Raw genomic sequence first — 50,125 nt, forward strand, 5'->3', positions numbered from 1 at the left:
GATCGACCGGACGAGCGCCGATGGCGCAGCCGCCGGGCAGTGAGACCCGTGCTTCGCCGCAGCGTGCGACCAGTGGGCCGAGCACGAGAATCGAGGCGCGCATGGTCTTGACCCGTTCATAGGAGGCCACCGGATTGCTGATCTGGCTGGCATCCAGGGTGACCCGGTGGCCGTCGCGCTGGATCTTGACGCCCATTTCTTCCAGCAGGCGCAGCATGGTGGCGATGTCGTTGAGTTCCGGCACGTTGCTCAGCTCCAGCGGTTCGGCACTGAGCAGAGCGGCACACAGGATCGGCAGGGCCGCATTCTTGGCGCCGGAAATGGCGACTTCGCCGCGCAGGACCGCGCCGCCTTCAATCAATAACTTATCCACGCTGCGTGCTCCATTCTTCCGGGGTCAGGGTTTTGAATGACAGGGCATGCAATTCGCCCGTTTCCAGTAATTCGCCGAGTGCGGCATGGACCCGTTGCTGGCGCTGCACGCGATTTTTGCCGGCAAATTCGGGGCTGACCACCAGGGCCTGAAAGTGGCGGCCATCGCCATCGATGTGCAGGTATTCGCAGGTCAGGTTGGCCAGCAGCCGTTCTTCGATACGTTCGGTATTCATGGGGATGTTTTCAGATATCCAGACTGCAGGCATGCGCCGGCGGGTCGTCTTGGTTATGTACTCAGTTGCGTAATTTCCAGCCACGGTCGAGGAGCTGAATGCACAGGGCGGCGACCAGTACGAGGCTGACCAGAACGACTGCCAGGCTGAGTTCGGGGGCGACATCGGAGACGCCGTAGAAGCCATAGCGGAAGCCGTCGATCATGTAAAAAACCGGATTGTACCGGGAGAGCCCTTGCCAGAATGCGGGCAAGCTGTAAATCGAGTAAAACACGCCGGAGAGCATGGTCAGCGGCATGATGAGGAAATTCTGGAAGGCGGCCAGTTGATCGAATTTTTCCACCCAGATGCCGGCCAGCAGGCCCAGGCTGCCAAACAGGCTGCCGCTGAGCAGGGCAAAGGCGATGATCCAGCCGGGGGCGGCGGCGTGCAGGTCGACGAAGAAGGCAGCGACGACGATGACCCCGAGCCCCACCATGAGTCCGCGCAGTACGGCGGCCAGGACATAGGCGGCATAGAAAGCGGTCGATGAGATTGGCGGCAGCAGGACGAAGACGATGGAGCCGGTGATCTTGGCCTGGATCAGGCTGGATGAGGCGTTGGCGAAGGCATTCTGCAGAATCTGCATCATCACCAGTCCGGGAATGAGGAAGCTGCCGTAATCGACGCCATGTACCTGCACCCGTCCCTCCAGGACGTGGCTGAAGATCATCAGGTAGAGCATGGCCGTGAGTACCGGCGCCGCGACCGTCTGGAAGGCGACCTTCCAGAAGCGCAGGAGCTCCTTGTAGAACAGGGTCCAGAATCCGATCATGCGCGCAGCGTCCGCATGAAGATGTCTTCCAGCGAAGCCCCCGGGTGAGCCGCCAGCAGATCGGCGGTGCGTTCCAGGGCGATGAGTTTGCCCTGTTTCAGGAGCGCGATGCGGTTGCACAAGGCTTCCGCTTCTTCCAGGTAGTGCGTGGTGAGGATGATGCTGTGACCTTCTGCGTTGAGACGGCGGACGAATTGCCACAAGCCCTGGCGCAATTCGACGTCGACGCCGGCCGTGGGTTCATCCAGCACGATGACGGGGGGCTTGTGCACCAGCGCCTGTGCCACCAGGACCCGCCGCTTCATGCCGCCGGAGAGGCGGCGCATGTTGACTTCAGCTTTGCTGGTGAGGTCAAGGTGATGCAGGATTTCATCGATCCAGTCATCGTTGTGGCGCAAACCGAAATAGCCGGACTGGATGCGCAGGGTCTCGCGCACGTTGAAGAAAGGGTCGAACACCAGTTCCTGCGGCACCACGCCGAGCAGGCGCCGGGCGGTGCGGAAATCCTTGCTGACATCGTGGCCAAGGACGCTGATCCGGCCCCGGTCGGGGCGGGTCAGTCCGGCCAGGCAGGAAATCAGTGTGGTTTTGCCGGCGCCATTGGGGCCGAGCAATCCGAAGAATTCTCCGGGCGCGATATCCAGAGTGATGCCGCCCAGGGCGTGCAGGGCACCAAAGGTTTTGTGCACGTCAACAAAGGAAACGGCAGCTTGCGGCATGGGGTTTTCTCGCTGCGCTCAGGCGGCGAGCAACAGGTCGTGCAGGCCGTAGAGTTCCGCCAGCGCCCGGATATTGGCGGGAGCGCCGGTAAAACGGATGGCAATGCCCTGGCGATCGGCGCTGCGCTGCCAGCTCAGCATGACGGCCAGAGCCGAGGAATCGGCGGCCTCGACGGCGGCCAGATTGAATACGCGGCCGCCCTGCGCCAGGTGCTGCTCGCCTTTTGCCAGTAGCTGCGCCGCTTCTGTTAGGCGCATCCCGCCGCTGACATGGACCTCGTCGCCGACTCGTTCCATCACTTGCGTGCCGTTTTGGCGGCAGCCGAAGTTTCCAGGGATTTGTTCTTTGCGGCGAGGGTTGAAATCAGGCCATCGATGCCGTTGTCACGGACTTCCTTGGCGAATTGCTCACGGTAATTGGTGACCAGGCTGATCCCGGCGACCACGACGTCAAATACCTTCCAGGCGTCGCCCTGCTGTTCCAGCCAGTAGTCGAGTTGTACCGGCTGTGCACCGGGTTGCAGTACTTCGCTGCGCACCAGCACTTCAGTTTCGCCGGCCTTCATCTTCAACGGTTTGACCACCAGTTTCTGGTTGCTGTAGCTGGTCACGGCATTGGCGTAGGTGCGTACCAGCAAGGCCTTGAATTCCTCGGCCAGGCGTTTTTTCTGTTCAGCATTGGCGGCGCGCCAGTCGCGGCCGACCGCCAGTGCGGTCATGCGCTGAAAATCAAAGTGCGGCAGCACTTTGGCGTCAACCAGGGCGGTGATTTTCTTGATGTCACCGTTACGGATAGCCTGATCCTGTTTGACGATTTCCAGAACCTCTTCCGAAACGCGCTTGACCAGGGCGTCCGGTGCTTCGGCGGCAGCGACGTTGAGTGCCAGCAGGCAGGCAGAACAGAAAACAAGAAAACGCGAGATCATTTTGGTGGTGCTTTCAGTCATCGAAACGGGGTGGGCGGCCGTCATAGATCAGGTTCTGGCGGCGTTGCAGGTAGGCGTCACGAACGTAGGCGTATTCGTCGATGGCCGCTTCTTCGACAATCTTGTCAGCGGGCAGCAGGCCGGCGCGCAGGTCAACAAAGCGCAGGGCCACCGCGCCGTAGCGGGTGTGGTAATTCTTGATGCCCATCAGTGGGTCAGTGAAGAATTCGATGGCCCAGCCTGCTGTGTCACGCACTGTACGGGGGCCAATGAGGGGCAGGAAGACGTAATTGCTTTCCTTGGCGCCCCAGATGGCAAAAGTTTGCCCGAGATCCTCATTGTGGCGCTCGATGCCGAGTTCGCTGGCGACATCGAACAGGCCGAAGATGCCGACGGTGGAGTTCACCAGCATCCGCGCCAGGCTGTCTCCGGCATCTCCGGGTTTGCCTTGCATGAGACTGTTGGCGCCAACCCAGGCTTCGCCGAGGTTGCCAAAGAAGTTGCCAACGCCGGCCTTGGCAGGCAGTGGCACACTGGCGTCATAGGCCTGGGCCACCGGACGGGTGACGTAGGTATCGAGGGTCTTGTTGACCGTGTACATCGTGCGATTGAAGTTTTCGTACGGGTCGTGCGGGTTTTCCGCTGCCACGCCCAGGCCGGCAAGCGCCATGCTCCCGATGGCGAGCAGGCTACGCAGTGTGTTGGTTTTCAATATGGTCCTCATTTGCTGTCTTGCCCCTCGGCTGCCTTGTTGAAGAGGAATTGACTGATCAGTTTTTCCAGCACGACTGCCGACTGGGTTTTACGGATGCTGTCGCCAGGTTGCAGCATTTTTTCGTCACCGCCAGCGTCGAAGCCGATGTATTGCTCGCCCAGCAACCCCGCCGTGAAGATCGAGGCAAACGTGTCGCGCGGGAAACGGTAACGCCCGTCAATCTGCATCGTCACGATGGCATCGTAGCGTTCCGGATCGAAGCGGATGTCGGTGATCCGTCCAACCAGCACCCCGGCGCTACGGACCGGGCCGCGTACCTTCAGGCCGCCGATGTTATCAAAGCGGGCTTCCAGCGTGTATGTCTGGGCGAGGTGGGCGCTCGATAAATTACCGACCTTGAGGGCCAAAAACAACACTGCGGCGATACCGAGTGCAACGAAGAAACCAACCCACAGGTCAAGGACAGTACGGTTCACGAAGTCCCCCGGAACATGAACGAAGTGAGAATGAAATCGAGTGCCAGAATGGTCATGGCTGACGTCACCACGGTGCGCGTGATGGCGCGCGATACGCCTTCCGCAGTCGGTGCCGAATCGTAGCCCTCGAATACGGCGATCAAGGAAACGGCGAAGCCGAAGACCACGCTCTTGATGATGCCGTTGACGATGTCGTAGCGGAAATCGACGCTTGACTGCATCTGCGACCAGAAGGCGCCATCATCGACGCCGATGAAAACGACGCCGATCAGCCAGCCGCCAAACACGCCCATGGCGGAAAACATGGCGGCCAGCAGGGGCATGGCGATGACGCCTCCCCAGAAACGTGGCGCCACCACGCGGGCGATCGGATTGACCGCCATCATGTCCATCGCCTTCAGTTGTTCGGTGGTCTTCATCAGGCCGATTTCGGCGGTGATCGACGAACCCGCGCGGGATGCGAACAGCAGGCCGGCAACGACCGGACCCAGTTCGCGCACTAGAGACAGGGCGACCAGGATGCCGAGTGCTTCGGTGGAGCCAAAGCGCTGCAGGGTTTCGTAGCCCTGTAGACCGAGCACCAGACCGACGAATAGGCCAGAGACCAGGATGATCAGCAGCGACAACACGCCGCTGAAGTAGATTTCGCGCAGGGTCAGTGGCAGGCGGCGGAACGAAGTGCCGGAATGGCGCAGGATGGCCAGGAAGAAACGTGCGGCAAAGCCCAGTTGCCAGATCTTGTCGACCGTGCCGTGGCCGAGTTTGCTGATCCACTCAAGCGGCTTGAACATGCGTCCGCTCCAGGAAATCTTCCGCTGCCGAGGGGGCGGGATAATCAAATGCGACCGGGCCATCGGCCTCGGCATGGACGAACTGATGCACGAAGGGATCGCGTGAGGCGCGGATGTCGTCCGGAGTGCCTTCGGCGACGACCTTGCCACCATTCAGGAAATAGATGTAGTCCACCATCAGGAGCGATTCCTGCACATCGTGCGTGACCATGATCGAAGTCGCACCCAACGCGTCGTTCAGGGTGCGGATCAGGCGACCGATGACACCCAGGGCAATCGGGTCGAGTCCGGTGAACGGTTCGTCGTACATGATCAGGGCAGGGTCCAGCGCCACGGCCCGGGCCAGGGCAACGCGGCGTGCCATGCCGCCGGAGAGCGCGGTCGGCATCAGGCGATGGGCGCCGCGCAGACCGACCGCTTCAAGCTTCATCAGGACCAGATCGCGGATCATGCGCTCCGGCAGGTCAGTGTGTTCGCGCAGAGGAAACGCGACGTTTTCGAATACGGACAGGTCAGTAAACAGGGCGCCGAACTGGAACAGCATGCCCATCTGCCGGCGCAGGCGGTACAGCTCGGATTCGGACATCTTGCTGACGACATCGTCACCCAGGCGCACGCTGCCGGCGGTCGGCCGCAGCTGGCCACCGATGCAGCGTAGCAGCGTGGTTTTACCGCACCCTGAACCGCCCATGATGGCAACTACCTTGCCGCGTGGGATGCGCATGTTGATCCCTTGCAGCAGCGGTCGGTCGCCATAGCTGAAATGCAGGTCCTGGATGTCGACCAGGATGTCGTTCGTCAAGACGTCTTCCCCAAAAAGAATGGCGCGATTCTAGCAGAAGTCGAGGTGCCACTTTTCTGTCGGCTTTGTGGTGAGCTTTGTTTGATGACAAATAAATAATCGCGGGGTATATTTGCGCATCGCTTCCATATGTCATTAAATGGGTCCGTCCATGCACGTGCTGGCTTTCCTGCTTCTCATCCTTGCGGCATGCAGTCAGCCTGCGCCACGCCTGGATTCAGGGGCGCATCTGCAGGCCGGCATGGCAGTGCCGATGGCTTCCGGAAAACAGGAGCAAGCATTGGCAGAGCCGGACAGCCGCCCGCCGTGGCCTTTTTCCACGGCTGCCGAAACCTACAGCGTTACCGTGCGTGATGTGCCGGTACGAGATCTGCTGTTCGTGCTGGCCCGCGATGCCAAGCTGGAAATCGACATTGCGCCGCAGGTTGGCGGGACGGTCACGCTCAATGCCTACCAGCGCCCGTTGCCGGAATTGCTTGAGCGGATCGCGCGCCAGGTGCCGCTGCGTTATGAGTTCCTGGCCAATAGTCTGCTGGTGGCGCCAGATGCGCCCTACCTGCAGCATTACACGGTGGATTACGTCAACCTCGGGCGCACGGTCACCACGTCGGTGTCGAACAACATGCAGATCGGTAGCGTCCAGGGCAGCGACAAGAGTGCCGACAACCTGTCTGCGACCCGGATTGAAAACACGACCCAGCACAGGTTCTGGGAAAAGCTGGAGAAAAGCATCCTGCACCTGCTGCAGGAAGGTGAGGCCGGCAAGAAGCCGTCGGCAGGCGAACCGCAGCGGCTGGCCGTGCATCCGGAAGCCGGAGTGGTGTCGGTATTCGCCACCCAGGCGCAGCAGCGGCAGGTTGCCCGTCTGCTGGCACAAATGAGCGGCGCCGTGCGGCGCCAGGTCCTGATCGAGGCGAGCATCGTCGAGGTCAGTCTGAACGAAGGCTACGAGCAAGGTATCGACTGGACCTCCATGCTCAGTGGCGGGGTGTTCGAATATGCCGGCAACCCGCTGAAAAACAGCGTCAACCTGCGCTATAACCGCGGTGACAATCCGCGCGCCCTGCTGACGCTGCTGCAGCGGTTCGGTACCAGCAAGGTGCTTTCCAGCCCGCGCCTGTCGGTGCTCAATAATCAGACCGCCTTGCTGAAGGTGGTCGAGAATTATGTTTATTTCAGTGTCAAGGCGGATACCACCAGCACCGCCAATGTCGGTAGTACGGTGACCTACACCACGACACCGCAAACTGTGGCGGTGGGCCTGGTGATGGGGGTGACGCCGCAAATTGCCGCTGACGATTCGGTCATTCTCAACATTCGTCCGACCATTACCAGCATCAGCCGCGAAGTGCCCGATCCCAATCCGGAGTTGCGCAAGAATGGCATCGAGAATCTGGTGCCGATGATCCGGACACGGGAGATCGAGTCGGTCATGCGCGTCGCCAATGGCCAGATTGCCGTGCTGGGTGGCCTGATGGAAGACCGCATCGACTATCAGACGGCTCGCCTGCCCGGGCTGGGGCAGGTGCCGCTGGTAGGAGAAGCGTTCAACAACCGCAACAATCGCACGCAGAAAACCGAACTGGTCATTTTCCTGCGGCCGCTGGTCGTGCGCGAGCCGGGCCTGCCAGGGGCCTATAACGGTTACGAGCGTTTTCTGCCGGATGCGGCTTTTCTCGCTGCGCCTGAACACGGGCAAGCGTTCCGTTTCCCCCCAACCGGGCCGGCGGCAGGATCACCATGAATGCGCCGCTACCTTTGCTGGGAGAGCAGCTCCTGCGGCGGCGGTTGATCAGCCCGGATCAACTGCGCATCGCCTTGCTGGAACAGCAGCAGAAACGGCGGCCACTGGGCTGGTTGCTGGCTGAACTCGGCTTTGCCGATGAGGCTGGCGTGCAGGATGTCGTTGCCGAGCAACTGGCATGCCAGCGCTTCGATCCCGTGCAACACCGGCCGAGCCCGCAGGCATTGGCGCTACTGGCAGAGGAAGAAGCGCGCCGCCAGTATCTGCTGCCGCTGGCGGTGGATGCAGCAACGCAGACCTTCCTGCTGGCCATGGCACAGCCCTTTGATCCGCATGCCCGGGCGCTTTGCGACAGCATTTGTCCGGGCGGGATGCGTTGCGAAGTGTTGCTTGCCGGAGCGGGTGAGATCGAGCAGGCCATCAGTCAGCATTACCCATCCCGGCTCGATATCGATACCCTGCTCGATGAGTGTGGCAGCAAGCCCACGGGGATGGCGCAGGCGCACGGCGAACCTCCCGCTGTGCGCCTGGTGGCGGCACTGCTTGCGGATGCCGTGCGCCAGGGGGCTTCGGATCTGCATTTTTCGCCGGAGCGGGCCTGTCTGCGCATTCGTTACCGTATCGACGGCATGCTGCTGACCATCCGCCTGCTGCACCTGGCGCTCTGGCCGATGTTGGCCGGGCGCTTGAAAATACTGGCGGGGATGAACATTGCGGAAAACCGCCTGGCACAGGACGGTCATTTCAGCCAGAGTCTGCTCGGTCGGGTGGTGGATTTCCGGGTGTCCTGCCAGCCGACACTGCATGGCGAAAATTTTGTCCTGCGCATTCTTGACCGGCAACGCGGCATCCTGCCGTTGACGGCACTGCAGTTGCCCGCCCGGCAGCTCACGCAACTGCAGCAGATGCTGCGCCACCCGAGTGGCCTGTTGCTGGTCACCGGCCCGACCGGCAGTGGCAAGACGTCGACCCTGTACGCGCTGCTCAAGGAGCTCAACCACGACGGCATCCATATCATGACGCTGGAGGATCCGGTGGAATATCAGCTGCCGCTGCTGCGGCAGGTGTCCCTCACCGACAATGCCAAGGCCAGTTTTGCCGATGGCGTGCGCGCCCTGTTGCGGCAGGATCCGGATGTCATCCTGATTGGCGAGATCCGCGATGCGGAAACGGCACGCATGGCATTGCGTGCGGCGCTCACCGGGCATCTGGTGTTCGCCACCTTGCATGCGGGCAGCGCCTTGTCGGCGTTTTCCCGTTTGCACGAGCTGGGTGTCGAGCGGCAGCAACTGCAGGGCAACCTGATCGGTATTGTTGCTCAGCGCTTGTTTCGCACGCCGTGCGTCTGTCAGCACGAACATGCGACAGTTGGTTGTGCCTTGTGTCACCACAGTGGCTACCGGGGGCGGCGGGCTCTGCTGGAAATCCTGCACATCACGCCGGCGCTTGATCCGCTGCTGGCCGCTGCTGCGGGTTTGCCGGAATTGTTTGCAGCCGCCCGGGCGCATGGATTCGTACCGCTGGCCGAAGCTGCCCAGGCCGAGGTCGCGCGCGGTGGCACGACATCCAGCGAAATGGCGCGGATCGTCGATCTGGCTGACGTGCTTGCCGGGGAGTACGGTCATGCGTCTTGAATACACCGCGCTTGATGGACAGGGGCGGCTGGTCCGTGGCGTCCAGGAGGTGCCCAGCCGTGCTGCCTTGAGCGAGTTTCTGGCTACACGGCAGCTCGATCTGCTGCAGGTGCGCCGCTGCTGGTTGCCGCAGTTGTGCGCGCGCCGGACCGCGCTGACGCTGCCTGACCAGATCGGGCTGTGTCAGCATCTGGCGCATTACCTGGCCGCCGGGCTGCATCTCGACGAGGCCTTGCGCGATCTGGCCGGACACGCCGATACGCCCGCTTTGCGCAGCCTGGGGCAGAGCCTGCAACGAAGCTTGCAGGGGGGAATGAGTCTGTCGCAAGGCTTGCGGCCGCATTTGGAAGCAAACACGGCTTATATCGCAGAACTGATTGCCGCGGGCGAGCAGAGCGGCACCTTGCCTACGCTGCTGCAGCGTCTCGGGGAAACCTTGCAGCGGAGTGAGCAGTGGCGGCAGCAAGCCAGGCGGGCCTTGTTCTATCCCTGTATCGCAGGCACCGTGGCCGGTGCTGCGTGCGTATTTCTGCTGCTGTTCCTGGTGCCGCAGATTGAAGGTTTCCTCCGCGCCAGTGGCCAGCCCTTGCCCTGGCACAGCCGTGCGTTATTCGCCTTGTCGGCGGCCATACAGCAGCTATGGCTGGTCCTGCTGCTGTTGCCTCTGCTCATGTGGGCCGTGCTGGGCGCCTGCTTGCGCCTCTATCCCCGGCTCTATTGGCGGCTTGCCTGTTGGCAACTGAGCATGCCGGTTTTCGGGCGGATCCAGCTGCGATTGCAGCTGGCGCAACTGGCCGACCTGCTGGCGTTGCTATATGCGGCGGGGATTTCGCTCGCGACAGCACTGACCACCTGCGCGGCCAGTTGTCGTAATCTGGCGCTGGCCATCAGCCTGGAGGAAATCCAGCAGAGCGTGCGCGATGGGCAGAGCCTGAGTCAGGCGTTTGCCCAGGCCGCTGGGGCAAATCGTTTCTACCCGGTGTTTTTTCTGCACCTGCTGCAGGGTGGTGAAAAAACCGGGCAGCTCGAACACAGCCTCCGGCATATCAGCGAACGCTACAACGCGTCGGCCAGTGCCGCGATTGCCCGCCTGCACACGCTCATCGAGCCGGCCCTGACCTTGGTGGTTGGCGTTTTTCTTGGCTGGGTGGTCATTGCCACCCTGCAGCCGCTTTATGCGCTGATCGGCGAGGCGCTGTGATGTGGCCCTGGATCGGTCTGTATCTGGAAGAGTCCGAGCTCTACACCTGGAGCCGGCGCACGGCCTGCCTGCGGCCGGTGGCGGATGTGGCAGAAGTGCTGACCGCACATCGGCGCAGCAACTATCGTCTGGTGGTCAACCAGAGTCGCGAACAGATTCTGCCGGAAACGCTGCCGGTAATGTCGCGCGGGATGCGGGCGCAGTTCCTTGACAGCCGCTTGCGCCGCCTCTTTCCCGATACGCCCTGGCGTAGTGTCGCCCCTGCGGCGAAGCCGGCGGCAAGTACGGAAATCACTTGGCTGGCCTTGAGTGAAACCCCGGCCTTGCGGCAGCTGCTGGCTGCTCTGTCTGAATACGCGGGGGCGGTGCTCGGCATCTACAGCGTGGTGCAGCTGTTGCCGCCGGGTTTGCACGCATCTCCCCATCTGCTGCTCAGCGAACATTGCCGGTATCTACGTTGCAGCTTGATGGCGGGGGGCCGTGTTCGTGCCAGTCAGCTCATCGCGGCGAGCGCAGACAGCGCGGGCGAAATTCGCCAATTTATCGCCCGCGCCCAACAGGGGAATCTGCCGGTGCTACTGTTGGGAAGTCAGGCTTGGCGTGATGCGCTGGTCTTGCCTGCCGGCCTGTCGCCGCTACCTGTTCCGTCCGCTTGTGCGCGTCCGCTGCTGGCGGGTATCCGTCGCTGGCCAGCTGAACAATTTGCCTTGCCGGCACAGCGCCGGGTGGCGCAGCGGCGTAGCCGGGGGGTGACGCTGGGGGCTGCAAGCGCCTGTGGCCTGCTGGCCGCGACGCTCACCGGTTACGGTTGTCAGCAGGCAGAACCGCTGCGCCTGCCGCCTGTGGTCACGCCTGCCGTCGTCGTTCCTGAGGACATGCCAGAACCGCTGTTGGCACCTGTGCTGCCGCCGGCGCAAGAGAGCGTGCCAGTGGTGGCGCCGCGACTGGATGGGCGCATCAGTCGTCAGGAACGCGTTGTCAGCGAATGGCGAGAGGGAATGCTCGTGTCTCCCGCCGACGGGCATCTGGCCGTTGGCGACACAGCGGAGCAACCGCTGTTGCCGCCCGGCAGCCTGCGGATTCATCGGGTACCGGGGCGATGAAGCGGGCCACACCGTGCCGCGCCCGCGGCCATATCCTGCTGACCTTGCTGCTGCTGACGGTGGCGACGACGGCGCTGGCGTTGAACTGGTTGCCTTCGGAGAATGGTCAGATGCAGCGTCGGCTGCGGCAGCAAGAGCAATTTGCCGTGCTGCGCGAGGCGCTCATTGCGCGTGCCGTGAATGATGATAACCGCCCCGGCAGTTTGCCTTGCCCGGCCCCAAATCCGGAAGTGAACGGCACGGCGCCGCTGCTGGCCGGTCAGAATTGTCCGCAGCGCCTGGATGGGGTGCCGTGGAGCACCCTGAAAATTCGTCCGCCGCATGATGCGTCGCACACGCCCTGGTACTACCTGATTGCTCCCGGGTTGCAGGACAGCGAGAGCAGTCAGCCGATCCACAGCGACCATCCCTCCGGCCTGGTCAGTGCCCTGGAGGCGCTGCCGGTCGGCAACATTGCGGCGGTGCTGATCGCGCCTGGGCCCGCGCTTCCCGGTCAGCAGCGGCCAAGCGTTGATCCTGCGGCGTACAGTGAAGTCGTGCTCAGCCAGCAAAGCGATGGTGTGCACTTTGCCTTGTCGGGACAGAGTAACGACCAGCTCTACCTGATCCACCGCGATGAGATCCTGCGCCCTGTCGAACGGCGCGTGCTACGCAGCGTACTGCGCTGCCTGGATGAGCATGCGCGCTACAGCGGCGGGCAGATACCCTGGGCCGCGCCGCTGGTGTCGGCGCAGCGCCACGGTCAGGTCGCTTGCACCTTTGGTCGGGTACCAGCGACACAGCCTGTCGGCAGTCTGACGCAGTTGGCGCAGGAAACGGCGGCCAGCCTGCAGCAGGCAGCACCGGGAGAGGCCCGGCAGGCAGCGTGCAGCCGTGCGGGAAATCTCCTGCACAGTACGAAGCAGGCGCTCACGCCGCTGATGCAGCTGGCAGGCACGTGCCAGGCAGGAATGCTCAGTGCGGAGAAGGCGGCGCCACTGGTCAACGCCTTGCGGGAGGCGTTGGATAGCTTCGGCCTGGCGAGTTCAGCTCAGCGCCAGCAATTGCTGCACTTGCAGGACGGCTTCGCCAGCGGGACTGGAGCAGCGGCGTTGCTGGTCGAGCTTGACGCCTATTGCGGCAGCCTGCAGGCGCAACTGAGCGCGTTGCAGCAGCGACGCGAAGCAGCCTCCAGCCAGTGGGCGCAATGCGTGTCGCAACCCGCGCCGCTGATCAATGCTTTGTCCTTGCTCAGTCCCCCGGGGACAAGTAGTGCTGCCGCGCGCTGGCCCATGGTCTGGGGCGCAGCCGCCTGCGATTTTCTGCGCGACGAAAGCAGCTGGTGGGCGAGAAACGAGTGGGCGGACATGATCTTTTACCGCTTTGCCCCGGTGGGGGTTGGCAGCGGGGAGTGGCCGCAGATCGCCGGCTATGGCCCGGTGGAACGGCTGGTGATTGCTGCCGGTGCTGCACGTCCGGGGCAGCACAGGCCCGGATTCGATTTTGGGGATTATCTGGAGGGCAGCCATGCCGCAGCAGGGGCAGCGTTGTTTTTCCGGGAGCAGGTGGATGGCAATGATCAGATCGCTTTCTGAAGCGCGCGGCCACCGCGGGTTTTCCCTCATCGAACTCAGTATTGTGCTGATCGTGTTCGCACTTCTTGCGGGCAGTCTCCTGCCCCTGGCGAGTGGGCAGCGCCAGCAGCAGGAAGAGCTGCGGGCGGCGCGCCAGCTCGAACAGGCCCTGGAGGCGCTGTATGCTCACGCGGTGGTGTACGGTCATTTGCCGTGTCCGGCGGATCCGGCACTGGCCGCAGCCGATGCGCAGGCGGGGGCCGCTGCGTGCCCACGTGAATACGGGGTGTTGCCATGGCAAACCCTGGGACTTGCTGCGACAGATCCCTGGGGAAGTTACATCAGCTATTTTGCGGACAAGAAATTCACCGGCCCCCCTGCGCCAGGGGCGGGTGCCGGCTTTGGCCTGCATACCGAAGCCAGTGGCGAGGTGTCGGTGGCCACGGGGGGCATCAAGCTGGCGAGTCAGATTCCCGCACTACTCGTTTGCCATGGCCGCAACGTGCACCAGGCCTGGCGTCCGGATGCAGGGCGCAATGCAGGAGGAAGTGTCGATGAAGTCGAAAACGGCAAAGCCTCGCGCAACTTCGTGGATCGATTGCCCGATGCCGGTTACGACGATCTGGTGCGCTGGGTCAATCCGGCCGTACTCAAGTTGCGGCTGGTCAATGCAGGGCGTCTGCCCTGACGGAGTGCGGGAATGGTTCTTGTCTGTACTGCTGTCACTCATGTAAGGAGAGCGTCATGGTTTTCACGCAACGCGGTTTCACCCTGATCGAAATATCGATTGTCCTGATCATCATTGGCTTGCTGCTGGGCGGAGTGCTTAAAGGGCAGGAGATGATCAACGATGCCAAGATCCGTAACATCGAGCAGGATATGGCCGGGATCGCAGCAGCGATTCATACCTATCAGGATCGTTACAAGGCCCTGCCCGGCGATGACAAGCGAGCAGCGGGACGCTGGGCTGCGGCCAGTGACGGGGATGGTGATGGCCTGCTGGAGGGGGACTTTGACAGCGCTACCGAGACCGATGAAAGCCGCATCATGTGGCGTCATCTACGCTATGCGGGGCTGCTGCAGGGCGACCCGGCTCAGTCCGGCCAGCCCAGACATGCCGCTGGGGGGCTGTTCGGCGTGCAGGGCAAGAGTGGGGGCCTGCTGTTGTGCGCTCGGCCCCTGACAAAGAAATTTGCCGAAATCATCGATGCGCATCAGGATGATGGACAACCGGACAAGGGGGTGATCCGGGTTTTTGCTGCTACAGGCGCCATCGATTTCAGCGCCCCGCTGACGAGCTACGACAGCGACGAAAGCACGGCCTACAGCTTATGCAAAATCCTTTGACAGACCGCGCAGAAGGCGCTCTTCAGCAGCGGCAACCGTGGCGGGGCTGCCCAGGAGTACGGCAATGTCACCTTCTTCGAGCAAGGTGTCAGGGGCTGGCTCCATGGCCCGTATGCCGCGGCGGCGGATGGCGGTGATTTCGCAGCCCAGACTGTCCAGCTGCAATTCGTTCAGGCGGTGACCGATGCCCCAGGCGCCAGTGCTCAGCCAGACCGAATGCAGGCGTGGTTGTTCGCTGCTCTCGATGTCGCGGTCACTCATGCCCCGGTAAAAGCCGCGTAACAATCGGTAGCGCTGGGCCCTGACCTGGCGTACCCGTTTCAGGACCCGGTTGATCGGCACGCCGACCAGCGCCAGTGCGTGTGAGGCGATCATCAGACTGGCTTCCAGGGTTTCCGGCACCACCTCGGCGGCGCCGGCACGGATCAGGCGGGCCATGTCCTTTTCGTCCGCCGTGCGAACAACCACCGGGAGTTCCGGCCGCAGTTGCTGCACGTGGTGCAGGACTTTTTCCGACAAGGCCGTGTCGCTGACTGTCACCACCACCACGCTGGCCCGCTGCAGCCCTGCTGCCAGCAGAGCTTCCTTGCGTCCGGCATCGCCAAAGACCACGCTTTCGCCGCCAGCAGCCGCTTCGCGTACCCGGTCCGGGTCCAGGTCCAGAGCGATGCTCTGGACGCCTTCTTCGGCTAGGAAACGTGCCATGTACTGGCCGTTGCGACCAAAACCGCAGAGGATGGCGTGTTTTTCCGAATTCATCGACTGTGCGGCAATCTGCGTCAGGTGCATGGAGCGGGTCAGCCACTCGCTCGCCACGAAGCGCAGGACCAGACGTTCCGAGTACTGGACAATGAAAGGGGCGAGCAGCATCGATAGCACCAGGGCCGTAAGCACGACCTGCTCGACATTTTTGGGCAGTCTGGCAATTTCACCCAGCAGCACGAAGCCGAATTCGCCACCGGCACATAGCCATAGGGCCGAGCGGATCGAATTGGCCGGACTGGTCCGGGCGCGCCAGGCGAGTAGGCCGACGATCAGAGCCTTGGTCAGCAGTAACAGCGCAAGTACCAACAGCACCTGCCACCACAGGTCAAACAGGATGTGCATGTCGAGTTTGACGCCGATGGTGACGAAAAACAGCCCCATCAACACATCGCGGAACGGCTTGATGTCCTCTTCCACCTGCAGGCGGAATTCCGTTTCTGCGATCAGCATGCCGGCGACAAAGGCGCCCAGCGCCAGCGACAGGCCTGCCAGTTCGGTCAGGGTGGCCATGGCCAGCGTGATCAGCAGCACGTTGAGGACGAATACCTCGGCCGATTTGGCGCGCGCCACCAGATGAAACCATTTGCGCATCAGTTTCTGGCCAAATACCAGAATCAGGGCCAGCACGGCGATGGCTTTGAGGATTGCGATGCCCATCAGGATGGCCAGTTTTTCCGGCGGCTGGGTCAGGGCCGGTAGCAGTACTAGCAAGGGAACAACCGCCAGATCCTGGAACAGCAGCACGCCAATCACCTGGCGGCCATGCACAGCGTCAAGCTCCATCCGCTCGGCCAGCAATTTGGTCAGCACGGCGGTGGAAGACATGGCGAGTACAGCCCCCAGTGCGATGCCCAGCTGCCAGCCGAAGCCGAACAACAGGGTGATGCCCATGCCGGCCAGCATGGTGATCAGCACCTGCAACAGCCCGAGGCCGAATACGATGCGCTTCATGGCATACAGCTTGGAGAGCGAAAACTCCAGGCCGATCGAGAACATGAGGAACACCACCCCGAATTCGGCCAGCGCCGTCAGACGCTTGATGTCGGTCATCAGGTTGAGCGCATGTGGGCCAATGATGCTGCCTACAGCGAGATAACCCAGCACCGGTGGCAGGTTGAATCGGCGAAACAGGACGACGGCAAAAACCGAGGCTCCCAGCAGAAGCAAAACAAGGGATAGTGCGCTCAAAGCGGGCTTCTTGAAGTCAGGTATACTTGCACGATGATACTCGCTGCCTTGTCATGAAACCAAGACCGTCCTCCACCAATTTTTCCGCTCAGCGTGCCCAGCAGCTGGGAAAGCAGACGCTGGACATTGAAGCGGCTGCCATCAGTGCCCTTAAGGCTCGTATCAATGATGACTTTTCCCGTGCCGTCGAGTGCATCCTGACCAGCCGTGGTCGCGTCATCGTGAGTGGTATGGGCAAGTCCGGCCATGTCGCCCGCAAGATCGCCGCGACGCTGGCTAGTACCGGGACGCCGGCCTATTTTGTGCATCCGGCCGAGGCCAGCCACGGCGATCTCGGCATGATTACCCGCGACGACGTGTTTCTGGCACTCTCCAATTCCGGCGAGTCAGACGAACTGCTCAACATTCTGCCCTCGCTGAAACGGCAGGGGGCGACCCTGATTGCCCTGACCGGGGTGCCGACATCCACCCTGGCGCGCGAAGCCGATATTCATCTCGATGCTGGCGTGGCGCAGGAGGCCTGCCCGCTCAATCTGGCCCCGACGGCCAGCACCACCGCGGCTCTGGCGCTGGGTGACGCTTTGGCAGTAGCGCTGCTCGACGCGCGCGGTTTTGGCGCCGAGGATTTTGCCCGCTCGCATCCAGGTGGTTCGTTGGGGCGACGGCTGCTCACGCATGTGCGGGATGTCATGCGTGCAGGCGATGCCGTGCCGGTGATTCATGCCGCGGCGCCGTTGAGCGAGGCCATCGTCAGTCTATCAGCCGGCGGACTCGGGTTTGTTGCCATCGTCGATGCGGATATGCGGCCGCAAGGCATCTTCACCGACGGTGACCTGCGCCGCGCCTTCGCTCGCGGGCTGGAACTGAATGGCAGGCGCATCGGCGAGTTGATGCACCCGCAGCCGGCCAGCATTCACCCCGATCGCCTGGCGGTGGAAGCGGTCGAAATCATGGAACAGAAGCGCATCAATGGCCTTCTGGTCTGTGCCGATGATGGGCGTTTGTGCGGGGCGCTCAACATGCACGATCTTTTTGCGGCCAAAGTGATCTGATGTCGTCCGCTGCGCCTGAAATTGACTTGCCATGCTGAAACATCACAGCGGTCAACTTTTTCCTATTGCGCTGCTGGCTTTGGTTGCGGCGCTTACTTACTGGCTGGATGTGCGCCTGGCGCCAAAGGCGGAGCGCCCTGACTGGCGTCAGGAGCATCGCCCGGACACGATTGTCGACGATTTTGAAATCCGTCGGCTCAATGCCGAAGGCGTGCTGCAATACCGTTTGAAGGCGCCGCATCTGGTGCATTACCCGGATGATGACAGTGCCGAGGTCACGACGCCGCACATTACCCTCTACCGTCCGAGCGGCGCACCGCTGACGCTGCTTGGCCAGATGGCGCACGTCAGTGCCAAGGGAGAGAAGGTTTTTTTTCCGGGGCAGGTTGACATTGACCGAGCCGCCAGCCCGGACAACCAGGCATTGACTGCCCGTACCTCCGATCTGACGGTGTTGCCAGAGGAAGGGCTGGCAAGCACCGATCAACATGTATTCATGACGCTGGGCGCTTCGGAGCTGCAAGGCATCGGCGCCCGTATTGACAACAAGGCCCAGACCTTCGAACTGCTTGCGAATGTTACTGGCCGCTATGTCGCCCAGAAAGCTGCTCCATGACGTTCCGCCATTTCACACTGTTTCTTGCTCTGGCCCTGGTTTCTACTCCAGGGGTTGCCGAAAAGGCTGACCGAGAGAAGCCCATGCTGCTCGAAGCCAGCAAAATTTCAATTGATGATCTGAAAAAAGTGCAGATTCTCGAGGGTGATGTCGTGATCACCAAGGGCACCATGGTTCTGAAAGCCGCCCGCGTCGTCGTCACCGAGGATGCCTATGGATTCCAGAAGGGTGTGGCTTTCGCTGCGCCGGGCAGTAAGGCTACTTTCCGTCAGAAGCGCGAAGGGCGGGACGACTATATCGAAGGCGAGGCCGAGCGTATTGAGTACGACACCCGCACCGAGATTGCAGAGCTTTTTCACCGCGCCTGGATACGTAGTGGTGAGGACGAATTGCGCGGCGATTACGTCTGGTATGACGCACTGAACGAGAAATATCTTGCCAGCGCTGCGCCGGCAGGTGATTCCACCGCGTCGCCAGCGCGGGTGCGCGCCATCATCCAGCCGAAGGGCAAGGGGGCTGCGCCGGTGGTGGAAAAACGCGGCGAACAGCTCGAGCTGCGTGGTGCCCAGGGGATTTCTACCGAATTCGATCCAGGGCCTGCAGGGCGCTGATTTTCAAGGTTTTCATCCCTTTTGTGCGGCGCACAAAAAATGCTTGACATACCCTTTTTGCTGCCTATAATTCGGAATGATGCAGCGCAGCAATCGATGGTGAGACGCGGTCGCGCTGTTCAAAATTTCACCTTCCGCATCATTTTTGGAGACCACCATGATCAAGACCCCGGAACAATTCGCTGCCGCCAACAAGGCTACTGTCGATTCCCTGCTCTCGCTGGCCAATAGCGCACTGGCATCTGCCGAGCGTATCGCTGCCCTCAATCTCAACACCGCCCGTTCGCTGGTGGAAGATTCGGTTTCCAGCGCCAAGGCCCTGATGGGTGCCAAGGATGTACAGGAAGCCCTGTCGATCCAGGCATCGCTGGCCCAGCCGAACGTCGAGAAGGCCGTTGCCTATTCGCGTAGCGTGTATGAGATTTCGGCCCAGACCCAGGAAGAGCTGGCCAAGATGGTCGAGGCTCAGTATGCCGAGTTCCAGAAGTCCGTCGCTGGTCTGCTGGATCAGGCTGCCAAATCGGCACCGGCGGGTTCTGATGTGGCTGTTGCTGCAGTCAAGAGCGCCATCGCTGCCGCCAATTCGGCATTTGACAACATGAACAAGGCAGCCAAGCAAGTTGCCGAGATCACTGAAGCGAACGTTGCTGCCGCGACCAACGCAACCGTCAAGGCCGTAGGTGCCACCGCGGCAACGGCCAAGAAGAAGTAATACTGTTTCATGTTTGCTGACAATACCCCTAATCTGCAGGGGTATTGTTATACTACGTGCTTGATTTCACGACGGTAACACAGATAGGAGACAACCATGTCCAGCCCGAATTTCGAACAAATTGCGTCTGCTCAAAAGGCCAACGCCGAGGTAATGACCGCTTTGTTGCGCACCGCCCTGAACGGGATGGAGCGCCTCACCGCCCTGAACATGGCGGCGACCCGCGATTTTCTCAACAGCTCGATGAGCAACACGCAGCGCCTGCTTGCGGCCAAGGATGCCAATGCCCTGGGCAAGCTGCAGAGCGATCTCGCCCAGCCGGGCATGGAAAAGCTGATGGATTATTCGCGCAGCATTTACGATCTGGTTTCGGACATGCAGAAGGAAGTGACTGCGGTGATCGAATCCCAGTACAGCACCTTCACCGCAAATGCCAATTCGGTTGTGGAAAAAGCCAAGAGCGCCACGCCTGTTGGCGGCGATGTGTTTGCGGCCGCCATGCAGTCGATGCTGGGTGCCTCCAATAAGGCCTTTGACCAGATGAATTCCATCGCCAAGCAACTGTCGAATATCGCCGAAGCGAATATCGAAGCGGCAGGCAAGGTAACCAGCACGGCCAAGCCCTCGGCAACGAGCGCTGCCGCGAAAAAGGGTGTTGCAAAGTAAGCGCTCCACTTGGTTCAGAAAAACCGCGCGACAGGCGCGGTTTTTTGTTGCCTATTTTTCACATCGGGATATGGGCTCGTTGGGTGGCGAGGGGGAAGGGGATGTAAAATACGGTGTAAATCAACAGCAAAAAGGAGTCACCCATGTTTCCAGAATATCGCGACCTGATCACCCAGTTGAAGACCACGGATCGTCACTTTGTGAGTGTGTTCGACAAGCACAACGAACTCGATCAGCAGATCAAGAACATGGAGAGCCATATCGAATTAGGTACGCCCCATGAGATCGAAGTGTTGAAAAAGAAGAAATTGGCGCTGAAAGATGAGTTGTACGACATTTTGCGCAAGGCAGAAGCCGGCGCGTAACACTCTCTGGCGTCACACAGCCGCACCCTGACCGGGTAGCGGCTTTTTTCATGCCAGTTTTTGGCGTTGTTTTCTTGCTGCCGGAATTAAAAAGGGAAAACCGAAGTTTTCCCTTTTTAATTCCGGCCACCGGAGTGGCCGGAGGTGTTGTGCTTCAGACTTAGTGCGAGCTGGCGGAGGAGGCGCCGACACCAGTTTCGGCGCGGACTTCCTGATCCAGATACAGTTCCCGCTCCTTGCCTGCCTGCTCGCTGCTGTCCATGATGGAGAACAGCCAGATGCTGACGAAGGCGATGGTCATGGAGAACAGTGCCGGCGAGGTGTAGGGGAAGAGAGCGGAACCCTTTTCGTTACCCAGCACGGCTTCCCAGATGGCCGGCGAGACGACGGTCAGCGCGACCGAGGAGATCAGGCCGAGGAAACCGCCAATCACGGCACCCCTGGTCGTGCAGTTCTTCCACAGTACCGACATGAAGAGTACCGGGAAGTTGGCGGACGCTGCGATGGCGAAGGCCATGCCGACCATGTAGGCGACGTTCTGCTTTTCGAAAGCGATCCCCAGGATCACCGAGCCAACACCCAGGCAGGCAGTGGTGATGCGGGAGACACGCAGTTCGGAAGCGGAGTCCGCCTTGCCTGCCTTGAACACCGTGGCGTACAGGTCGTGCGACACAGCGGAGGCACCGGACAGCGCCAGACCGGCAACCACGGCGAGGATGGTGGCGAAGGCCACGGCCGAGATGAAGCCGAGGAAGACGTTACCACCGACAGCGTTGGCGACGTGGACCGCAGCCATGTTGCCGCCACCGATCAGCGCACCGTTGGCATCCAGGTATTTGCCGTCCGGATCGCCCAGCACCATGGTGATGGCACCGAAACCGATGATGAAGATCAGGACGTAGAAATAGCCGATCCAGGTGGTGGCCCACATCACCGACTTGCGGGCTTCCTGCGCGTTCGGCACGGTGAAGAAGCGCATCAGGATGTGCGGCAGACCGGCAGTACCGAACATCAGGGCCATACCGAAGGAAATGGCCGAGATCGGATCCTTGATGAAACCACCTGGGCCCATGATGGCCAGCCCCATCTTGGCAGCTTCGGCTTCATCCTTGCCTGCCTTGGCGGCGAGCTGGGTCTTGACCTCAACAGCCTTGGCAAACAGCGCTTCCGGGCTGAAACCGTACTGCATGAGGACCATGAAGGCCATGAAGGTGACGCCCGACAGGAGCAGGACGGCCTTGATGATCTGTACCCAGGTGGTGGCAGTCATGCCGCCGAAGAGGACGTAGACCATCATCAGCACGCCGACGAGAACAACCGCCATCCAGTACTCCAGGCCGAACAGTAGCTTGATCAGCTGGCCGGCACCGACCATTTGGGCGATGAGGTAGAAGGTCACCACGATCAGCGTGCCGGAAGCAGCAAAGGCACGGATCGGGGTCTGATTGAACCGGTAAGCGGCAACGTCGGCGAAAGTGAACTTGCCGAGGTTACGCAGACGTTCGGCCATCAGGAACATGATCACCGGCCAGCCGACCAGGAAGCCGATCGAGTAGATCAGGCCATCGTAGCCATTGGCCATGACGGCGGCTGAAATGCCGAGGAACGAGGCAGCCGACATGTAGTCGCCGGCGATGGCCAGGCCGTTCTGGAAACCGGTGATGCCGCCGCCGGCGGTGTAGAAGTCAGCAGCCGACTTGGTCTTGGCGGCGGCCCATTTGGTGATGTAGAGGGTGCCGGCAACGAAGGCGCCGAACATGATGATGGCGGTCCAGTTAGTCGCTTGTTTCTCGACCTGGCCAAGATCGCCACCAGCAGCCATGGCGCCGCCGGCCAGCGCCAGCAGCGCGATGGCGCCCAGATATTTGCTCAGATCGCGCATTACTGCACCTCCTTGATGATTTCGTTTTTCATCTTGTCGAATTCGCTGTTGGCGCGACGGACGTAGATGGCAGTAATGACGACTGTAAACACGATGACCCCCATGCCGATAGGCACGCCCAGGGTGGTGACGCCGGAGCTGCTCAGAGGCGTGGCCAGCAATTCCTTGTCAAAGGCGATCAGGCTGATGTAGCCGTAATAGACGATGAACATGATGATCGTCATGATCTTGCCGTAGCCGTTACGTGTTTTTACCAGGTGTTGGTATTTCGGGTTCGCTCGTATGCGAGCGTATACATCTTGTGACATGGTCTTCCTCCTCGTGGAAACGGTTACATTTGCGTAACGGTTTCCATAATCCGTGAATCTGGCTTACAAATAACTTAAGAAAACTCAAGAAATCTGTGGCGAGGAAGAGGGGGCAAGCGGGAGCTCAATACGCACCGTCAGCCCGCCACCGGGGGTGTTGTCGAGGCTGATTCGACCAGCGTGCAGGCGTACGGCATCGTGTACGATCGCCAGTCCCAAGCCGTAGCCCGAGTGCTTTCCCGCTGCCCGCCAGAAGGGTTGAAATACTTGTGACCAGTGGCTTTCTGGAATTCCGGGACCGTGGTCGCTCACGAGTAAAACGGCGCGTTGTTCGTGCTGCTGGATGCTGACATCGACCGTGCTATGAGCCGGGGTGTGGTGCAGGGCGTTGCGGAGCAGGTTGTCCAGCAACAAGGCAAGCGACCTGGCGTCAGCCGGCAGGATGCACGTCGTGGGAGCCAGCAGGCGCAGGCTCACGTTGCGGCGAACCGCCAGCTCGTCATGATCGCTGATCACCTGACGCGCCAATTGCACAAGATCGATCGAGGAGCGAACCGGCTCCTTGCCGAGCAAGACCTCAAGGCGACTGTGCTCCAGCAACAGCTGGCAGAGGCGGCTACTGCGCGCCACACCTTGCTGCAAATAGTGCAGTGCCTGGCGACTGATTTCCGGGTCGGTTTCGCCCGCCAGGATGTCCGCGTGGAGCTGGACGGACGCCAGGGGCGAGCGTAATTCGTGGGCGGCTTCGGCGATGAAGCGCAGATGTGCCTGCTGACTACGCGCGACATCGGCCAGCAGCGTGTTCAGGGCAGCCACTGCAGTTGTCCAGTCAGCAGGGTAGTGTGACGGATCGAGTGGTTCAGGGTGTTGCGCGGAACGTTGCGCAAGATCGGCGCACAACTGCCGGAGTGGATCACTCATGCGGCCGGATCAACCAGCTTGAAACCGATCCCCCGCACATTGCGGATCCACTCCTTGCCCAGTTTTCTGCGCAGGCGGTGCAACTGGACTTCAATCGAATTACTGGCGATTTCCTCACCCCAGCCGTACAGCCGCTCTTCCAGTTGGGCGACGCTGAGGACACTGCCCGGCATTTCGATCAGCGCCACCAGCAGGCGAAATTCGCGGTCAGACAGGTGGATTTCCTCGTTAGCAAGCTTGACCTGCCGCTGTCGCGAGTTGACGCAGAGCGCGCCCAGGCGCAATTCGCTGCTTGCCCAGCCCTGGCTGCGTCGGCGCAAGGCAAAGACGCGGGCGACCAGTTCGTCGAGATTGAAGGGTTTGACCAGATAATCGTCGGCGCCGGCATTGAGGCCGCCGACCCGATCCTCCAGGGCGCCGCGTGCGGTGATCACCAGCACGGGGACGCGTTTGTTCGATTTTGCCTGGCGCTGGAGAATCTCCAGTCCGCCGACATGCGGCAAACCAAGGTCGAGGATGAGCATGCCGTAATCGTGGGTGGCGAGAGCCGACTCGACGTCGCGCCCGTCATGCACCCAGTCGATGGAAAAATCGAGTCTGCGCAAACTCGTCAGGATGGCGTTACCCATCAGGTCGTCGTCTTCGGCAAGCAGGATTCTCATGGCGGTTGGCAGATTTTCCCTACAGGAAAGGCGGTAATGATAACGCACGGAGTAGGCTCGCAACGCTCATTGCGGCAAACCTGACGGTTATTGTCCCGGGCGGCTGGGAGTATGGCCAGCGTTTGCTTCATGCACCATGGCAACTAGCTGGCTGCGTCTGAATACACCGGTTTTTCGATAGATCCGCTGCACATACGTTTTTACGGAAGATTCTGAAATGTTCATGCGCATGGCGATCTGTTTGTAGGGGTGGTGTTGCAGCACCGAGGCGAGAACCTCGCATTCCTGTTCGGAGAGTAGGGCAGACAAGGAGGCAGGAAGCTCGTGCCTGATTTCTGGTATTGCCTGCATTTCGTCTGCGCTGTTTTTTTCTGGTGCTACACCATCACCTTGAGGCAAGGAAGGTGGTGTTCGCAATGGATTGGTTTGTCCGTTACCTGCCTGCAGAATGAGTGTGAAGACAGCCAGATTAAGCGTGATCAGCGCGAGCAGGTTCAGAGTGGTGTTGCCAGGTGTGAATATAACTGCCAGATGGTGGCCGGCTGCTATTCCGGCAACCAGCGCAGCGGTTGTCAGGCCGTAGGCGCGCAAAGCGTTACCGAATGAAAGGGCGAATGAAAGGGCAAATACATCGACCAAACCCGCTGCCAGCATCATGCAATACAGTGAGACATGCTCGGCCAGAGGCGAGGAGAGAGTCTGTTGGGAAGAAAATGCCAGCAAGGAACAGCATACTGCGGCCAGTAAGGCGATTTCACGTCGTCGACGGAGCAGTGGGATGGCCAATAGAGCGCCGCTTATGTAAAACAGCAATTCGCTGCCAGGCCAACGGGCGTCTGTCGTATAGCTGGGCAGCAGATGTCCGTACATCAGGCCGCTCAGCAACTGAAAAAGGAAAATGAAGGGCAAGTACCGGTAAAGGTTGGGGGTGGCTCCGTGCAGCACGCTGCGTGCGATGGGAGGGGCGAGCAGGAAGCCAGCGAGTACTCCTGCCAGCAGGGCTCGCTTGACGGCGTTATCAAGAGGTAGTGCATCAAGCGCCAACAGGCCGAGATTGCCGGCGACCAAGCCGGTAGCAGCTGCGCCGATGAAGTGGTGGCAGCCTTTGAGTAGCAGCGCGGCTTGTATTGAAAGAGGGGCTGAAACGAGGCCTAGCGCAGCGTACAGGACTGAGTCTGGTACGAATTCGAGTAATGGTAGCCAAAGTAGTGTGATGAGAGATGTGCTCAAGGTACTGATGCGGAGCAAGATGATGCACATGTGGGGAACGCACCGGGTGCAGGCGAGCAGGCCAATGGCCTGCGGCCACAGGAAGTGGGGCAAAGCAGCCGTTGTTCCTTCCAAAAGCGGGCCGGACATTGGGAAAGCGACCAGCCATAAAACATAGAGCGTGAAACCGATGGTTCGCGTCAAGTGATCAGGAAGCAGGGACATGGTTAGCTTGTGCTCAAAGGGTGCGCCCGGAATTTATCATGGCCTTGGCCCGAAGATTTCTGCGGTAGGCGGTGAAAACTTTTGATAAATCAGAAGCATGGCCAAAAGATGACAAAAAAGATGACGCCAAAAGAAAAAGATGACTCAACCCTCGGCTGTGCCCATAAGAGTATGTATGGAAAAATTGCCGCACAACAATTCAAAGGGGTTTGGGCACCGTGAATTCACACACAATTGCTTTTTGTGGAGCGCTGAGCATGCTGGCGGCCAGTATCTCTAGTGCGTGGGCGCAGCAGAGTGGGGAAGGCGTTGAAACAGCGCCTGTGACAGGGAAAACTGAAATCCGAGCGGCAGGACCCGGGGTAATCGTACCCTTGTCGCCACCGGAAACCCTGATGGGGCCACAGGTCGAGAAAAAAGCCGTATTTGGTAACTTCCAATACGATGACAGCGTTTCACATCGCTCACTCGATGCCACGCTGCGCAGTACGTTTGAAGATAACCGCACGAGCGGTCCGGGTCGCGCCAACAGTTTTCTTGAACCAGGCTCGCACTGGCTGCACGATCTGGAGTTCAATACGCGCAATCCGATCGGTGACTTCAAAACCGAATTCAATGCCACCCTGCGCTACACGGATTCTCGCCGTTACGATCCGGCATTCTGGAGTCTGCAGCGCCTGCAGTTCATCGCTGCAGATGACAAAAACCATCTCACGGTCGGCGACTATTACGCCACCCTGTCGCAATACTCCCTAAATCAATCGATCAAGGGGATAGGCTACCAGCGCAACATCAACGAGACGACCTATGTCCGGGTCCTGGGTGGGACTTTTGCCCCCCGTTGGGATTACCTGTGGGGCAAGCAATGGGATGAGACCATCCGCCGTGACGTGACCGGGGTGCGCGTACAGAATGCAGGGCAGAACTACCGCGTGGGTCTCAACCTGGTGTCGGCTTCTGATCACCGCTATTCGTCCAAACCGGCAGCGTTTGACAGCTATCGTCAGACCTTGCCGGCAGTTGATTGGGAGTATCGCAGTGCGGGAGGCGTCCGCTGGAGTGGAGAACACGCGCAGGCCAGCACACGGCGCAAGGATGTGAATGGGGTGGCCAAGGACTTATCCGGCACGGCCCACCGCATCGAAGGTGACGGCAGCTTTGGTGATATCCGCTGGCGCTTGCGTAGCGAGCGGGTGTCTTCCGATTTCTACACCATGGGTGGTGGGGCTGTAATCGATCGGTTGCGCTATTACTTGCGCGGCGATTACCGCATTAACAAGATCTGGGGTGTCTATCTGGCCAACGACTGGTATCGCAACAACCTCGATGGGCAGCTGGATGCAACGACCCGGACCTACATCCCGGAAGCAGGGGTGACAGCACGTGGCTTGTTTGAGCGACGTAACATGAACATGAGCGTTGGTCTACGCCAGCGCCGGGTGGAGACTGACCAGCCAAACTACAACAAACAGGTCTCGGATCGCATTTATGTCAGCCTGGCGGATCGTTTTGGTGAGCTATCCATACGCGGTGAGGTGGAGGCGTTACTCAATCGGCGCAAGGATAATCTGAAAGTACGTACGGAAAATGACGACTATCTTTACCGCATCGGAGTTGATTCACGCCACGTATTTCAGGAGGGCCGCTACGACTTTCGTCCCTATCTGACATTGGAACGGCAGACCATAGAAGATCCCTTGACCGGGAAAACCATTCTTACCAACGGTGCACTGGTTGATTTTCGTCTGATGGCACCGCACAACCTGACCTACGCTCTGAATTTTGAGCGTCGATACACCGATAACCGGATTCCTAACCAGGTCAGCAATGAGCTGATGCGCTATGCCCTGAGTGTGACTGCGCGCCCTGCCCTGCTTAATGGGGGCAACGTCCGAGCTGAAATCGGCAAAGCACACTATGACTTTACCGGTAGCAATGATGATTACCGCGAACGTTATTTCCGTGTGATGCTGGATGTACCGTTTTCGCTGGAGAAATGAGCATGAAATTCAAGCTTTCCCAATTGCGCACACTGTGGGGTGTGTTGTTTGCAGCGATTTTCCTGTGGGCCCCTCTTGGTGCGCAGGCTCAATGGTGGAGTTTTGGCAGTAACAGCAACCGGCCTGTCATTTCCGAGTTGCTGTTCAACAGTATTAGCGCGCTTCGTGTTGATCGGCAGCTTTACATGTCGCCGGATGACCTGCAGCAAAACAAGATTACCGTGCGCGGCCGGACCGAAGTCGGTCAGGGCAAGGTTGGCCGGGTAGAGGCCAGCCTGGACAACGGCATTAGCTGGACAGCCATCCCGTTCAGCGAACAGGGGCTGTTTGCTTTCGAGTTTGCGCCGGAAATCGGCCGATCCTATCCCTTCCGGATTCGTAGTCTGTCAACAACGGGGCAGGTGAGTGAAGAAGCGGACAACGCGTTCGAGTTCAAACTGGTGAAAGATGATAGTCGCCAGCTTGCCCGGGAAACCTTCGAGAAACTGTTGCAGCGCTACATGGCGCGTGATCGCAGCGGTTTCATGCAGCTCGTATCGAATCAGTTTGCGGGCGATGCGGTTGCCCTTGACAGTGCCTTGGGTAACGACTTCAGGTTCTTTGATTCAATTCGCATCGAACCCGTCATCCGCCAGATGGCGGCCAGCAATAGCCGCTGGATCATCCATTTTAGCTTTACCCGTCAGGTCCGTTCGACCAAAACCGGGCAGATGTTGAAGGATCAGGCGCAAAGTGCGGTGACGCTGGTCCGTGATGGAGAGGATTTCAAACTCGTCGAGTTGGCGGCGCCGCTGATTTTCGGCGTTTCCGATCCGGGTAACGTGGCAACCTATGTGGCAGAAGGCAGCGCTGGGCGGCCAGTGCTCACGGTGGATGACGCGGGTAATGCCAGCACGGCCAACCAGCAGCGTTCCAGCACAGCGGCGACGCCTATCCGCGATGCTCGCATCCTTCAGGGGCAAGGGATAACGAGCAGTGGCAGCGTGGTGCCGTACAACATTACGTCTCCCCGAAATGGTGCCATCGGCCTCTGGGATGGCAAGTTCGTGCCTGGCGATGAGGTATATAACGGGCATGTCATTGAACTCACTGACAGCTCTCTGGATGCAGTGCAACTGCCGCTGCAAGGGACTTCTCACGCTGAAAAGGAACCGCTACCCGGGCGACTCTATGGTGTCGAATTGAGTGACGGCACTGCGTTTGTGGTCAGGTACGTTTCTGGCAGCACTGGTCCCGGGGGCATGATCACCACCGCCAACATCCAGTACCGTCATTTTCGCTAAGTTGTGATCCACAGCAGCTGCTACCTGCTGCCAGGGAAGTGAAACGGAAACCCACCGCTGGCCGGCACGGCACGGTGGGTTTTTATTTTTCGAGAGCGGTCGGTGACTGGCTTGCCAGGAAGAATCGAATTGCCCTTGCACGCCAGTGCGGCACAGAAATTTACTGACCGAAAAATTCACGAGGAGAGTTGCCATGCGCGTTTACAACCGCCAGCTTTGGCAGAAAATTTGCCTGTGTTGTGTCCTGTTTCTTTTCTTTTCAACAGCACATGCTCAGTGGTGGCGCTTCGGTGCGGATAGCGACGAACCCGTTTTCTCCGATTTGCTGTTCAACCGAGTGAATGCCTTGCGCGTCGATCGCAGCCTGACGCTGGGCAAGGATGAACTGAATAATGGTCGTGTGCAGGTCCGTGGCCGGGTGGAAATTCAGCAGGGGGAGATAGGCAATGTCGAAGCGACCCTGGATGGGGGGCAGAACTGGATCGAAATCCCGTTCAATGAGCAGGGCTTGTTTGCCTTCGAATTCCAACCGCAAGACGAGCACGTCTATCGGTTTCGCATTCGTTCTTTTTCCACTACCGGCGAAAGCAGCAATGAAGCCGTGCACAGCTTTGATTTCAAGGTCAGCACTGAAAATGGACAGGCCCTGGCCCTGGCGGCCTTGCACAAATTGATCGAGCGCTACGCGGCGCGCGACCACAGTGGATTCATGGCCTTGGTGGCGCAGGATTTTGCGGGCAATTTGAGCGCCCTGGATAGTGCAATCAGTAATGATTTTCGCATCTTTGACGCCATCCGCATTCAAGCCACACCGCGCCGTGCGACGGAAAGTGAGGGGCGCTGGTCAATCCAGTTCGGCTATAACCGGGAGATGCGCGAAATTCGGAGTGGCAAGAACTTCACCGACAACAGCGTCAGTTCACTGGTGCTGGTGCGTGAAAGTGATGGTTTCAAACTGCGGGAACTGGCGACTCCCTTGATCTTCGGACTATCCGGTGGCGCAGACGTGACGACCTACAACGAAGCTGCCGCCGCGGGCCACAAAATCATTCTGGTCGATGAAAACGGCGCGGTGAGCATGGACGTCCTGGGCACGGGGGGCGGCGCGAGTGGCACGGCTGGAACCAGCGGGCCAGGAGGGCGTGAAAGCTGGTGGCCAAGCAATTTACGGCTTGCAGCGAAAAATCAGAGCCGATTCGTTGATCTGACATTCGATACTCCCGGGCTGGATCTTGCTGCGGGGTCGGTGATCAACGGCTACGGTCGGGTTCTCGAATCGGCGCGTACACCAAACGGGCCATGGCAAGTCGCGGCTCAGCGTAATAACCTGGAGCACACTTGGTTCATGAATGAGGACTGGCAGGGGCCGGTGACCTTTTATCGCGTTCGTATCAAGAAATTGAGCACAGGTGAGCTGAGCCCGCCCAGCAATGTGGTCAAGGTTGAGTGAGTGCCATGTGTCATGAAGCCAATGGATGACTTGAAGGAGAGCATCGTGACTCAAGGGTTGAAATTTCGCCCCCGCCATCTTGCCTTGCTCGTTGCGCTGGCTTTCCCTTGTGGAAGTCTGATCGGTGCAGAGGAAGCGACTGCGACGGCAGGCGTCATCCTGGGGGAATACAAGGTTGCACAGACGGCCGGCGATGCGGTCTTCCTGGATCAGTTGGTGTCGCAAGGCTTGCCGGCAGGCTATGGCGAAATACTGGGGGCGCTGGTTGATTCAGCAAAAGACGCATCGACCAAGGCGGCAGCATCAGGGAGTGGTGACGCGGCAAAACTGGCCAGCCAGTACGCCCTACGGGAAAGCCTGAAAAGAATTCTTGATGCCGTGGGCGATTTGTCGACGCTGCTCGATGTTGGCGGCAAGGTGTATACCGAGGAATACACCGAAGCGGCCATTTCCAGCACGCTCGCCATCCTGGGTAAATTTGCTGGGGCCAATGATGCTGCTGCAATGAAAGCCATCGGCCTGACTGGAACGGCGGTATTCACGACTGCCGTGGTCGCGGTACAGATCTGGTGGGCCTCGGAAAAAGAGAAAAGGGCTCAAACACGCTCGGCACAAGTTGAAGCTTTCTACGGCCAAGTAGAAGGAATGCTTCGTTCTGGCAAGCGGGGCAAGGACCCGTTTCCGCCGACGCCGGATAATGTCGAAAAGTTATGGAAGCGGATATTAAGCGACCAGAATTTCCGTGCCGTATTCAAGGTTTATGTTTCAGATATTCTCGGTCGCGATTATTTCCCGGAATCAAGCTGGTTTGATCGTTTGGGCGCCAAAGCCGCCTATGTCGGTTCTGCATTTAACCTTGATGCAGACAAGCTGATAGAAAAAAATGATCAGAAAATGATGCTGGCTGATGAGAATGTACTTAAATCTCATGTTGCCAGCTTGCTTGTCATGCTGAACGAAGAAGGTAATCGCGCCTACTTGGCTGCTGAGGCACGCAAAGCACTGGAAGCCGTACGCGCCGAATTGAATCGCCTGGGGGCGTCACAGCAAGTTGTTCAGGAGCGGATTGTTTCTGCGATTGCCATGCTGGAAGTCGTTGAGGTTTACCTCAAGAGGGCACCTGCAGCTATCGACAAGGCTATCGCTGCCAAGGATTTTGATGCGCTGGAAGTGGAACGCCGCGGTATCGTTGGCTACACGAAAGACGTCATCGCCTGGGTTCCGAGAATCGACGAGGTTGGCAGGCGACGCGACCAGTACTATGCCAGTCTGAAAAAACTGTATTCGCGTACGACCAGTGCGCAGGCTGAAATTCTTGGTGAATTGCGCAAGAAAATTGAGCAGCCAAAAATTGAAGCGCCGCTAGAAGAGGGGGCGACCCCTGAGCCGGAGTCTGAAAATATCGATGCAGCACGCTATTACGAAACGGAATTTCGCCCGCTGTTCAAACCATTTAACTGGGGGGGGCTCGAAAGCCTTGCTCCCGTTCGGGAGAAATATGTTGAACTTCTCGAGCGTGGCCAGTTTGAGTTTTTTAGGGGCGAGAAATTGCCGGCGGGTCGTCAGGCATTGGCCGAGATTGTTGAAGAGGCGATCCTGAATGAAGATTTTCAGGGTGCCGTCAGGCTCGAGTTAGGCGCGCCAAAACCTGAGGAACAAATCAAAGGCTACTACTATGATTTGGGTAATAAGGTGGCCAGCAAATCCATTCCGGCAACCATGCGCTCCCTGCAGGATGCAATAAATGCCATCAGCTTACGTGTTGCGGAGTTAAAGAAACGGCGATGGGATGTTGCTGGATCTGATGAAGAGCGAATTCGTGAGAGGGCGCGTATTGATGCACAGATTGCTGCTGCCGAAAAAGACTTACATCCAATACAAAAACAATATGCCTCTTGGTTTGATGCGAGAACAGGCGCATTAGCGCTGTTGCGGAGCGTTATCGATGCCCAGAGGACTATGGATCAACTGGAGTTGGAGCGGACCCGTGAGTGGATGGCCACAGCCCGGGGGCGTTACGCCGCAATGTTTGATGAGGCGAGACGGGCAAAAGAGCTTTTTGAGTCCGGTATGCGTCTAAAGATCGAGCCGGAGCTTTCTCCTGACAAACTGAGTACTCTGCTGCGCATGTCGGTACCCGGTGCCACTGCGGGGTTGTTGGCGGTGGGGAAAATTTCTGACCCGGAAAAATATGATGCCGAATCAGTGGCGGGCGCATTTAACAAAAACGGGTTAACTCTGCGCAGCGCAAGCGGTCGGCATGCCGTCGCGTATGAAGAACATATTTCTCATCTGCGTTATGTTTGCTCCCGGGCTTTGTATGAATCAGAGCGGGTCATCAATCAGTTCGAGGCTGTGAAGCCGCATCTGGCTGACATCATCCGGATGGTCGATCCTCAGTTCAAGCTCGATGAGTCCCCGTTGTCAAATGCCCGGCGACAAAAGCCCATTGCCGAGAGTTTGTGCCGCAAGGCGGATGCGCTGGAGGATGAAGCGCAAAACGAACGCGCAGATGGTTTGCGCCTGGAGGGCCAGCTGCGAGGCATGGCTTTGGCATGGGAGGACTGGCTGCAGATCGCTGTGCAGAAACACGAGGTGCTGACACCGCTACTCTTGAGCGCAGGGGGAGCAGTAGGGGATAGGGGAAGATTGGTGGTGAACCCGCATGCATTCACGGAAACCACATATGAGGGGAAGACCTATCTGTTGCGCGCAAAGCCCTACCCCCATCTTCTGACGCAGAGTGAACGTGATTCGATCGTTGCAGACCTTTCTTCCCAATGGCAGCAATCGGGATTACAGAAATTCAGCCAGATGCATGCGCCATGGTTAGCGAAAGTCGCAGAACCCTTCATCGCCTACTGGCAGAAACAAGCTGTTTTTGTTGAAAACAAATGGACGTATGCGCCAGATCGTCCGATTACCTTTGCCAGCCTGGAGCAAGCGGCGCAGCTGATCGGCCAGTTGCGCCCGGGAGCCGAGGATTTTCTGCAAAAAACAGCGCAGATCGGCCTCCATCTTGGGCATTTCTACGATAACGAAAGCGCCTCCCCCCTCTATCCGCAGTGGCGCACGCTCAGCGATCAGTTGAAAGCCTTGGCAGTGGAGCATCAAAAAATGCTTGAAGCGCATACGCGAGCGGAAAAGGAACGTACAGAGGCGAGCGGGGAAATCAGTGATGGGCAGGTGCAGCAGGTCTATCAGCAATTCGTTGACGCCTATTCTCGCGGGGATGTGCGCGGCATCTTGCAGCTACTGGCGCCCAACTGGCGTGGCGGAGATGGTGCCGATAGCCGGGATGTCGAAAATTATCTGAACAATTCCTTCAAGGTGTTCACCCGCATTCAGTATCGAATTAGTGGCTTCACCGCACAAAAGCGGGGCGACGGGACGATGCAGGTTAGCTATTCCGTCGTGATCACCGGGGAAAACAGTCGGCGTCGCTTGAAGCCACACCGAGAAGAGCGCCAGATTACTGAAAATGTCGGATTGATCCAGGGGCAGCCGCGAATACTGCAAACGATTAGCGGTAGCCAGTGGTTGCGCGCGAAATGATGGGAATGTTTTTGATCAGCTCGGGTGCGCAGTATTTTTACGCAGTTTGGCAGTACTGTTGTCTGTTGAGGAGTAACGAGTCATGAAATTATTTTCCTTGCCCTGTGTGGTTCTTGCCTGCGCGCTCTTTGCTAGCAGTCAGTCCCAGGCGCAGAGTTATACGGAGCAAGCCCGCCAGCGTGCAGAGCACGCGCGGGCTGTGGCTGAGCTGCTGGTGGTGGAACAAAAAATTACCGGTTTGCAGACAGAGATTGACTCGCTCAACCGTAAGGAAGCCGGCGCCCCACGCAAAGAGCAGATCTCCCCGGAAATTGCTGAACTGGAGAAGGAAAGGGACGACATCCGCAAAGCACTGGTCAGTATCGAAAGCCTGCAATCTCGCTTGGTGCAGGATGCGGAAAACACCCGCAAAAGTTATTTCGAACTGAAAGGCTATGTCGAGCGCCTGAAGCGTCTGCAGACCCAGAACGTTCTCAAGACCCTCATGGCCCTGGCGATGGAAACGGCACAGGAAATACAGTCAACTGTGGGTGTCTCCGGCAAACCCGTCGAATTTGCGAAGTGGGCCGCAGAAAAAGCAGCAGACCCTGTGGTCAAGGGTATCGTTTCCTATGGTGGCCCTGAGTATTACACCCGAAAAATGCAGGGGCTTTCTGAACGCGCCGCAGCAACCACGCCCGAAATGCAGCGGTTGAAGGACCTGAGCGGTCTTTCTTTGGAAGGTTGGCGTAGCTACATGTCCAAGCATGAGGACAAAGACATCCAGGGCAATACCGGACTGATCCTGGGCAAGGTACGGGTGCTCCTTGAACAGACAAACAAGGCGATGTGGAGCCTGGTTGACCTTTACAACCTACAGGATCGCGAAGCCAAATCGTTTGCCGTGGACATGGGGAACATGCGTGACCGCCTCAAGGAAATTGAGCTGCGCCTGGCTGATTTGAAAAAGAGGGAAGAGGATCTTCGATCTCCGGAGCGGAAAGCAAATCAGGAGCGACAGAGGCTTCTCTCGGCGCAAATTGCCCCACTGCTGCAGCAACGCGATGCACTCAGGCAAAAGATTTCCGAACTGGAAACAAAGCTCGGTCAGGTGATAAATGCGTCAGAGAATACAGGCGCAGAACAAAAGGTGGCGAGCTATAAAAATTTGCGTAACAAATTGATTTCCGAAACATCTTCATTTTCAGCACAGGCAAGCCGTGTCGCAAGCGAGCTTGCTCCCCTGGAGAAATTGCTCGTCAAACGCAAAGGTATGCGCGAGCGGCAGGAAAAAGAAATTGAGAAAGTGATCAGCAAAGCCAATGAAACTGCCATGTACCCGTATGCGGGGGATAAGGATGATCTTGAGGCTCTTGGCAACCTCAGACGCTATCAGGAGGAATGGACGAAGACTCAGGATCGACATCTGACAGAGCAGCGCGAAATCCTGTCAGAAATTGAGAGTGCGCTCGCCAACCTTGAGCGGACGTTCAACACCACACCGCATGACTATCTATCGGAGGAGATTCTTCGTAATGCGGTGGCCAACGCTGGCAGTGAAGCACAGGGTGCGATCAGGGAAGAACTCTGGCGTTTGTCCAAAGAAAATGCCCCACCCGGGCAAGGGCGGCGTGGGCAGATGGAGGCACTTAAAGTCGAATTGGAGCAGTTGCTGGCCCAGCCTTTATTGGAGAGCCCGTACGCCAGAAGTGCAGGTTTCAAATTTGATCAGGGCGAAACGTCAAACCCCCTCTATTCGCTCGTTGCCGAGGTGCTTGCACGTATCAAAGGGGAGGTGGAAAGTGAGCGCCAATGGCATCAGCGACAAGGCCTCGAGCTGGAGGGGCAGAAGCAAGAGCAAGAGAAGACCTTGACGCAAGCGACCAAGGAGATTGAGGCTCGCCGCACTGGCTATGAGGCGGCGGCTCGCGAGTTCCTGGCGGCTGGCCCTGATTATCTAAAACTTCTGGAAGAAGCTTCGGTCGCTCGTGGCGCCTATTTCAGCGACTTGAAGTCTTTGGCTAATTCCGGGGTTCTGGAAAAAACGGGCGAGAGTAGTTATCGGCTCAATCCGGCGTACATCGAGAAAACACTCGGCAGTACCCCCAGAACCTGTCAAGGAATCGATCGGCTAAGAGAGCAGCTTTCCTCCCTTGCTGACCGTTCAGCAGCCAAACTGGACGCAGCGCAGGGCGCCAGCCGGAGTATGAATTCGACGGGGATGCCGGGAGCGCCTAATTCCGAGTGGAGCAGGATCAATAAGCCTGCTCTGCATCAGCAAGTGCAGGCACTGGACAATAAAATTCAGGCGGAGCTGAACAAGATCTCGCAAGCCCCTCCTTTTTTGCCGGGTAGCAATGCGCTGATTTCATTTGTTAATTCAATTACGACGAATGATGCATCCCTGATCATCACGCTGCCTGATTTTTTCAACAAGATGCAGCAAACCCTCAGGGAAAGCGATGCGATGAGCAAGGCGGCCTTGGCGGAGGCCGAAAACATGCTCGGTCAAAACAGGGTCGATGCAGACAACCTCAAACGCTTGCAGGAGTGGCACAAAACCCTTCTCGATACGCACGAAAAGGATTTCGGCTGTTTTGATCCGGAGCATGTGTTCAACCTGACCATGCTGGATCGCCTGAAAGAACTCAAAAAAGTGCTGGAGAAACTGGCCAGCAAACCCCGGTACGCGTCTGCTGCGAATTTGCTCGCCACGCTGAATGCGCTCAAAACGCAAGTGAGCAATCTTGCGATCGGTGAGGGGAATGCCTACCGGCAGGAAGTCGAGCGTTTGCGCGCGAGTGTGGACGGTGCCAGGAAAAACTATGAAAGCAGCAAAAAATCTCTGGACGATAGTGACGCAGCGCAAGTTCGGCGGTTGCTGGAGGAGCTTGAAGAGCGCTTGAGCGCACACACAAATACTGTGCAGACCCAATCCAGTTCCGCCAGTAATGAACAAATCCAGACGCTGTATCAGAATTTCATTACGGCCTATGGGCAGGGAAATCACCGCGCCTTGATTGCCTTGCTCGATGCGGGCTGGACCGGGGGCGATGGTGCCGATGTCCGGGACGCAGAAGATGCGCTGGTCAACAGTTTCAAGGTTTTTGAGCAGATTCAGTACCGCGTCTCTGGCTTTAACGTCCAGACACTTGGCGACGGCACGAGCCAGGTCAGCTATCAGCTCAAGATCATCGGGCACAATCGCCGCCAGAATCTGGAACATGTGGAGGAATCTGCGGTGGTCGAAATCGTCGGTCTGGTTGATGGCAAACCGCGTATCTTGCGTACCTTGAGTGGTCAACAGTGGATTCGTTGAAGATAGGCTGCGCTTATAATCGCGCGCCATGGCGCAGCAGACTTTTCCTTCCCGACGTGTAGCAGATACTTTGACCACCCTCACCGCCGATGCGCGCCGTTTGCACCGTTTGCGGGGGGACATGGGGCGGGCAGTGGGCGCGGCGCGGCGGGCGGCAGAGGCTGCGTTGGCCGATTGTCTGGCGCAGTCACAGGCGGCGGTTGCGGCGCGGCGCGAGAAGCTGCCGAAGCCCGAGTTTCAGCCTGAGCTGCCAGTCAATGAGCGGCGCGACGAAATCGCCAAGCTGATCAGCCAGCACCAGGTCGTCATCGTCTGCGGCGAAACCGGTTCGGGCAAGACCACGCAGTTGCCGAAGATCTGCCTCGATCTGGGCATCGGCGCGCGTGGCCTGATCGGCCACACGCAGCCGCGGCGGCTGGCCGCTCGTTCGGTGGCGACGCGGCTGGCGCAGGAGCTGAAGACCCAGGTCGGCGCCGGCGTCGGCGTGAAAATCCGCTTCCACGACAAGTCGACGCCGGAGAGCTGGGTCAAGCTGATGACCGACGGCATCCTGCTCGCCGAGTCGCAAAGCGACCCGTACCTGAACGCCTACGAGGCGATCATCATCGACGAGGCGCACGAGCGCAGCCTGAACATCGATTTTCTGCTCGGCTACCTGAAGCAGCTGCTGCCGCGCCGGCCGGACCTGAAGCTCATCATCACCTCGGCGACCATCGACGCCGAGCGTTTCTCGCAGCATTTCAACGCGAATGGGAAACCTGCGCCGGTGATCGAAGTCTCCGGCCGCCTGTACCCGGTCGAAGTGCGCCATCGCCCGGTCGAGGATATCGACAAGAAGGACGACGAGCGCGACCTCTACGACGCCATCGTCGACGCCGCCGACGAACTGGCACGGCTGGGTTCCGGTGACATCCTCGTCTTCCTGCCCGGCGAACGCGAAATCCGCGAGGCGGCGGAGGCTTTACGCAAGCATGCTCTGGCACGGCCGGGCTTGAGTACCGCGCATGCGCCGGAAATCCTGCCGCTGTTTTCGCGCCTCTCGGCCGGCGAGCAGGACCGCATCTTCAAGCCCTCGGGCGGCCAGCGGCGCATCGTGCTGGCCACCAACGTCGCCGAAACCTCGCTTACCGTGCCGGGCATCCGCTACGTGATCGACACCGGCCTGGCGCGGGTCAAGCGCTATTCCTACCGCAACAAGGTTGAGCAGTTGCAGGTCGAGAAGATTTCGCAAGCGGCGGCGCGGCAGCGCGCCGGCCGTTGCGGTCGCGTCGCCGCCGGCGTGTGTATCCGTTTGTATGATGAGGCCGATTTCAACGCGCGGCCGCCGTTCACCGACCCGGAAATCCTGCGTTCCTCGCTGGCCGGCGTCATCCTGCGCATGAAGTCGCTGCGCCTGACCGACGTCGAGAGCTTCCCCTTCATCGAGCCGCCGCCGGCCAAGGCGATCAGCGACGGCTATGCCTTGTTGCAGGAGCTCGGCGCGCTCGACGACGACAATAAATTGACCAAGGTCGGCGAGGCGCTGGCCAAGCTGCCGCTCGACCCGCGCATCGGCCGCATGCTGGTCGCCGCGCGCGACCTCGGCTGCCTGAAGGAAGTGCTGGTCATCGCCGCCGGGCTGTCCACGCAGGACCCGCGCGAGCGGCCGCAGGAGCGTCAGCAGGCGGCGGACGAGAAGCACAAGCTGTTTGCCGACGAGAAATCGGAGTTCCTCAGCTGGGTGAAGCTGTGGACCTGGTTCCAGAACGCCGTCGACCACAAGAAATCGAACAAATCGCTGGTCGATACCTGCCACGCGCATTTCCTCTCCTACCTGCGTCTGCGCGAATGGCGCGAGGTGCATGGCCAGCTGCACGCGATGGTCGCCGAGCTGGGCTGGAAGGAAAACGACATCCCCGGCACCTACGACGCCATCCACATGGCGCTGCTGTCCGGGCTGTTGGGCAATATTGGCTGCAAGTCGGACGAGTCCGGCTACTACCTCGGCGCGCGCGGCATCCGCTTCCTGATCCACCCGTCGTCGCCGCTGCAGAAGAAGGCCGGCAAGTGGATCATGGCGGCCGAGATCACCGAGACGACGCGCCTCTTCGGCCGTTGTGTCGCGCGCATCGAATCGGAATGGATCGAGAAAGTGGGCGCTCACCTCATCAAGCGCCAGTACTTCGATCCGCACTGGGAAAAGAAGGCGATGCAAGTCGCCGGCTGGGAACGCACGACGCTCTACGGGATCGTCATCAACCCCAAGCGGCGCATCCATTACGGCCCGCTGGCGCCAGCCGAGGCGCGCGAGATCTTCATCCGTCAGGGGTTGGTTGCAGAAGAAATCGAGGAGTCGTTTGCCAAGCGCTGGCCCTTCTTCCAGCACAACCAGAAGCAGATCCGCGAGATCGAGAAGATCGAGCACAAGCAGCGCCGCCAGGACGTGCTGGTCGACGACGAACTGATCTTCGCTTTCTACGACCACATCATTCCGGAAGACATCCACAACGGCGCCACCTTCGACCACTGGCGCAAGACCGCCGAGCAGGAAAACGCCAAGCTGCTGTTCCTGGCCAAGGACGACCTGATGCGCCACTCGGCGGCCGGAGTGACCACCGAAGCCTTCCCGCACAAGCTCAAGGCCGGCGGTGTGGAGTACGCGCTCACTTATCACTTCGAGCCGGGCTCGCCGAGGGATGGCGTCACGCTGACGCTGCCGCTGGCACAACTCAACCAGATTCCGGCGGCGCGCATGGAATGGCTGGTGCCGGGGCTGATCAAGGAAAAGCTGGTGCAGTTGATCAAGACGCTGCCGCAGAAAATCCGCGCCAAGCTGGTGCCGGTGCCGGAATTCGTCGAGGAGTTCCTGGCCGCTGTCGAAGGCAACGACCGCAAGCTCAACCAGGGCATCATCAACCCGCTGATCGAATTCATCCTCGAAGCGCGCGGGCTCAACGCGCGCGGCTGGGCGGTGACGCCCGACGCCTTCCGCCCCGACGCGTTGCCGCCGCACTTCTCGATGAACTACAAGTTGATCGACGAGCATGGCCGGCAACTCGACATGAACCGCAGCCTGGTCGCGCTGCGCGGCGAATGGGGCAAGGAAGCCAAGGAGGAATTCGCCGAACTGCACGAAACGCCGTCCGAATACACCCAACTGACCGATTGGACCTTCGGCGAGCTGCCGGAACTGATGGAAGTGCCGGTCGGGAAACAAACCGTGATCGGCTATCCGGCGCTGATCGACGACGGCGAGACGGTCAGTCTGAAAGTCTTCGATTCCGCCGAAGAAGCCGCCGACGCGCACCGCAAGGGCTTGTCGCGCCTGTTCATGCTGCAGTTCAAGGAGCAGGTGAAGTACTTCGACAAGAACGTCCCCGGCCTGACCCAGATGGCGATGCAGTTCATGGCGCTGGGCAGCAGCGACGACCTGAAGCGGCAGATTGTCGAATTGACCTTCGAGCGTGCCTGCCTGACCGAGCCGCTGCCGACCACGCCGGAGGCCTTCAAGGCGCGTTGTGCCGAGGCCAAGGCGCGGCTTGGCCTGATCATGCAGGAAGTCTGCCGCCTGGTCGGCACCGTGCTCAGCGAATGGCAGGCGGTGACCAAGAAGCTGCCGGCGTTTAAGGCGCACGCGGCGGCCGTCGCCGACATCGAGGCGCAGTTGAAGCGGCTGATCGGCAAGACCTTCGTCGTCGACACGCCCTTCGAGCGTCTGCAGCATTACCCGCGCTATTTCAAGGCGGTCGGTGTCCGGCTCGACAAGCTGAAGGCCAACCCGGCGCGCGATGCGCAATTGATGGCCGAGTACGCGCCGTTGTGGACCAACTACGAACGCCGCGCGATCCAGTTGGCGAAGATGGGCGCGGTCGATCCGCAGGTCGAACAGTTCCGCTGGCTGCTGGAGGAACTGCGTGTCGGTCTCTACGCGCAGGAGTTGCGCACACCGGTGCCGGTGTCGGTGAAACGCTTGCAGAAACAATGGGAGGCCATCCGCAATGGCTGAAATCATGTTGGCGCTGGCGAGAACTTTCGCCAGCCTGAGGTGCGGCCGGGTCTGGCTGTACGTGCTGACGCCGGCGCTGTGCGCCCTGCTGCTCACCATCGCGCTGGCGGTGTGGGGACTGGGCTGGCTGGCCGAGCAACTGCTCGCGCTGCCGCCGATGACCTGGCTCGCCGCCTGGGGGCTGGGCTGGCTGGCCACCTTCCTGGCCTGGCTGGGCGGCTGGCTGGCGATCTTCGCTGTTGCCTATCTGGTGGCTTCGCTGCTCGCGGCGATCGTCATCCTGCCGCTGTTGCTCAAGCATTTGTCGGAAACCGAGTACCGCGACCTGGCGATGCTGGGTCGCGACAGCTTCGTCGCCGCTACGCTCAACAGCCTGGGAGCGGCGCTATTGTTTGTGCTGCTGTGGGTGCTGACGATTCCCTTGTGGTTGATTCCCGGCCTGTCGCTGGTGGTGCCTCTGCTGCTGATGGCCTGGCTCAACCGGCGTACCTTTGCTTACGATGCCCTGTCGGCACACGCCGGCGAGGAGGAATGGCAGGTGTTGTCGGCACGCCACAAAGGGCCGTTTCTGCTGCTGGGGTTGTGCATGGCCTTGCTCGCGCACGTGCCGTTGCTGGGGCTGCTTGCTCCCGCACTGGCAGCGCTGGCATTCGTCCACTACGGTCTGGAGAGCCTGCGCCGTTTGCGGCAGGAGGCTTTGCCAGGCGAGTGGCAAAGTGGGCATGAATAAGAAGATCTGACAGCGGCCGCCGTGCTACGGTTTGCCGGAAAAGAAGGGGCGGCGTATGTCGATGATTCGCAACTCACCGCGTTCACGACGCAGGATCAGCTCACTTGTGCCGTTGGCTTTGTGGGGTTTGCCCTGCAGGTCGTTCCAGCGCTGCCACCAACTGACTGAAACATTGATCAGATTTTCTTGCTGCAGGATGCGGTTGATCATGAGTTGCACGTCAAAAGCCAGCTTATGGCGGCGCTGGTTGTCGAAATGCTCACGCAAGTCGTTTAGGTAACCACGGTAATCGGAAGAAAAATAGTGTTCGACCGCACTCCAGCCACCAAAGCGCAAACTACGCTCGAGCTCGCTGACCAGATCTTGCACCTCAGCACGCAAGGGGTCGGGGCGACCCGGGCGAATTTCGGCGCCACAGGCTGTAAGCATGAGGGAGCTGACGAATAAGCCAAGAATGCGCCGGCGCAAGTTGGAGGGTGTGGTGCTCATCGTGTGCTCTTTCGTGTCAATGTCAATTTATGGGCAGCTTTTCCAGCCAGGCTTTGATCCGCTTAAGCATCAGAAATTCCACACCAAAGCGCCAGAGTACGATTCCGCTGCCGCCCAGCAGGATGGGGACAAAGAAACGCGGGCCGAGCAGTAGCGGGGTGACGAAGAGGGCGATGCCATAAAAGCGCAGGGTGCGCTCGTTGAGCCAGCCACGACGGATCATGCGTTGCTGGTAACTTTCTTCGAGCAGGGGCTGGATGCGCTTGGTCACCGGTTCCAGACGGAGTACTTCGCTGCGCAGGTTCTGGTATTCCGGACTGCTGTCAGCGTGGGCGCGGACCTGTGCAGTGACGGCGCTGAGCTGGTCGAGTGCGCGGTCGAGATCGTCCAGATTCTGCTGCCGCCACAGGTTGTTCTGTGCAAAGAGGCCGAGATAGGCGGTCGCCTGGCGGGTTTCCCGGCGCAAGCGTTGCGTGGTTTCCTGTCGCTCGCTGGCTTCCTGTTGCTGTTGTGTTTCCAGTTTTTGTACCTGCCGGCGGGCTTCCGGCAGCAGGGCTTCGAAGACCAGCAGTTCGCCACCGGGGCTGGCGGCCAGTGTTTCAGCGCCGGGGAGCCAGAGACAGTGGCGACGTAGGGGCAGAATTTGCCGTTCCAGGTGCTGACGTAACTGGGCGCACCAGCCTTCGTCGTAGGCCAGCGCCAGCAGACGCGGGTGCAGGCTGCGCTCAGCGGGCCGCTGTGGTCCCCCCTGACCAAACATCAGTTCATGAAAATCGGGGGTGTCGACTGCTGCCCGTTGTGTTTTCAATGCGGCCAGCGTGTTCTTCCAGGCGCTGTTGAATTGTTCGCAGGCGCCGCGCCAGCGGCTGGCGATATCGGCGCATTCGACGTTGCCGGCCGCAGCGTAGATGTCGAGTACTTTTTGTTGATGGAGGTCGTGCAGAAAATCCAGCGCCGCAGCGTCGTTCTTCAGTGCCAGGTCGACCTGTGTCAGCAGATCACGCAGGACGATGCGCTGGCCGCGCCAGACGGGGGGCAGCCCCGGCGCCAGATCGAGGATGAAGCGCAGCAGGCGGCGATCCGGTGGCAGGCCGCTGTCGAAATTCAGGTCGATCAGGAAACGCACCCGGTTCATGTCCTGCAGATCGTTGCGCAGCCAGCGCATCAGCAGGCCGTTGTCGAGATCGGCGCGGGCCTTGTCCCAATGGCGGGCGAGCGCGACACCGAGTTGTTCCGGGGTGTGACAGAGATCAGCGCCGATCTGGTAGGGGCGCCCGGCATGGCCGGAAGCATCTTCGAGCGGCAGGCTCAGGGTGGGGTCGCCGGCCAGCCAGCGGCGGATTTCGGCTTCGCCCCAGCGCTGTTTCGGGTCGCGCAGCAACAGCCCGCGCAGAAGCTGGCGCTGCGACTGATCGGATAGCGCCTCCAGTTCGATCGAACGGGTCGTCAGGCGGTGCAGGATGACGGCATCCGACAGGCCGGCGAAGGGGTGCCGGCCGAGTGCGGCTTCCAGCAGGATCATGCCCAGTGCCCACCAGTCGGCCTTGGCGTCGAGGACGCCGGAAAGTGCTTCCGGAGGGCTGTAGGCCAGGGTGCGCGCCATGCCGGTGAAATGCAGGGTGGCATGGGTGAGGGAGGCACCGCTGAAATCGGTGAGCACCAGGTCGAGCGGGCTGCGGCTGCGCAGCAGGATGTTCTCCGGTTTCAGGTCGCGGTGGATGAGCTGGCAGGCATGTACGGCGCTAATGGCGTTGGTCAGTTCCTCCAGACTGTGGCGCCAGGTTGTGGTCGGCAGCGGGCTCTGTTCGCGCAGCAGGTCGCGTAGCGAACCGGCGCGGCAGTACTCCATCAATTCGAAGGCGAAACCGTCGGAGATGCCCCGGTCGAGCATGCGGACGCAGTGGCTCGGGTCGATGGCGGCGATGCGTTCCTGCACCTCGCGATCGGGATGGATGCCGTGCCGGTAAATCTTGGCGATCAGTTCCTCGCCCGGGCCGTCGAGCGGCGCGACAACGAGCAGTTCGGCTTCCGCGCCGGAGGTGGGCAGGGGGCGCACGATGCGCAAACGTGCACGCAAGGCGCTGGGTAGATTGAGCAGGGACGGCGTGCCGGGACTGGCCCCGGAGAGGCCGCTGGCGTCAGGGGGCGAATCAGCGACAGCGGCCGCGGTCAGGGGGCGGTCGCAATACACGCAGCGGGTGCTGGCGGGCGGATTGGCTTGCTGGCAATCGGCGTGCGGGCAGCGGAGTTCCTCTACGCTGGCGGTTGCCGGTGCGTTGCTGGCAGGTTCTGGGGCTGCGGCAGCGGGGGCGGTGAGGTCAATGCCAAAGAGCAGTGCGCCGCAGGCGCAGCGCATCAGTTCAGGCGGGTTTTCCTGGGCGCAGGTCGGGCAGCGGCGAATCTGGTGCGGCATGCTTCAGGACTTCCAGGAGGCGTGGTCGAGACGCAGGCCACGTTCCGCTGCCTGGGCTTCCAGCGCGGCGAGATCGCCGCGAGCCGGCAGGCCGATGCTCCACAGGCGGTTGCCGTCGACTTCGATCTGCAGGCGTTTGCTGCCCTGATCTGCGGCAGCGTCAAGGTAGTCGTGATAAATCCGTTCGCCGCGTGCCGACAAGGGGATCAGCGGCTGGTTCTGTGAGCCGCGCCAGAGATGGCTCAGTGGTAGCGTGTCGACGTAGGGTTCGGGAATCAGGGCGTCGAGTTTCTTCAGCAGCGGCGCGTGCCGCTCGCGCAGGCGCTTGAGCGGATAGCCGCTGTAGCAGAGGATGTCGAACTCCAGTCCGGCGCTGCTCCGCCAGTCATGCAGGGCATCCAGCAGGGCCCCCAGGGCCTGTGGCTGATCGAAGGGTTCGCCACCGCTCAGGGTGATGCCGTCGCACCCGTTTGCGCCAACGCGCCGGCACCAGTCCACCAGTTCGTGCAGCGGCATGCGCTTGCCTGGATCGGCGGCCCAGGTGTCCTGCGACACGCAGCCGGGGCAGTGGATGCGGCAGCCCTGAAACCAGATGCCGATGCGCTGGCCCGGGCCGAGCACCGTCACCGGATAGTGGGCTTTGTTGATGGCGATCAGCATGCGTCAGCTGAGAGCAAGTTCCAGGGTGACCACCTTGTCTGTTTCGTTGAGGGCGGTGACGGTGACGCGTTGGCGACCATTCAGGTCTTCCAGGAACAGGGCGCGCGACAGGGGATTGATGAAATCGGCTTCCAGACGATTGCCGATGCCTCGCCCGCCATTGCTCAGATCGGCCAGACAACGCTGGACCAGGGCCGCCTGTACCGGCTGGGCCAGAGCCAGTTGCAGCTTGAATTCTTCCTGCAGGCGGCGGGCGACATTGTTGAGCATGCCGGCGAGAATCAGCTTGCCGACTTCCGCGGAGATGAAATCGAACACGACAATGTTGTCGCCGATGCGGTTGAGAATTTCCGGCCGTGCCAGACGGTATTTGAAGTAATCGCCGATGGCGCCGCGCACCCGCTCTTCCACCACTGCGTAAGGGTCGTCGGGGCGCACGTTCTGTTGCCGGCGGCCATGTTCATCCTCGACGTAAATGCCGAGGTTGGAGGTGAAGATGAGGATGGTTTCGGAGAACCAGGCGGTGTCGCCGCGACCGTCGGTGAGGCGGCCGTCTTCGAGAATCTGCAGGAATTTGTCGAGAATGCGCGGGTGGGCTTTTTCGATTTCGTCGAACAGCACGACGGAAAAAGGTTTTTCGCGGACGGCATTGGTCAGTTCGCCGCCGGCGTCGAAACCGATGTAACCGGGCGGTGCGCCGAGCAGGCGGGCGCCGGTGTGTTCCTCGGCAAACTCGCTCATGTCGAAGCGGATGTAGGCGCGCTCATCGCCAAAAACCAGTTCGGTCAGGGTTTTCGCCAGTTCCGTCTTGCCCACCCCGGTCGGGCCGGCGAAGAACAGCACGCCCCGTGGCCGGCTGCCGCCGCTACGGGCCTGGGCGCCGGTGAGATTCATCACCGAACGCTTGAGAATGTCGAGTGCCTTCACCACCGCTTGCGGCTGACCCTTGACCCGTTGCTCGATGAAACTGCCGGCGTCGCGGATGCGCTGGCGCAGGTAATCCTTGCGCCACGGATTGTCGAGCGCGCCGACCTTGTAGCAGCGTACGGCATCGTCGATGGCGGCCAGGCCAAGTTGCTGGTGGTTGGCGAGTTCGGTGATGTCGGCCAGCGCGGTCAGGCCCATGCCCTCGGTGCCATTGGCAAAGCTCTTGATGAACTGCGCGCGGGCGGCTTCGCTGGCCTCGGCGTAGCCGGCAAAGAGCGGCGCCAGCTGGCGGGCAGCGGCCTGACGGGTTTCGTAATCGGGACGGCCGACGGTGAGGCTGGCGACCCGTTCGCTGTCGAGCGTCAGCCAGGAGGGCAGGTCCTGCGGCCGGTTGAGCAGCCACAGCACGGGGTTGAACAGGGGTTTGCCGTGGCTGGCGGTGGTGCTGCCGGCCGCATCTTCCGCCGGGCGCGGCACGATGGGCGCGGCAGTCAGCGAAAGCTTTTCAGCGGCGACGAAGAAGCGTTGTTCGCCTTCGCTCAGATGATCGGGCTGCCGGGCGAGGCGCGAGGCAAAGTCGACCACCAGGGCACAGCGGGCTTCCCGCGTGCTGCTGACGGCCTGCATCAATTTGCTCAGGCTTTCCAGGCTGATGATCTGGCTGCCGCTGGCGAGCTTCAGGTCAAACAGGCGCTCGGCCAGTTCGCGGCGGGCGGCGTCGTCGGGATAGACACGCACGCCGTCGCTGGGGTCATACACCAGCAGGCAGCGGAAATCCTGGCGCTGCAACTGCTCCCACAGGGCACGCAGCAGCGGCACCAGGGTCGGGCCGCTGGCCAGTGGCACGAGGAAACTGTCGCGGATGTTGCCGGCGACGACGAACTGCGAGCGGATCGGCAGGAGCCGCTCCAGATCGAGCAACCAGCGGGGGAAAGAGGTATTCATCCAGGCGTACTCAGAGGCAGACGGGAAGAGGGGCGGGAAAGCGGACAGAATTCACTTCTACCGTGCCCCATGGTTAGCGTGTCCGGGCAAGAGGTTTGCGTTGCGGACGGTTTTCCTGCTGTTCGGCAAATTGCGGCAGCTGGCTGCGCTCCACCAGTTGCACCGGCAGTTCGCCGGCATTGAGGCGGCGTGTGACTTCCAGTTGCAGGCCGCGCTCGCCGAGTGCCCGTAACAGCGCCGGGAATTCGGCGCACCAGCGGTCTTCCGCGACATGGTCGAGGACCGAGCGTTCGCTGTTGCCGGCGTCGATGGCACGTACGACGTTGAAGTTGGCCGATTTGCCGCTGGCGTTCAGGCGCAGCCGCACCTGATAGTCGCCCCAATCGGCACGGCGGAAATGAACCACGCCACCGTCGACGAACAGGGTTTCGGCAATCGGTTCGACCTGATAACCGAGTTCCTGCAGCGTGTGTTCCAGCACCAGGGCGCTGGCGCGCTCGGCAGCTTCTTGCTGGTAGGCCTGGATGGCACGGCGCAGCTCCACTTCCAGCAGTTCGCGCCGCTCCTGGCTGGGCGCGGCGGCCAGTTCGGCTTCCAGCATTTCGATTTCTGCCGGCAAGGGGCCGAGGTCCGCCAGCCGGGCCAGCAGGCGGGCTGCGGTGGTCTGCGGGGAGAGCGTTGTGTCCGCTGGCGGCAAGGCGTCCAGCTGGGCTGCCGTGAGTCCGTCCAGCCGGGCTTCCGGCAAGGCGGCGAGAAAACTGTCGAGTACCGCGACGAGGTGGGCGTTACGCGCCAGCAATTGTTCCAGATAAGCCGCGCGGGCATTGGGTGAAGCGTCGGCGGGAGGCGCCGGTTTGCTGCTGGCCAAGGCTGCGGCAGTGCCATAGGGCGCGGTGAGCGCACACAAACGGGCGTGTTCTTCTTCGGCGGCAGCAATGCGTGTGTCCAGCGCAGCCTGGCCGCTGGCGGCAGCCGCACTTTGCTGCGTGCGATTTTCGCTCCGTTTTTCGTCCTGCTGTGCGGCCGCCGTGGCGGCTTCGGCATAGCCTTCCTGCACCGCCTGGCTGGCCTGGATGGCAGCGGCAGCAAGCAGGATGCTGATCGGGTCAAGGCCAAAGATGGCTGTGGTGGGACCGCTCATGGCGTTTCAGGGCAAAAGGAAAACCGGGGAAATCAGGGAAAAACGCCCGGCGGGGCCGGGCGTGTCTGGCGGGAATCAGGCAGCAGGACGGACCGGCGGCATCATCAGACACTCGCCGTCGATCACGGTCTTGCCGGCGACGGTGCATACCGTATCGAGAATGACGCGGTTTTTCTCGACATTGACTTCGCGCACGGTGACGGTGGCGGTGACGGTGTCGCCCGGCTTCACCGGCGCCTTGAATTTCAGCGTTTGTGACAGGTAGATGGTGCCCGGTCCTGGCAGCTTGTTGGCCAGGGTGGCGGAAATGAAGCCGGCGGAGAGCATGCCGTGAGCGATGCGGGTGCCGAACATCGTGCCCTTGCAGTATTCCTCGTCCAGGTGGGCGGGGTTCACGTCGGTGGAAATACCGGCGAAAAGGATGATATCGGTCTCGGTCACGGTTTTCGAGGTGCTGGCCGACATACCCGGCTGCAGTTGATCGATGTAATAGGTCATGCTGAACTCCTATGGGTGTTATCAGGGTAAAACGAGGCGTAACTCTAGCATGCGGGTGGCGTTGCTTTGCCGCCGGCAAGGCGGGAGGCCGGGGCGTCAGCGAAAACCGGGCAGCCAGCCACTTTGTTCGTGTCCCCATTCCGGTTCAAGCACGCCTTGATACAGTGCTTCGATGACAGGTGGTTCGCGCCAGGGCTGGTCCATGAAGGTGAGGCCGACTTCCTCGACGGTCTTGCCCGACCAGTAGTAATCGGCCACTTCATCGAGCGTGCTCAGCGACAGGCTGTGCGGCAGGCGCAGGTAATCGAGCCAGCTGGCATCGTGAAAGGAACAGATGTAAGCCCCCTTGGTGCGCGAGCAGGAGAGATTCTTGCCGAACACCCGGCTGGGGTGCTTGTGGCGAAAGGTCATGGCGTCGGTCCGCGTGGCAAATTGCAGCAGCGCGTGCAGGCGGCTGGGAAAGTGGCTGTAGCGACGCTGGCGGAAATATTCGAGGTGATATTCGGCAAAATAATTCTGCACCGACATCAACTGGTCGCCGGCTTCCGGTGCGCCGCCCTGGGGCGCCGCCAGCGATGCGCCGAAGGGGCTACCGTTGAGGATGTCCCAGCCCGGTAGCTCGGTGCCGGGGTCGAGCCAGCAAAAGAGTTCCAGCGTGGCTGTGTCCTTGATCAGGTTATCCATGCGCGGTGTCCAGTGGCACAAGAATTCAGCATAAAAGCTGACATTGTTACTGATTGCGCCGGGAAATAAAACGGCTGGTTTTTTTCTCTGGCGGTGCTAAGCTGCGTCTCATGTCGGAAATGCAGCAGCTCCGGCATCGGTGGGCCACCTGAGGCCGCCGCATCATGCTGCGCTTGAGGAGAATCTATGGTTGCTTCCCTTGTTGCCGTAGGAATTTTTTCTTGAGATTACCGAGCAATACCCTCGATACGGCGTAAGCCGTTTGCCCCAGCCAGGTGCGCCGGGGCTGCACCACCCGAAGCCCATGCCGGAACGCATGGGCTTCTTGCGTTTGGGGGCCGGCAGGTGGTGGTAAAGGTAAATGTCATGGACATTGAATAATCAAAATCGCATAATGCTGCGGATGTAAACTTTTCCATGAAAAAGAGCGCATCGTGCAGCAAACGCACCCA

General features: G+C 60.2%; 43 protein-coding genes and 1 pseudogene (1 of these 44 running past the window's edge). 20 read left to right on the forward strand and 24 right to left on the reverse strand.

Going from position 1 to position 50,125, the window contains the following annotated elements; all coding sequences use genetic code 11:
* The 10 genes and pseudogenes from murA to JYJ39_RS02500 all read right to left on the reverse strand — a co-directional run.
* Window positions 1-373, reverse strand: partial view of a UDP-N-acetylglucosamine 1-carboxyvinyltransferase gene (murA, locus tag JYJ39_RS02455; protein ID WP_205201797.1) — the start only. It extends 878 nt beyond the left edge of the window; the window shows 373 of its 1,251 coding nt (coding positions 1-373); the start codon lies at window positions 371-373; the stop codon falls past the left edge of the window.
* Window positions 366-608, reverse strand: coding sequence for a BolA family protein (locus JYJ39_RS02460; RefSeq protein WP_205201798.1), 243 nt, complete (start codon window positions 606-608; stop codon window positions 366-368). Before JYJ39_RS02460 ends, murA begins: the two co-directional genes overlap by 8 nt.
* A gap of 61 nt (window positions 609-669) precedes the next feature.
* Complete coding sequence (locus JYJ39_RS02465; protein ID WP_205201799.1) at window positions 670-1,422, reverse strand: ABC transporter permease; 753 nt, start codon at window positions 1,420-1,422, stop codon at window positions 670-672.
* Window positions 1,423-1,451: 29 nt separating this feature from the next.
* Window positions 1,452-2,141 (reverse strand): annotated as a pseudogene (locus JYJ39_RS02470) (ABC transporter ATP-binding protein); the annotation flags it as partial.
* Window positions 2,142-2,159: 18 nt separating this feature from the next.
* Window positions 2,160-2,438, reverse strand: coding sequence for an STAS domain-containing protein (locus tag JYJ39_RS02475; protein ID WP_205201801.1), 279 nt, complete (start codon window positions 2,436-2,438; stop codon window positions 2,160-2,162).
* Window positions 2,438-3,088, reverse strand: a complete 651-nt coding sequence (locus tag JYJ39_RS02480) for an MlaC/ttg2D family ABC transporter substrate-binding protein (protein WP_240189510.1) — start codon at window positions 3,086-3,088, stop codon at window positions 2,438-2,440. Before JYJ39_RS02480 ends, JYJ39_RS02475 begins: the two co-directional genes overlap by 1 nt.
* The gene (locus JYJ39_RS02485; RefSeq protein WP_240189511.1) at window positions 3,081-3,779 is read right to left on the reverse strand and encodes an MlaA family lipoprotein; all 699 of its coding nucleotides are present in this window, start codon (window positions 3,777-3,779) and stop codon (window positions 3,081-3,083) included. The genes JYJ39_RS02480 and JYJ39_RS02485 overlap by 8 nt, the downstream gene beginning before the upstream one ends.
* An 8-nt stretch (window positions 3,780-3,787) precedes the next feature.
* A complete protein-coding gene (gene mlaD / locus JYJ39_RS02490) occupies window positions 3,788-4,258 on the reverse strand; it encodes an outer membrane lipid asymmetry maintenance protein MlaD (RefSeq protein ID WP_205201804.1) in 471 nt (156 codons plus the stop codon).
* On the reverse strand, window positions 4,255-5,049 hold the full coding sequence (gene mlaE / locus JYJ39_RS02495; RefSeq protein ID WP_205201805.1) for a lipid asymmetry maintenance ABC transporter permease subunit MlaE: 795 nt from the start codon (window positions 5,047-5,049) through the stop codon (window positions 4,255-4,257). Before mlaE ends, mlaD begins: the two co-directional genes overlap by 4 nt.
* Complete coding sequence (locus JYJ39_RS02500) at window positions 5,033-5,851, reverse strand: ABC transporter ATP-binding protein (RefSeq protein WP_205201806.1); 819 nt, start codon at window positions 5,849-5,851, stop codon at window positions 5,033-5,035. Before JYJ39_RS02500 ends, mlaE begins: the two co-directional genes overlap by 17 nt.
* A gap of 151 nt (window positions 5,852-6,002) precedes the next feature.
* Here JYJ39_RS02500 and JYJ39_RS02505 point away from each other — a divergent pair, with 151 nt between their 5' ends.
* The 7 genes from JYJ39_RS02505 to JYJ39_RS02535 are packed head-to-tail and all read left to right on the forward strand — an operon-like array spanning window position 6,003 to window position 14,433.
* Entirely contained in the window at window positions 6,003-7,595 is a 1,593-nt protein-coding gene (locus JYJ39_RS02505; protein ID WP_240189512.1) for a type II and III secretion system protein, read from the forward strand.
* Complete coding sequence (locus tag JYJ39_RS02510; protein WP_205201808.1) at window positions 7,592-9,229, forward strand: GspE/PulE family protein; 1,638 nt, start codon at window positions 7,592-7,594, stop codon at window positions 9,227-9,229. The genes JYJ39_RS02505 and JYJ39_RS02510 overlap by 4 nt, the downstream gene beginning before the upstream one ends.
* Window positions 9,219-10,430: a type II secretion system F family protein gene (locus tag JYJ39_RS02515; RefSeq protein ID WP_205201809.1), complete on the forward strand. Its 1,212-nt coding sequence runs from the start codon at window positions 9,219-9,221 to the stop codon at window positions 10,428-10,430. Before JYJ39_RS02510 ends, JYJ39_RS02515 begins: the two co-directional genes overlap by 11 nt.
* A complete protein-coding gene (locus tag JYJ39_RS02520; RefSeq protein WP_205201810.1) occupies window positions 10,430-11,533 on the forward strand; it encodes a hypothetical protein in 1,104 nt (367 codons plus the stop codon). The genes JYJ39_RS02515 and JYJ39_RS02520 overlap by 1 nt, the downstream gene beginning before the upstream one ends.
* The gene (locus tag JYJ39_RS02525; protein ID WP_205201811.1) at window positions 11,530-13,107 is read left to right on the forward strand and encodes a hypothetical protein; all 1,578 of its coding nucleotides are present in this window, start codon (window positions 11,530-11,532) and stop codon (window positions 13,105-13,107) included. The genes JYJ39_RS02520 and JYJ39_RS02525 overlap by 4 nt, the downstream gene beginning before the upstream one ends.
* A complete protein-coding gene (locus tag JYJ39_RS02530) occupies window positions 13,088-13,774 on the forward strand; it encodes a type II secretion system protein (RefSeq protein ID WP_205201812.1) in 687 nt (228 codons plus the stop codon). Before JYJ39_RS02525 ends, JYJ39_RS02530 begins: the two co-directional genes overlap by 20 nt.
* Window positions 13,775-13,830: 56 nt before the next feature.
* Entirely contained in the window at window positions 13,831-14,433 is a 603-nt protein-coding gene (locus JYJ39_RS02535; RefSeq protein WP_205201814.1) for a prepilin-type N-terminal cleavage/methylation domain-containing protein, read from the forward strand.
* On the opposite strand, the gene JYJ39_RS02540 is transcribed toward JYJ39_RS02535, so the two are convergent.
* The gene (locus JYJ39_RS02540) at window positions 14,416-16,386 is read right to left on the reverse strand and encodes a monovalent cation:proton antiporter family protein (RefSeq protein WP_205201816.1); all 1,971 of its coding nucleotides are present in this window, start codon (window positions 16,384-16,386) and stop codon (window positions 14,416-14,418) included. The two genes, JYJ39_RS02535 and JYJ39_RS02540, sit on opposite strands and share 18 nt — an antisense overlap.
* A 53-nt stretch (window positions 16,387-16,439) precedes the next feature.
* On the opposite strand from JYJ39_RS02540, the gene JYJ39_RS02545 reads away from it, so the two are divergent.
* The 6 genes from JYJ39_RS02545 (at window position 16,440) to JYJ39_RS02570 (ending at window position 20,408) form a co-directional block, all read left to right on the forward strand.
* A complete protein-coding gene (locus JYJ39_RS02545) occupies window positions 16,440-17,438 on the forward strand; it encodes a KpsF/GutQ family sugar-phosphate isomerase (protein WP_205201817.1) in 999 nt (332 codons plus the stop codon).
* A gap of 31 nt (window positions 17,439-17,469) precedes the next feature.
* On the forward strand, window positions 17,470-18,054 hold the full coding sequence (lptC, locus tag JYJ39_RS02550; RefSeq protein WP_205201819.1) for an LPS export ABC transporter periplasmic protein LptC: 585 nt from the start codon (window positions 17,470-17,472) through the stop codon (window positions 18,052-18,054).
* Window positions 18,051-18,665, forward strand: coding sequence for a lipopolysaccharide transport periplasmic protein LptA (gene lptA, locus JYJ39_RS02555; protein ID WP_205201821.1), 615 nt, complete (start codon window positions 18,051-18,053; stop codon window positions 18,663-18,665). Before lptC ends, lptA begins: the two co-directional genes overlap by 4 nt.
* 157 nt (window positions 18,666-18,822) lie before the next feature.
* A complete protein-coding gene (locus tag JYJ39_RS02560; protein ID WP_205201823.1) occupies window positions 18,823-19,377 on the forward strand; it encodes a phasin family protein in 555 nt (184 codons plus the stop codon).
* 96 nt (window positions 19,378-19,473) lie between these two features.
* The gene (locus JYJ39_RS02565) at window positions 19,474-20,043 is read left to right on the forward strand and encodes a phasin family protein (RefSeq protein ID WP_205201825.1); all 570 of its coding nucleotides are present in this window, start codon (window positions 19,474-19,476) and stop codon (window positions 20,041-20,043) included.
* Window positions 20,044-20,186: 143 nt separating this feature from the next.
* Complete coding sequence (locus tag JYJ39_RS02570; RefSeq protein ID WP_205201827.1) at window positions 20,187-20,408, forward strand: YdcH family protein; 222 nt, start codon at window positions 20,187-20,189, stop codon at window positions 20,406-20,408.
* A 160-nt stretch (window positions 20,409-20,568) separates the two neighbouring features.
* Here JYJ39_RS02570 and JYJ39_RS02575 read toward each other — a convergent pair whose 3' ends face one another.
* The 5 genes from JYJ39_RS02575 to JYJ39_RS02595 form a co-directional block, all read right to left on the reverse strand.
* Window positions 20,569-22,290 (reverse strand): cation acetate symporter, encoded by a 1,722-nt coding sequence (locus JYJ39_RS02575; RefSeq protein WP_205201829.1) that lies wholly within the window; start codon window positions 22,288-22,290, stop codon window positions 20,569-20,571.
* Entirely contained in the window at window positions 22,290-22,598 is a 309-nt protein-coding gene (locus tag JYJ39_RS02580) for a DUF485 domain-containing protein (RefSeq protein ID WP_205201831.1), read from the reverse strand. The genes JYJ39_RS02575 and JYJ39_RS02580 overlap by 1 nt, the downstream gene beginning before the upstream one ends.
* Window positions 22,599-22,682: 84 nt before the next feature.
* On the reverse strand, window positions 22,683-23,519 hold the full coding sequence (locus JYJ39_RS02585) for a sensor histidine kinase (RefSeq protein WP_205201832.1): 837 nt from the start codon (window positions 23,517-23,519) through the stop codon (window positions 22,683-22,685).
* Entirely contained in the window at window positions 23,516-24,181 is a 666-nt protein-coding gene (locus tag JYJ39_RS02590; RefSeq protein WP_205201834.1) for a response regulator, read from the reverse strand. Before JYJ39_RS02590 ends, JYJ39_RS02585 begins: the two co-directional genes overlap by 4 nt.
* 87 nt (window positions 24,182-24,268) lie before the next feature.
* Window positions 24,269-25,615 (reverse strand): response regulator transcription factor, encoded by a 1,347-nt coding sequence (locus JYJ39_RS02595; protein ID WP_205201836.1) that lies wholly within the window; start codon window positions 25,613-25,615, stop codon window positions 24,269-24,271.
* Window positions 25,616-26,010: 395 nt separating this feature from the next.
* Between JYJ39_RS02595 and JYJ39_RS02600 the strand changes: the two genes are divergently transcribed.
* The 7 genes from JYJ39_RS02600 to JYJ39_RS02630 all read left to right on the forward strand — a co-directional run bounded on the left by JYJ39_RS02600 (window position 26,011) and on the right by JYJ39_RS02630 (window position 41,916).
* Window positions 26,011-27,615, forward strand: coding sequence for a hypothetical protein (locus JYJ39_RS02600; protein WP_205201838.1), 1,605 nt, complete (start codon window positions 26,011-26,013; stop codon window positions 27,613-27,615).
* Between the two features lie 2 nt (window positions 27,616-27,617).
* Window positions 27,618-28,898: a hypothetical protein gene (locus JYJ39_RS02605; protein ID WP_205201840.1), complete on the forward strand. Its 1,281-nt coding sequence runs from the start codon at window positions 27,618-27,620 to the stop codon at window positions 28,896-28,898.
* Window positions 28,899-29,091: 193 nt separating this feature from the next.
* The gene (locus JYJ39_RS02610; RefSeq protein ID WP_205201842.1) at window positions 29,092-30,348 is read left to right on the forward strand and encodes a hypothetical protein; all 1,257 of its coding nucleotides are present in this window, start codon (window positions 29,092-29,094) and stop codon (window positions 30,346-30,348) included.
* A 12-nt stretch (window positions 30,349-30,360) separates the two neighbouring features.
* Window positions 30,361-33,903, forward strand: coding sequence for a hypothetical protein (locus tag JYJ39_RS02615; protein ID WP_205201844.1), 3,543 nt, complete (start codon window positions 30,361-30,363; stop codon window positions 33,901-33,903).
* A gap of 82 nt (window positions 33,904-33,985) precedes the next feature.
* Window positions 33,986-37,201 (forward strand): hypothetical protein, encoded by a 3,216-nt coding sequence (locus tag JYJ39_RS02620; RefSeq protein WP_205201845.1) that lies wholly within the window; start codon window positions 33,986-33,988, stop codon window positions 37,199-37,201.
* Between the two features lie 70 nt (window positions 37,202-37,271).
* Window positions 37,272-41,186, forward strand: a complete 3,915-nt coding sequence (gene hrpA, locus JYJ39_RS02625; RefSeq protein WP_275887954.1) for an ATP-dependent RNA helicase HrpA — start codon at window positions 37,272-37,274, stop codon at window positions 41,184-41,186.
* Window positions 41,179-41,916, forward strand: a complete 738-nt coding sequence (locus JYJ39_RS02630; RefSeq protein ID WP_205201849.1) for an EI24 domain-containing protein — start codon at window positions 41,179-41,181, stop codon at window positions 41,914-41,916. The genes hrpA and JYJ39_RS02630 overlap by 8 nt, the downstream gene beginning before the upstream one ends.
* Window positions 41,917-41,940: 24 nt before the next feature.
* On the opposite strand, the gene JYJ39_RS02635 is transcribed toward JYJ39_RS02630, so the two are convergent.
* The 8 genes from JYJ39_RS02635 to JYJ39_RS02670 all read right to left on the reverse strand — a co-directional run.
* Entirely contained in the window at window positions 41,941-42,405 is a 465-nt protein-coding gene (locus tag JYJ39_RS02635) for a hypothetical protein (protein ID WP_205201850.1), read from the reverse strand.
* Window positions 42,406-42,427: 22 nt separating this feature from the next.
* Window positions 42,428-44,818 (reverse strand): protein kinase domain-containing protein, encoded by a 2,391-nt coding sequence (locus JYJ39_RS02640; RefSeq protein ID WP_205201851.1) that lies wholly within the window; start codon window positions 44,816-44,818, stop codon window positions 42,428-42,430.
* Window positions 44,819-44,821: 3 nt separating this feature from the next.
* Window positions 44,822-45,478, reverse strand: a complete 657-nt coding sequence (locus tag JYJ39_RS02645) for a 4Fe-4S single cluster domain-containing protein (RefSeq protein WP_205201852.1) — start codon at window positions 45,476-45,478, stop codon at window positions 44,822-44,824.
* Window positions 45,479-45,481: 3 nt separating this feature from the next.
* Entirely contained in the window at window positions 45,482-47,350 is a 1,869-nt protein-coding gene (locus tag JYJ39_RS02650; RefSeq protein WP_205201853.1) for an AAA family ATPase, read from the reverse strand.
* Between the two features lie 73 nt (window positions 47,351-47,423).
* Entirely contained in the window at window positions 47,424-48,491 is a 1,068-nt protein-coding gene (locus JYJ39_RS02655; protein WP_205201854.1) for a hypothetical protein, read from the reverse strand.
* A gap of 75 nt (window positions 48,492-48,566) precedes the next feature.
* Complete coding sequence (locus JYJ39_RS02660; RefSeq protein ID WP_205201855.1) at window positions 48,567-48,989, reverse strand: MaoC family dehydratase; 423 nt, start codon at window positions 48,987-48,989, stop codon at window positions 48,567-48,569.
* A gap of 96 nt (window positions 48,990-49,085) precedes the next feature.
* Window positions 49,086-49,673 (reverse strand): hypothetical protein, encoded by a 588-nt coding sequence (locus JYJ39_RS02665; protein ID WP_205201857.1) that lies wholly within the window; start codon window positions 49,671-49,673, stop codon window positions 49,086-49,088.
* 227 nt (window positions 49,674-49,900) lie between these two features.
* On the reverse strand, window positions 49,901-50,125 hold a 225-nt coding region (locus JYJ39_RS02670), incomplete at its 5' end, for a hypothetical protein (protein WP_205201859.1).

The organism is Azonexus hydrophilus, assembly GCF_905120355.1.
Taxonomy (GTDB): Bacteria; Pseudomonadota; Gammaproteobacteria; order Burkholderiales; family Rhodocyclaceae; genus Azonexus.

Coding starts and splice junctions, on each gene's coding strand:
- JYJ39_RS02570 (WP_205201827.1), top strand. CDS start 20,187: ATGTTTCCAGAATATCGCGACCTGATCACCCAGTTGAAGACCACGGAT.
- JYJ39_RS02630 (WP_205201849.1), top strand. CDS start 41,179: ATGGCTGAAATCATGTTGGCGCTGGCGAGAACTTTCGCCAGCCTGAGG.
- JYJ39_RS02600 (WP_205201838.1), top strand. CDS start 26,011: ATGGGGCCACAGGTCGAGAAAAAAGCCGTATTTGGTAACTTCCAATAC.
- JYJ39_RS02610 (WP_205201842.1), top strand. CDS start 29,092: ATGCGCGTTTACAACCGCCAGCTTTGGCAGAAAATTTGCCTGTGTTGT.
- JYJ39_RS02595 (WP_205201836.1), bottom strand. CDS start 25,615: ATGTCCCTGCTTCCTGATCACTTGACGCGAACCATCGGTTTCACGCTC.
- JYJ39_RS02580 (WP_205201831.1), bottom strand. CDS start 22,598: ATGTCACAAGATGTATACGCTCGCATACGAGCGAACCCGAAATACCAA.
- lptA (WP_205201821.1), top strand. CDS start 18,051: ATGACGTTCCGCCATTTCACACTGTTTCTTGCTCTGGCCCTGGTTTCT.
- JYJ39_RS02665 (WP_205201857.1), bottom strand. CDS start 49,673: ATGGATAACCTGATCAAGGACACAGCCACGCTGGAACTCTTTTGCTGG.
- JYJ39_RS02650 (WP_205201853.1), bottom strand. CDS start 47,350: ATGAATACCTCTTTCCCCCGCTGGTTGCTCGATCTGGAGCGGCTCCTG.
- JYJ39_RS02635 (WP_205201850.1), bottom strand. CDS start 42,405: ATGAGCACCACACCCTCCAACTTGCGCCGGCGCATTCTTGGCTTATTC.
- JYJ39_RS02510 (WP_205201808.1), top strand. CDS start 7,592: ATGAATGCGCCGCTACCTTTGCTGGGAGAGCAGCTCCTGCGGCGGCGG.
- JYJ39_RS02520 (WP_205201810.1), top strand. CDS start 10,430: ATGTGGCCCTGGATCGGTCTGTATCTGGAAGAGTCCGAGCTCTACACC.
- JYJ39_RS02575 (WP_205201829.1), bottom strand. CDS start 22,290: ATGCGCGATCTGAGCAAATATCTGGGCGCCATCGCGCTGCTGGCGCTG.
- JYJ39_RS02660 (WP_205201855.1), bottom strand. CDS start 48,989: ATGACCTATTACATCGATCAACTGCAGCCGGGTATGTCGGCCAGCACC.
- JYJ39_RS02620 (WP_205201845.1), top strand. CDS start 33,986: ATGAAATTATTTTCCTTGCCCTGTGTGGTTCTTGCCTGCGCGCTCTTT.
- JYJ39_RS02545 (WP_205201817.1), top strand. CDS start 16,440: ATGAAACCAAGACCGTCCTCCACCAATTTTTCCGCTCAGCGTGCCCAG.
- JYJ39_RS02565 (WP_205201825.1), top strand. CDS start 19,474: ATGTCCAGCCCGAATTTCGAACAAATTGCGTCTGCTCAAAAGGCCAAC.
- JYJ39_RS02645 (WP_205201852.1), bottom strand. CDS start 45,478: ATGCTGATCGCCATCAACAAAGCCCACTATCCGGTGACGGTGCTCGGC.
- JYJ39_RS02525 (WP_205201811.1), top strand. CDS start 11,530: ATGAAGCGGGCCACACCGTGCCGCGCCCGCGGCCATATCCTGCTGACC.
- lptC (WP_205201819.1), top strand. CDS start 17,470: ATGCTGAAACATCACAGCGGTCAACTTTTTCCTATTGCGCTGCTGGCT.
- JYJ39_RS02560 (WP_205201823.1), top strand. CDS start 18,823: ATGATCAAGACCCCGGAACAATTCGCTGCCGCCAACAAGGCTACTGTC.
- JYJ39_RS02515 (WP_205201809.1), top strand. CDS start 9,219: ATGCGTCTTGAATACACCGCGCTTGATGGACAGGGGCGGCTGGTCCGT.
- JYJ39_RS02460 (WP_205201798.1), bottom strand. CDS start 608: ATGAATACCGAACGTATCGAAGAACGGCTGCTGGCCAACCTGACCTGC.
- JYJ39_RS02590 (WP_205201834.1), bottom strand. CDS start 24,181: ATGAGAATCCTGCTTGCCGAAGACGACGACCTGATGGGTAACGCCATC.
- JYJ39_RS02530 (WP_205201812.1), top strand. CDS start 13,088: ATGATCAGATCGCTTTCTGAAGCGCGCGGCCACCGCGGGTTTTCCCTC.
- JYJ39_RS02615 (WP_205201844.1), top strand. CDS start 30,361: ATGAAGCCAATGGATGACTTGAAGGAGAGCATCGTGACTCAAGGGTTG.
- JYJ39_RS02535 (WP_205201814.1), top strand. CDS start 13,831: ATGGTTTTCACGCAACGCGGTTTCACCCTGATCGAAATATCGATTGTC.
- JYJ39_RS02475 (WP_205201801.1), bottom strand. CDS start 2,438: ATGGAACGAGTCGGCGACGAGGTCCATGTCAGCGGCGGGATGCGCCTA.
- JYJ39_RS02585 (WP_205201832.1), bottom strand. CDS start 23,519: ATGAGTGATCCACTCCGGCAGTTGTGCGCCGATCTTGCGCAACGTTCC.
- mlaE (WP_205201805.1), bottom strand. CDS start 5,049: ATGTTCAAGCCGCTTGAGTGGATCAGCAAACTCGGCCACGGCACGGTC.
- JYJ39_RS02655 (WP_205201854.1), bottom strand. CDS start 48,491: ATGAGCGGTCCCACCACAGCCATCTTTGGCCTTGACCCGATCAGCATC.
- JYJ39_RS02505 (WP_240189512.1), top strand. CDS start 6,003: ATGCACGTGCTGGCTTTCCTGCTTCTCATCCTTGCGGCATGCAGTCAG.
- JYJ39_RS02465 (WP_205201799.1), bottom strand. CDS start 1,422: ATGATCGGATTCTGGACCCTGTTCTACAAGGAGCTCCTGCGCTTCTGG.
- JYJ39_RS02605 (WP_205201840.1), top strand. CDS start 27,618: ATGAAATTCAAGCTTTCCCAATTGCGCACACTGTGGGGTGTGTTGTTT.
- JYJ39_RS02640 (WP_205201851.1), bottom strand. CDS start 44,818: ATGCCGCACCAGATTCGCCGCTGCCCGACCTGCGCCCAGGAAAACCCG.
- JYJ39_RS02480 (WP_240189510.1), bottom strand. CDS start 3,088: ATGACTGAAAGCACCACCAAAATGATCTCGCGTTTTCTTGTTTTCTGT.